Source organism: Streptomyces sp. NPDC086554, from assembly GCF_040686095.1.
Lineage (GTDB): Bacteria > Actinomycetota > Actinomycetes > Streptomycetales > Streptomycetaceae > Streptomyces.
Map to the genome: position 1 here is coordinate 1 of NZ_JBFBJK010000044.1, position 49,019 is coordinate 49,019.

General features: G+C 71.2%; 44 protein-coding genes and 3 pseudogenes. 31 read left to right on the forward strand and 16 right to left on the reverse strand.

The genetic code is table 11. The features are described from left to right. Positions 1-100: 100 nt before the first annotated feature. Positions 101-1,099, reverse strand: a complete 999-nt coding sequence (locus tag AB0O76_RS41665) for a DJ-1/PfpI family protein (protein ID WP_365502543.1) — start codon at positions 1,097-1,099, stop codon at positions 101-103. Between the two features lie 154 nt (positions 1,100-1,253). On the opposite strand from AB0O76_RS41665, the gene AB0O76_RS41670 reads away from it, so the two are divergent. Continuing rightward, positions 1,254-1,904, forward strand: coding sequence for an HD domain-containing protein (locus AB0O76_RS41670; RefSeq protein WP_365502545.1), 651 nt, complete (start codon positions 1,254-1,256; stop codon positions 1,902-1,904). A gap of 78 nt (positions 1,905-1,982) precedes the next feature. Then, positions 1,983-2,714, forward strand: a complete 732-nt coding sequence (locus AB0O76_RS41675; RefSeq protein WP_365502547.1) for a Clp protease N-terminal domain-containing protein — start codon at positions 1,983-1,985, stop codon at positions 2,712-2,714. A 155-nt stretch (positions 2,715-2,869) separates the two neighbouring features. Here AB0O76_RS41675 and AB0O76_RS41680 read toward each other — a convergent pair whose 3' ends face one another. Further along, on the reverse strand, positions 2,870-3,046 hold the full coding sequence (locus AB0O76_RS41680; RefSeq protein WP_365502549.1) for a hypothetical protein: 177 nt from the start codon (positions 3,044-3,046) through the stop codon (positions 2,870-2,872). 439 nt (positions 3,047-3,485) lie between these two features. Further along, entirely contained in the window at positions 3,486-4,352 is an 867-nt protein-coding gene (locus tag AB0O76_RS41685; protein WP_365502625.1) for a (2Fe-2S)-binding protein, read from the reverse strand. 298 nt (positions 4,353-4,650) lie between these two features. Between AB0O76_RS41685 and AB0O76_RS41690 the strand changes: the two genes are divergently transcribed. The 9 genes from AB0O76_RS41690 to AB0O76_RS41730 all read left to right on the forward strand — a co-directional run bounded on the left by AB0O76_RS41690 (position 4,651) and on the right by AB0O76_RS41730 (position 16,049). After that, positions 4,651-5,619: an iron ABC transporter permease gene (locus AB0O76_RS41690; RefSeq protein ID WP_365502627.1), complete on the forward strand. Its 969-nt coding sequence runs from the start codon at positions 4,651-4,653 to the stop codon at positions 5,617-5,619. Next, the gene (locus tag AB0O76_RS41695) at positions 5,616-6,671 is read left to right on the forward strand and encodes an iron ABC transporter permease (RefSeq protein WP_365502551.1); all 1,056 of its coding nucleotides are present in this window, start codon (positions 5,616-5,618) and stop codon (positions 6,669-6,671) included. Before AB0O76_RS41690 ends, AB0O76_RS41695 begins: the two co-directional genes overlap by 4 nt. Next, positions 6,668-7,522, forward strand: a complete 855-nt coding sequence (locus tag AB0O76_RS41700) for an ABC transporter ATP-binding protein (protein ID WP_365502553.1) — start codon at positions 6,668-6,670, stop codon at positions 7,520-7,522. The genes AB0O76_RS41695 and AB0O76_RS41700 overlap by 4 nt, the downstream gene beginning before the upstream one ends. 54 nt (positions 7,523-7,576) lie before the next feature. Continuing rightward, entirely contained in the window at positions 7,577-8,584 is a 1,008-nt protein-coding gene (locus tag AB0O76_RS41705) for an iron-siderophore ABC transporter substrate-binding protein (RefSeq protein ID WP_365502555.1), read from the forward strand. 84 nt (positions 8,585-8,668) lie between these two features. After that, a complete protein-coding gene (locus tag AB0O76_RS41710; RefSeq protein ID WP_365502629.1) occupies positions 8,669-9,859 on the forward strand; it encodes an ATP-grasp domain-containing protein in 1,191 nt (396 codons plus the stop codon). Next, positions 9,856-11,805, forward strand: coding sequence for an IucA/IucC family siderophore biosynthesis protein (locus AB0O76_RS41715; RefSeq protein ID WP_365502557.1), 1,950 nt, complete (start codon positions 9,856-9,858; stop codon positions 11,803-11,805). Before AB0O76_RS41710 ends, AB0O76_RS41715 begins: the two co-directional genes overlap by 4 nt. Continuing rightward, positions 11,805-13,007: an MFS transporter gene (locus AB0O76_RS41720; RefSeq protein ID WP_365502559.1), complete on the forward strand. Its 1,203-nt coding sequence runs from the start codon at positions 11,805-11,807 to the stop codon at positions 13,005-13,007. The genes AB0O76_RS41715 and AB0O76_RS41720 overlap by 1 nt, the downstream gene beginning before the upstream one ends. Before the next feature lie 22 nt (positions 13,008-13,029). Further along, a complete protein-coding gene (locus tag AB0O76_RS41725; RefSeq protein WP_365502561.1) occupies positions 13,030-14,850 on the forward strand; it encodes an IucA/IucC family protein in 1,821 nt (606 codons plus the stop codon). Then, positions 14,847-16,049 carry a type III PLP-dependent enzyme gene (locus AB0O76_RS41730; protein WP_365502563.1) on the forward strand — a complete coding sequence of 401 codons (1,203 nt, stop codon included), beginning with the start codon at positions 14,847-14,849 and terminating at the stop codon, positions 16,047-16,049. Before AB0O76_RS41725 ends, AB0O76_RS41730 begins: the two co-directional genes overlap by 4 nt. 23 nt (positions 16,050-16,072) lie before the next feature. On the opposite strand, the gene AB0O76_RS41735 is transcribed toward AB0O76_RS41730, so the two are convergent. From AB0O76_RS41735 to AB0O76_RS41755, 5 genes are all read right to left on the reverse strand, one after another. Continuing rightward, positions 16,073-17,098, reverse strand: a complete 1,026-nt coding sequence (locus AB0O76_RS41735; RefSeq protein WP_365502565.1) for a D-2-hydroxyacid dehydrogenase — start codon at positions 17,096-17,098, stop codon at positions 16,073-16,075. Positions 17,099-17,251: 153 nt separating this feature from the next. Continuing rightward, the gene (locus tag AB0O76_RS41740; RefSeq protein ID WP_365502567.1) at positions 17,252-18,193 is read right to left on the reverse strand and encodes an AraC family transcriptional regulator; all 942 of its coding nucleotides are present in this window, start codon (positions 18,191-18,193) and stop codon (positions 17,252-17,254) included. A gap of 4 nt (positions 18,194-18,197) precedes the next feature. Then, on the reverse strand, positions 18,198-19,124 hold the full coding sequence (locus tag AB0O76_RS41745; protein WP_365502569.1) for an NADP-dependent oxidoreductase: 927 nt from the start codon (positions 19,122-19,124) through the stop codon (positions 18,198-18,200). Positions 19,125-19,392: 268 nt separating this feature from the next. Further along, entirely contained in the window at positions 19,393-20,469 is a 1,077-nt protein-coding gene (locus AB0O76_RS41750; RefSeq protein WP_365502571.1) for a PP2C family protein-serine/threonine phosphatase, read from the reverse strand. 123 nt (positions 20,470-20,592) lie between these two features. Then, entirely contained in the window at positions 20,593-21,111 is a 519-nt protein-coding gene (locus AB0O76_RS41755; RefSeq protein ID WP_365502573.1) for a hypothetical protein, read from the reverse strand. Positions 21,112-21,349: 238 nt separating this feature from the next. On the opposite strand from AB0O76_RS41755, the gene AB0O76_RS41760 reads away from it, so the two are divergent. From AB0O76_RS41760 to AB0O76_RS41770, 3 genes and pseudogenes are all read left to right on the forward strand, one after another. Next, positions 21,350-22,288, forward strand: coding sequence for a helix-turn-helix domain-containing protein (locus tag AB0O76_RS41760; protein WP_365502575.1), 939 nt, complete (start codon positions 21,350-21,352; stop codon positions 22,286-22,288). 177 nt (positions 22,289-22,465) lie between these two features. Further along, a complete protein-coding gene (locus AB0O76_RS41765; RefSeq protein WP_365502577.1) occupies positions 22,466-23,569 on the forward strand; it encodes a hypothetical protein in 1,104 nt (367 codons plus the stop codon). 38 nt (positions 23,570-23,607) lie between these two features. Further along, a pseudogene (locus AB0O76_RS41770) lies at positions 23,608-24,710 on the forward strand (M20/M25/M40 family metallo-hydrolase). 23 nt (positions 24,711-24,733) lie between these two features. Here AB0O76_RS41770 and AB0O76_RS41775 read toward each other — a convergent pair. Then, on the reverse strand, positions 24,734-25,477 hold the full coding sequence (locus AB0O76_RS41775; RefSeq protein WP_365502579.1) for a class I SAM-dependent methyltransferase: 744 nt from the start codon (positions 25,475-25,477) through the stop codon (positions 24,734-24,736). Positions 25,478-25,578: 101 nt separating this feature from the next. Between AB0O76_RS41775 and AB0O76_RS41780 the strand changes: the two genes are divergently transcribed. Further along, on the forward strand, positions 25,579-26,430 hold the full coding sequence (locus tag AB0O76_RS41780) for a slipin family protein (RefSeq protein WP_365502581.1): 852 nt from the start codon (positions 25,579-25,581) through the stop codon (positions 26,428-26,430). A gap of 227 nt (positions 26,431-26,657) precedes the next feature. After that, on the forward strand, positions 26,658-27,485 hold the full coding sequence (locus tag AB0O76_RS41785) for a hypothetical protein (protein ID WP_365502583.1): 828 nt from the start codon (positions 26,658-26,660) through the stop codon (positions 27,483-27,485). Positions 27,486-27,557: 72 nt separating this feature from the next. Here the strand turns inward: AB0O76_RS41785 and AB0O76_RS41790 are convergent, their stop codons facing one another. Beyond that, positions 27,558-28,241 carry an alpha/beta hydrolase gene (locus AB0O76_RS41790; RefSeq protein ID WP_365502585.1) on the reverse strand — a complete coding sequence of 228 codons (684 nt, stop codon included), beginning with the start codon at positions 28,239-28,241 and terminating at the stop codon, positions 27,558-27,560. Between the two features lie 126 nt (positions 28,242-28,367). On the opposite strand from AB0O76_RS41790, the gene AB0O76_RS41795 reads away from it, so the two are divergent. Beyond that, on the forward strand, positions 28,368-30,797 hold the full coding sequence (locus AB0O76_RS41795; protein WP_365502587.1) for a polysaccharide lyase 8 family protein: 2,430 nt from the start codon (positions 28,368-28,370) through the stop codon (positions 30,795-30,797). 28 nt (positions 30,798-30,825) lie between these two features. Here the strand turns inward: AB0O76_RS41795 and AB0O76_RS41800 are convergent, their stop codons facing one another. After that, positions 30,826-31,191, reverse strand: a complete 366-nt coding sequence (locus AB0O76_RS41800) for a DUF6223 family protein (protein ID WP_365502589.1) — start codon at positions 31,189-31,191, stop codon at positions 30,826-30,828. A gap of 191 nt (positions 31,192-31,382) precedes the next feature. On the opposite strand from AB0O76_RS41800, the gene AB0O76_RS41805 reads away from it, so the two are divergent. The 5 genes from AB0O76_RS41805 (at position 31,383) to AB0O76_RS41825 (ending at position 35,526) form a co-directional block, all read left to right on the forward strand. Then, on the forward strand, positions 31,383-32,507 hold the full coding sequence (locus tag AB0O76_RS41805; RefSeq protein WP_365502591.1) for a histidine kinase: 1,125 nt from the start codon (positions 31,383-31,385) through the stop codon (positions 32,505-32,507). Then, positions 32,504-33,178 (forward strand): response regulator transcription factor, encoded by a 675-nt coding sequence (locus AB0O76_RS41810; protein ID WP_365502593.1) that lies wholly within the window; start codon positions 32,504-32,506, stop codon positions 33,176-33,178. Before AB0O76_RS41805 ends, AB0O76_RS41810 begins: the two co-directional genes overlap by 4 nt. Next, positions 33,175-33,708, forward strand: a complete 534-nt coding sequence (locus AB0O76_RS41815; RefSeq protein WP_365502595.1) for a GNAT family protein — start codon at positions 33,175-33,177, stop codon at positions 33,706-33,708. Before AB0O76_RS41810 ends, AB0O76_RS41815 begins: the two co-directional genes overlap by 4 nt. Positions 33,709-33,771: 63 nt before the next feature. Then, positions 33,772-34,254, forward strand: a complete 483-nt coding sequence (locus AB0O76_RS41820; protein ID WP_365502597.1) for a MarR family transcriptional regulator — start codon at positions 33,772-33,774, stop codon at positions 34,252-34,254. A gap of 39 nt (positions 34,255-34,293) precedes the next feature. Beyond that, positions 34,294-35,526 carry an epoxide hydrolase family protein gene (locus AB0O76_RS41825; protein WP_365502599.1) on the forward strand — a complete coding sequence of 411 codons (1,233 nt, stop codon included), beginning with the start codon at positions 34,294-34,296 and terminating at the stop codon, positions 35,524-35,526. A gap of 37 nt (positions 35,527-35,563) precedes the next feature. Here the strand turns inward: AB0O76_RS41825 and AB0O76_RS41830 are convergent, their stop codons facing one another. Next, positions 35,564-36,478, reverse strand: a complete 915-nt coding sequence (locus tag AB0O76_RS41830; protein WP_365502601.1) for a chlorophyllase — start codon at positions 36,476-36,478, stop codon at positions 35,564-35,566. A 117-nt stretch (positions 36,479-36,595) separates the two neighbouring features. Here AB0O76_RS41830 and AB0O76_RS41835 point away from each other — a divergent pair, with 117 nt between their 5' ends. From AB0O76_RS41835 to AB0O76_RS41850, 4 genes are all read left to right on the forward strand, one after another. After that, positions 36,596-36,967, forward strand: coding sequence for a MerR family transcriptional regulator (locus tag AB0O76_RS41835; RefSeq protein WP_365502603.1), 372 nt, complete (start codon positions 36,596-36,598; stop codon positions 36,965-36,967). Positions 36,968-37,285: 318 nt separating this feature from the next. After that, positions 37,286-37,726: a subtilase-type protease inhibitor gene (locus AB0O76_RS41840; RefSeq protein ID WP_365502605.1), complete on the forward strand. Its 441-nt coding sequence runs from the start codon at positions 37,286-37,288 to the stop codon at positions 37,724-37,726. 213 nt (positions 37,727-37,939) lie between these two features. Next, on the forward strand, positions 37,940-38,290 hold the full coding sequence (locus tag AB0O76_RS41845; protein ID WP_365502607.1) for a YciI family protein: 351 nt from the start codon (positions 37,940-37,942) through the stop codon (positions 38,288-38,290). Continuing rightward, positions 38,290-39,528, forward strand: coding sequence for a sigma-70 family RNA polymerase sigma factor (locus AB0O76_RS41850; protein ID WP_365502609.1), 1,239 nt, complete (start codon positions 38,290-38,292; stop codon positions 39,526-39,528). The genes AB0O76_RS41845 and AB0O76_RS41850 overlap by 1 nt, the downstream gene beginning before the upstream one ends. Positions 39,529-39,536: 8 nt before the next feature. Here AB0O76_RS41850 and AB0O76_RS41855 read toward each other — a convergent pair. Beyond that, positions 39,537-39,794, reverse strand: a pseudogene (locus tag AB0O76_RS41855) (helix-turn-helix domain-containing protein); the annotation flags it as partial. A gap of 112 nt (positions 39,795-39,906) precedes the next feature. Here AB0O76_RS41855 and AB0O76_RS41860 point away from each other — a divergent pair. From AB0O76_RS41860 to AB0O76_RS41870, 3 genes and pseudogenes are all read left to right on the forward strand, one after another. Further along, positions 39,907-40,564, forward strand: a pseudogene (locus tag AB0O76_RS41860) (dihydrodipicolinate synthase family protein); the annotation flags it as partial. Positions 40,565-40,727: 163 nt separating this feature from the next. Continuing rightward, positions 40,728-42,080, forward strand: coding sequence for an enolase C-terminal domain-like protein (locus AB0O76_RS41865; protein ID WP_365502611.1), 1,353 nt, complete (start codon positions 40,728-40,730; stop codon positions 42,078-42,080). 191 nt (positions 42,081-42,271) lie between these two features. Continuing rightward, complete coding sequence (locus AB0O76_RS41870) at positions 42,272-43,735, forward strand: DUF6351 family protein (RefSeq protein ID WP_365502613.1); 1,464 nt, start codon at positions 42,272-42,274, stop codon at positions 43,733-43,735. Between the two features lie 7 nt (positions 43,736-43,742). Here the strand turns inward: AB0O76_RS41870 and AB0O76_RS41875 are convergent, their stop codons facing one another. Next, positions 43,743-44,540: an acyl-CoA thioesterase domain-containing protein gene (locus tag AB0O76_RS41875; RefSeq protein WP_365502615.1), complete on the reverse strand. Its 798-nt coding sequence runs from the start codon at positions 44,538-44,540 to the stop codon at positions 43,743-43,745. 227 nt (positions 44,541-44,767) lie between these two features. Here AB0O76_RS41875 and AB0O76_RS41880 point away from each other — a divergent pair, with 227 nt between their 5' ends. Beyond that, positions 44,768-45,289: a GNAT family N-acetyltransferase gene (locus AB0O76_RS41880; protein WP_365502617.1), complete on the forward strand. Its 522-nt coding sequence runs from the start codon at positions 44,768-44,770 to the stop codon at positions 45,287-45,289. Between the two features lie 23 nt (positions 45,290-45,312). Here the strand turns inward: AB0O76_RS41880 and AB0O76_RS41885 are convergent, their stop codons facing one another. Beyond that, complete coding sequence (locus tag AB0O76_RS41885) at positions 45,313-46,239, reverse strand: TauD/TfdA family dioxygenase (protein WP_365502619.1); 927 nt, start codon at positions 46,237-46,239, stop codon at positions 45,313-45,315. Positions 46,240-46,413: 174 nt separating this feature from the next. Then, the gene (locus AB0O76_RS41890) at positions 46,414-47,262 is read right to left on the reverse strand and encodes an SAM-dependent methyltransferase (RefSeq protein ID WP_365502621.1); all 849 of its coding nucleotides are present in this window, start codon (positions 47,260-47,262) and stop codon (positions 46,414-46,416) included. 286 nt (positions 47,263-47,548) lie between these two features. On the opposite strand from AB0O76_RS41890, the gene lpdA reads away from it, so the two are divergent. Further along, the gene (gene lpdA / locus AB0O76_RS41895; protein WP_365502623.1) at positions 47,549-48,952 is read left to right on the forward strand and encodes a dihydrolipoyl dehydrogenase; all 1,404 of its coding nucleotides are present in this window, start codon (positions 47,549-47,551) and stop codon (positions 48,950-48,952) included. Positions 48,953-49,019: the final 67 nt, after the last annotated feature.

Sequence of the window (49,019 nt, forward strand, 5' to 3'; positions counted from 1 at the left end):
GGCGACAACGCGGAGCGTTGGCAACCGACGACAACGCCGCAGATGGGCGTGCCAGGGGTCGCGACCCCGGCAGGACCCATCGGACAGGCCCTAGCCCGCGTCACGCTCCGACCGCCGTCGTACGGAAACGCGCCGCGTACGCGGACGGCGTCGTCCCCAAGTGGCGGGCGAAGACCCTGCGCAGCGTCTCGTCGCTGCCGAGGCCGCTGCGTTCGGCCGCTTCTGTGACATTGGCGCCGCGTTCGAGGAGCATGCGGGCCGCCTCGAAGCGGAGGGACTCCACGTACGCGGCCGGGGTGGTGCCGAGTTGCTGGTTGAAGAGGCGGGTCAAGTGGCGGGGGCTGACCGCGGCCTTCGCGGCCAGGGCGGCGAGGCGGTGGTCGGCCGCCGGGTCGGCGGCGATCGCGTCCAGGAGCGGGCGGAGCACCGGGTGGCCCGTCGCCGGAGTGCGCGAGGCGGCGGAGAACTGGGACTGCCCGCCCGGCCGTTGCAGGAAGACCACGAGGTCGCGGGCGACCCGGCGGGCGAGGTCGGGGCCGTGGTCCTGCTCGACCAGGGCCAGGCAGACGTCGATGCCCGCGGTGACCCCGGCCGAGGTGAAGACCGGGCCGTCCTGGACGTAGATGGCGTCCGCCGTCACGTCGGTGTCCGGGTACAGCCAGGCGAGCCGCGCCGCATGCTCCCAGTGCGTCGTCGCCCGGCGTCCGTGCAGGAGTCCCGCGGCGGCGAGCGCGAACGCCCCCGTGCACACGGAGGCCAACCGCCCGGCGCCGTCCGCCAGTTGGCCCACCAGCTCGACGAGTTCGGCCCGCCCGTCGAACGTGACGCGTTCTGCGTGGCCCGGCACGATCAGGGTGTCCGTGCGGCGCACATCGGCGGCGGGCAGGTCGGCCGCGATCCGCAGCCCGGTCGATGTCGTGACGTCCTGCCCGTCGGGTGTGCAGACCCGCACCAGGTAGCCGCCTCCGGTGTAGCGGGCGGCGGTGGTGAAGACCTCCAGCGGTGCGGCGACGTCGAGGAGGCGTACGCCGTCGAAGGCGAGGACGTATACGTGGTGGGGCACCTGGTGGGGGCGGGGTCGGTCCGGCTGTTGGGGCACGGGGCCACGGTAGCCGGGGAGCGTGTCCAGATGTGTGGGGTACCTGTCCACAGGGACATGGCCGTGGGGTGTGCGCCGCGAGCAGGCTGGGTCCCACCGGGCGCCACGGCCCACAGGGCCACGCCCACCGCCCGCCGAAGACAGGAGTCACGCCATGAGCACCACCGCCACCTCCACCGCCGCCGGAGTCTCCGTCCCCGACACCAAGCTCGCCGCCGCGGCCACCGAACTGGTGCGGGACACGACGAGCGAGCTGCTCTACCACCACTCCCGCCGCGTCTTCTGGTTCGGCAGCCTGCAGGGCGGGCGACGCGGGCTGAGCTTCGATCCCGAACTGCTCTATATCGGGGCGATGTTCCACGACCTGGGCCTGGGCGAGCGGTTCCACGGCAGCGGCCGCCGCTTCGAGGTGGACGGCGCCGACGAGGCGCGGCGTTTCCTGCGGAGCCACGGCGTCCCCGAGGACGGCATGCGCCGGGTGTGGACGGCCATCGCCCTCCACACGACGCCGGGCGTCCCCGAGTTCATGGAGCCGGAGGTCGCGCTGGTCACCGCAGGCGTCGAGTACGACGTACTGGGCATCGGCTACGACGACCTGACCGCCGAGGACCGTGCCGCGATCACCGCGCTGCACCCGCGCCCCGACTTCAAGCGCCGCATCCTGGAGGCGTTCACCGAGGGCGTCGCACCCAAGCCGGAGACCGCCTTCGGGAATGTGAAGGCCGATGTCCTCGCGCACTTCGTCCCGGGCCACACCCGCGGCGACTTCGTCGAGGTGATCCGGAACTCCCCTTGGGCGGAGTAGTCAGAGCAGGTAGTCGGAGCAGCCGGAAGTGTCAACTCGGGGTTGACGGTCGAAGGATTGTCAACCTACGGTTGACACATGACGCAGCCCTCACACCCCATCCGTCTCGACGACCTGATCGACGCCATCAAGAAGGTCCACACCGACGCCCTCGACCAGCTCACCGACGCCGTCATCGCCGCCGATCACCTCGGCGATGTCGCCGACCATCTCATCGGCCACTTCGTGGACCAGGCCCGGCGCTCGGGCGCCTCCTGGACCGATATCGGCAAGAGCATGGGAGTCACCCGGCAGGCCGCGCAGAAGCGGTTCGTGCCCAAGAATCCCGGCGAGGCGTCGGATCTCGACCCCGGGCAGGGATTCAGCCGCTTCACCGAGCGGGCCAGGAAGGTGGTCATGGCCTCGCAGGAGGAGGCACGGGCCGGCGGCAACGACGAGATCGGCACCGCCCATCTCGTCCTCGGCCTGCTGACCGAAGCGGACGCGCTCGCCGCGAGGGCGATCGTCGCGCAGGGCGTCGACCTCGATGTCGTACGCGAGAGGATCACCGACGCCTTGCCGCCCGCGGTCGGCGAGGTGCCCGACCTCATCCCGTACGACGCGCCCGCGCGGAAGGTCCTCGAACTCACCTTCCGTGAAGCGCTGCGCCTGGGCCACAACTACATCGGTACGGAGCACCTGTTGCTCGCGCTCCTCGAGGCGGAGGACGGGGCGGGCGCGCTCGCGGGCCTCGGCATCGACAAGGCGACCGCCGAGGCGAACATCGTCCAGGCGGTGGAGGCGATCCGTGCCGCCCACGAACAGGTCTGACACATCCGGCATTTCAGGCCCGCGTCTCCCGTTCGGCGGCGGCGAGGACTCGCGCCGCCTCCCGAACGGCCGCCACATTCGCCTTGCCCTGCCGGGAGCCCGCCAGCTTCGCCTTGATGTGGTCGCGTACGAGGATCGGTTCGTAGGCGAGTTCGTCAGCGGCTTGACGCGGTGCAGCGTGGACATCCAGAGAAGTAGCTCCGCACCGCCGGTTCGAAGCCTGAGACCTCGGCGGGCCAGACGTTGAGCCCGTAGTCGTCCTCGGAGAGGGCGAGGCCGGGGAACGAGCGGGCTTCCGTGCCGATGTTGAACGCTTCGAAGAAGCCGTCCACGGCGCCGGTCAGGCCGTCCAGGCCTCCGGGCCGCCGTCCACGACGTACGGAGTAATGTCGATGACGGGTACGGCGAACGGCGCGGAGGGCTCAGTCGTGGACCGGGACATGGGCGACTCCTGTCGTGGGCGTCGGCGTGATGCTACGGGGAGCGGGGACGTCGGCGCCGCGGCGCGCGGCGGCACCCGGGCGCCGTCCCGCGACGATCGGGCTCACCTTCGGGGGCGATGAACCCGACGCCCCGGAGGGCGGGGACACGATCGTCCCGCGACGATCGGGCTCGCCCTCGGGGGGGCGAGGAGCCCTACGCCCCGGAGGCAGGGGACACGATCTATTACGCGGCGCCGGTCCCGCGCCAGTGGTTCAACGACAGCGACCGCCCGGCACGATTTCTCATCACCAGTTCACCGCCCGGATTTTGACGGAGCATCAAGCCGCCTCAGGCGCCGGCGTTTTCCGCCTCCAGCCTGCGCAGCCGTTCGGCGTCGCACACGCGGGGGCACGTTCCGCAGGCGTCGGCGGCCGGGATCGTGTAGTACAGGCAGCAGCCCAGGCGCGTCCGGGTCGGGTGGCGCTCCCCGTCACGGGTCGTCAGGTGCCGGAAGGCGGCGCCGCCGGGGAAGGGCTCGACGGGCCCGGGAAGCAGCGCGTCGACGGCCCGCAGCGACTCCTCCTCCTGGCCGGCCATCCGCCCCAGGTACCAGATCCCGGAGATCAGATCGTCACCCGCCATGCCCCACAACGCCCTTGGCCCGCGCCGCAGTTGAGGGCCGATCGCATCGAGCAGCGGCCGCATGTGGGCGACCACCGCCGCGCGGAGTTCGGTGCGGAGCGACTCCTCGTCCGGCAGCACTCGGACGCCGGGGAGCCCGGCGGCCGGGTCGTCGGAGAAGCAGGCGAAGGAGCCGGGGACGACCTCGAAGGCGCCGGTCGCCAGGTCGACCCGTACGTCATCGGGCCGGATGCGCGGCACGCGACGTTCCAGGTACCACGCGCCGCTCATCAGCAGCGAGACGGACCAGAGATAGCCGTGCAGCGCTCGGGACGCGGCGACGTCCGGCCGTGGCGTGTGGTCGTGGCCCGCGCGGATCCGATCGGCCTCGGCCGCCACGAATGCCGCGAGCGCCCCCGGGTGCTGCGCCAACTCCGCGCCGGTGAGCCACCCTTGACGTGCCGCGGAGTCACGTTTCGCGACCGTGACCGCAAGCGTCTCGCACCGCGCGGCGAGCCGCCGGTAGGTCGCGGCAAGCAGGGCGGCGGGGCTCAGGGCGGTGGCGGTCGGCGCCATCGCCGGGGCCACGGTCAGCGGCACTCGTACTCCTCGCAGGGCAGGGCGATGCAGGCAGGTCGATGCAGGGCAGGTCGATCGGTCGCATACCGGCGGAACAATCCACCGCGACCAAGTAAGGCTTACCTTATTTTCCGTCGCGGTGCCTCATCGTGAACGGCGCGCCGCTACTCTCCGCCGCCCCGCGTGATGCGGCCTTCACAGCGAGTTGACAGCGTTAGGTATACCTAACCTAAACTCTGCCCCCGTGTCCAAGATCGATCGGGCCGCCCCACCAGGCAGCCTCTCCGCACGGCGGATCCCTCTAGCACGGCGGATCCCTCTATTCATCGCCGGATTCGGCGCATTGGTGCTGTGCGCCGCGCTGAGCCTTGCCCTGGGGTCACGCCCCGTGCCGCTGTCCACGGTGGCCGACGCCCTCTTCGGCGACGCCCACGGGCGGGACGCGATCGTGGTCACGGGGCTGCGCCTGCCGCGCACCGTCGTCGCGCTCGCGGTGGGCGCCGCGCTCGGCGTGGCCGGGGCGGTCGCCCAGGGCATCACCCGCAACCCGCTCGCCTCGCCGACCACGCTCGGCATCAACGCGGGTGCGGGCTTCGCGGTGGTCGTGGCCATCTACACCCTCCAGCTCACCCAGCCCATCGAGTACCTGTGGTTCGCCTTCGCCGGAGCCGCCGGTGCCGGGATGCTCGCCTGGCTGCTCGCCCGCCGCGCCGGTGACCTCGACCCGGTGCGGCTCGCCCTCGGCGGTGTGGTCCTGCAGATGGTGCTCCTGTCCTGGACCCAGGCCGTGATGCTGTTCAGCGAACGCACCCTGGACGAGGCGCGCTTCTGGCTCGCGGGATCACTGTCCGGGCGCACCCTCGACGTGCTCTGGCCGGTGCTTCCGACCCTTGTCATCGGTCTGGTCATGGCCCTCGCGATCTCGCCCGCCCTCAACGCCCTCGCCCTGGGCGACGATTCGGCGCATGCGCTCGGCGTGCCGGTGGCCAGGATCCGGGTGATCGGGGGCATCGCGGTCGTGCTGCTCGCCGGTTCGGCGGTCGCGGTCGCCGGGCCCGTCGCCTTCATCGGGCTCGCCGCCCCGCACCTGGTGCGGCTGGCGGTCGGCTCCGACCACCGGCTGCTCGTGCCGGGCTGTCTGATCGCCGGGCCGCTGCTGTTGCTCGCCGCCGATGTGCTCGGCCGGGTCGTCGTGCGCCCCTCCGAGCTGGAGGTCGGCATCGTCAGCGCCTTCCTCGGCGCACCGCTGCTCGCGGTCCTCGCCCGGAAGGTGGCCCGATGACCGTCCTGTCCGTACGTGACGTCAAGGCCGCGCCGACCGGGGCGCGGGCCAGGCAGCGGCGCCGGGTCGGGCTGCTCGCCGTGGTCGGCCTCGCCGTCCTCTTCGTACTCGTCACGCTCGCCCTGACCACCGGGCAGATACCGCTGTCCGCCTCCGTCGCGCTGCGCGGCCTTGTCGGGCTCGGCGACCCCGGCGATGTCCTGGTCGTGCAGGACTTCCGGGCGCCCCGGATGATCGCCGCGGTCATCGCCGGGATCGGGCTCGGGATCGCCGGATCGCTGCTGCAGCGGGTGTTCCGCAATCCGCTCGCCTCCCCCGACGTGATGGGCGTGACCGGCGGCGCCTCCTTCGGCGCCGTCGTGCTGCTCGCCACCGGGGCCTCGCAGACGCTGATCCCGGTGGCCGCGCTCGGCGGCGGTCTCCTTGCGGCGCTGCTGCTCGGGGTGTTCGGCTGGCGCTCGGGGCTCACCGTCACCCGGCTCGTGCTCGTCGGCCTCGCCGTCCAGGCGGGCCTCGCCGCCGCGGTGAACCTCATGGTCGTGCGCTTCCCCGCCGAACTCGCGGGCTCCGCCGTGCAGTGGACCACCGGATCGCTCTACGGGCGGACCTGGACGGAGGTGTGGGCCGCCGGGGGCGCCATGGCGCTCGCGCTCATCGCCGCCTTCGCCCTGCAGCGGCGGCTCGCCGTCCTCGACCTGGGCGACGAGTCTGCGGGCGGACTCGGCCTGAACACGTCCGCCGCGCGGCTCCAACTCCTGATCACCGCCATCGTCCTGGCCTCGCTGGCCGCAGCGCTCACCGGACCCGTGGCGTTCGTCGCGCTCGCGGTGCCGCACCTGGTGCGGTTCGTCGCGGGCCCGCCGACGCCGGGGACGCTCGCCCTCACCGGCCTGGCGGGAGCGATCCTGCTGCTCGCGTCCGACCTGATCGTCCAGCATCTGCTGCCGGTATCCGGGCTTCCGGTCGGTGTGGTCACCGCGACGCTCGGCGCCCCCTGGCTTCTTGTCCTGATGATCCGACAGAGCAGGCCCGTCAACCGGAGTGCCGCATGAGCCCCACCCAGACGTCCGCGCGGACGTCCCCCGCCAACCAGCTCTCCACGCACGGCCTCGACCTGCGGTACGGCGAGAAGGTCGTCGTCGGCGGCCTCGACGTCACCCTGCCCGGTGCCGCGGTCACCGCGATCGTCGGCCCCAACGCCTGCGGCAAGTCCACGCTGCTCAGAGGCCTGACACGGCTGCTCGCCCCCGCCGGCGGCAGTGTCGCCCTGGACGGCGCCGACATCCACCGCATGTCGGCGCGGGCGCTCGCCCGCCGGATGGGCCTGCTGCCGCAGCAGCCGGTCACGCCCGACGCCATCACCGTCGAAGCCCTCGTACGCCTGGGCCGCTACCCCCACCAGACCTTCCTCAGCCCCTGGTCCAAGGCCGACCAGGCCGCGGTGGACGAGGCGTTGGAGCGCACCGGCACCGCCGAGCTGCGCGAACAGAGCGTCGACCGGCTCTCCGGCGGTCAGCGCCAGCGCGCCTGGATCGCCCTCGCGCTGGCCCAGGACACCGAACTGCTGCTCCTCGACGAGCCGACCACTTTCCTCGATCTGCGGCACCAGCTCGACGTACTCGATCTGGTGGCCGATCTGCACGCCGAGGCGGGCCGCACCGTGGTGATGGTGCTGCACGACCTCGGACAGGCCGCCCGGTACGCGGACCATCTGGTCGTCCTCAAGGACGGGCAGCTGGCCGCCGCAGGGGCGCCCGCCGATGTACTCGACGCCGATCTCGTCAAGGACGTGTTCGACGTCGACTGCCGGGTCATCCCCGACCCGGAGACCGGCACCCCGCTGGTCGTGCCGAAGGGCAGAGCCCCCCGCCGCACGACGGGCGATCCGGCCGTCCCCGCCTGATCGCCGCGTCCGTCCCGTCCCAACCTCCGCTCACAGCAAGGGAATCAAACCCTCATGACCACCAGAAGCCTTTCCCGCAGGCTCAGTGCCGTCCTGCTCACCGTCGCCATCGGCACCGGCACGCTCGCCGCGTGCGGCGGCGAATCCGACAAGGACGGCAAGAGCAAGTCGGACTCCGCCGCCGACGCCGGTTTCCCGCGCACCATCAAGCACGCGATGGGCAGCACCGAGATTCCCGCGCGCCCGCAGAAGGTCGTCGTCCTCGACACCGGCGAGCTCGACGACGTCACGCTGCTCGGCATCAAGCCGGTCGGCGCGGTCTCCCCGCACTTCAAGACCGCAGGCGGCTTCCCCTCGTACCTCAAGGACAAGATCGGCGGGGTGAAGGACGTCGGCCCGATGGAGGAGCCGAACCTGGAGCTGATCGCCTCCCTCAAGCCCGACCTGATCCTGTCCTCCAAGGTCCGCCACGAGAAGGTCTACGACAAGCTCAAGGCGATCGCCCCGACCGTCTTCACCGAGACCACGGGTGCCCCCTGGAAGGAGAACCTGAAGGTCCACGCCAAGGCGCTCGGCGAGGAGAAGCAGGCCGACACCGCGATGAAGAGCTACGAGTCGCGCGCCAAGGCCCTGGGCGATTCCATCAAGAAGAAGTACGACGGGAAGATGCCGTCGGCCTCGGTCGTGCGCTTCATCGCGGGCCCGACCCGGCTCTACCAGAAGTCCTCCTACAGCGGCATCGTCCTGAACGACATCGGCCTGACCCGCCCTGCCTCGCAGAACTCGGCCGACCCCGAGAAGCCGATGCTGGACGTCAGCCCCGAGCAGATCGACAAGGCCGAGGCCGACCTGATCTTCGTGACGGTTGCCGACGCACCGGACAAGACCCAGAAGAAGGACGTCACGTCCAACCCCGTCTGGAAGGACCTGAAGGCCGTCAAGCAGGACAAGGTCTTCACCGTGCCGGACGAGACGTGGATGTCGGGCATCGGCGTCCAGGCCGCGGAGCACGTTCTTGAGGACGTGGCGAAGGCGACCGGAGTCGAACTCCCCAAGAAGTAGGACTTTTCACGGGGGCGGCCCTCACAAGGCCGTCCCCGTTCCCCCCTCACGCACCCGCGTTCACACCCGGAAGTGGACTCGCCCATGCGGCTGTACGTCCTTGCCCGCAACCCCACCGACTCGGTCACCGAAGGCTTTCTGCCCGCCGCACGCCGACTCGGCCTCGACGTCACCCTCCTCACCGATCAGCCCGAGTCCCATCGGGCCGGGCACCCGGACCTGGAGATCCTGGAGTGCGACGTACGCGATTTCCGCGCCGTCATCAGCCGGATCTCGACGCACCACACCCCCGACGCGGTCTTCACCAACAGCGACCACCTGCAGACCCAGACCGCCCTGGCCGCCGAGTACTTCGGGCTGCCCGGCAAGGACTGGCGGGCGGCGCTGCGTACCAAGGACAAGGCGCAGATGCGCCGCCATCTCGCCGCCGCGGGCGCCGACGCGGCGTGGTCGGCGGAGCTCGCCGCGGGGCAGGACCCGGCGGGGCTCACCGCGCTCGACGTGCCGTACCCGTGCGTGCTCAAACCCCGTGAGGGTGTGGCGAGCGAGGACGTGGTCCTGGTCGACGGGCCCGATCAGCTCCTGAAGCGGTGCGCGGAGATCCAGGCGAGGCGCCCCGGTGCGGCGCTGGTCGTCGAGGAGTATCTCGCCGGGGAGCTGTGCACCCTGGAGACCCTCGGCGACGGCCGGCTGCGCCATGTCCTTGGCGGCTTCCGCACGGAGCTGTCCCCGCCGCCGTACTTCATCGAGGAGCGGCTCGCCTTCGAACCCGCGCATCCGGAGCCGGTGGTCGCGCAGGTCCTCGCCCAACTGGACGCGCTGGGCGTCGGGTTCGGCGCCTGCCACACGGAGTTCGTGGTGGCGGACGGCCGGGCGCGGCTCATAGAGGTCAACTACCGCGCCATAGGCGACCAGTGCGATCTGCTCCTCGCACAGCTCCTCGGCATCCCGCTCTTCGAGCACATCCTCCGTACGCATCTGGGCGAGCCGCTCCCCGACTCGCTGGGCGCACGGACCGACGGACGGGCACGGCTCGACTACCCCTGTGCCCAACGTGCGGGAACGCTGACGGCGGCCCCGACGGCGGGCGAAGTCACGCTCGATGGCGTGCAGTTGACGTACCGTCCGCTGCGTCGCATCGGCGAGCGGCACGACCTGTACGGCACCAACCGGGACTTCCTCGGCGTCGTGCGTGCCACCGGCACCGACCAGGCGGCGGTGGACCGCGCCGTGGCGGATTTCATCGCCGCACAGCACTGGGAGATCACCCCGTGACGCGCACCACGGACCTGGCGCCTGCCGCCGGGACCGAGACGGACCTCCTGTTACGCGTCCTGAGCACCCTCCTGCGGGAGGACGTCGTGGGGTGGCGCACCCGGAGCGAGCCCGTGCGACGGCCGGACGGCCTGTGGCTGCGACTGCCGGTGCCCGCGCGAGGCGGGGCGGCCGGGGACTCGCGGCCTGCGGTCCCGGGCGGCACGGGCGCGGGGCGGACCGGCTCCGCGGGAGCCATGACGAGCACCGCGTCCCGCCCTGGGCCCAGCGACACCGCCGCCGACCACCACGGCGCTGATGCCGCCGCCGGCACGCCTGGGCCGGCCGAACCCGGTGACGCCCTGCTGATGCCCGTCCGTGAGGATGGCTTTCAGGGGGCGTACGCCGCACGGCTTCCGCTGCTCCAGCGGGAGTCCGATGGCGTCCGACTCGACCACGCGGACAGAATTCTGGCCGCGCTCAGCGACCTCGCCGAGCCCGTCGACCGCGCCGGGTTCGACGCCTTCGCCGAGGAGTGCGGGCAGGCGCTTGACGCCATGCGGCTGCACGCCGGGACACGGGAGGAGATCGACACCCTCCTCACCGACCGGCTCGGCAAGGACCCGGCCACCTGGGCCGGTCTCGGCGCTGGACTCGGATTCGACACGCTGGCGGCGCGAGCCGATCACCCGGTCTATCCGACGTCGCGCGGCCGTTCGGGACTTGACGCCTCCCAACTCCGTGCGTATGCACCCGAGTTCCACCCCCGTTTCGCGCTGCGGCAACTGGCCGTACCGGTGGAGGACGTCACCGTGGGCGGCGGCTCCGGCGCCTGTCTTTCGCCGTTCGCGGCCGGCCCGTCGAACCGCGAGGGGGGCCATTACGTCTTCCCCGTACACCCGTTGACCGTCGGCGACCCCCTGCGGGACGCACTGCGCGAGGCGGGGCTCGACGGGCGGGCCACGCTCCTGGACGGGCCAGGACCCGACGTCGTACCGACCCTGTCGATGCGGACCGTCGCCCTCGCCGCGGACGCCTCGCACCACCTCAAACTGCCGCTCGCCACCGCCACCTTGGGGCTGCGCAACCGGCGCACCATCAAACCGGGCACGCTCGTCGACGGCGCCGCGGGCCAGCGTCTCATCGAGGCCGTCATCGCCCGTGAACCGCGCTTCCAGGGCACCGTCCTGCACGCCGACGAAACGCGTTACGCCCACGCCGGGCATGAACTGCTCGCCGTGCTCCTGCGCCGGTATCCGGCCGGCCTCGACGACGCCGTCGTCGTGCCGATGGCCGCCCTGCTGTGCCCGGCCCCCGGCGGGGACGGCCCACTCCTGATCGACCACCTGGCCGAGCGGTTCTACGGCGGCGATCCGGTCGCCCTGCTCGACTCCGCGCTCACCCTCCTCTTCGACTGGCAGACCACCCTCTTCGCCCACGGCATCGCCCTGGAGTCGCACCAGCAGAACATCTCGCTGGTCCTGGACGAGGAGGCCCCCGGCCGGACTCGCCTTCGGCTGCTGCTCAAGGACAACGACGGGCCACGCATCCACCACGCACGGCTCCGTGACGTCATGGGTGAACAGGCCCCCGACCCAACGGAGTTCGACGACTGGCGGATCTTCGTCGACAGCTACGCGCCCGTGCTCGACCTGTTCACCACCATCACCGTCCATCTCTGCGCGGGCGCCTACGCCTTCGGGCTCGCCCGGCACGGCCGTGCCCCGCTGGAGCTGTTGCTGCGGCTCGTGCGCGACCGGCTGGCAGAGGCGGTCGCGCGGCTCGGCACGGGGCCCGGAGAGCCGGGAGCGCTGCTGCGCGCGAACGTCCTGGATGCTCCGGAGCTGCCCGTCAAGGCGATGGTCACCGCGGGCACCCTGCTCTCCAAGGAGCGCTCCGGGGCCGCCGACATCAACAAGCACTACACGACAGGCCCCAACTACCTCCTGCGGACAGGCATTTCGTGATGGCCACCGCTTCGTCACCGCGAGCGCTCGCGGACGGCCCGGCAGTGGGCTCCCCGTTCGGGCGGCGGCAGGTGCACGCCGTCGCCGCCTGCTACTTCGTGGCGTCGTTCGCCGCGCTCGGGCTCCCACCGTTCCTGACCGAGATCCTGCCGGGGCTCGGTGACGCGACCGCACGCTGGGCAGGACTCCTGTACGTCGTACCGACCGTGTTCGGCGCGCTCGGCGCCCCGCTGTGGGGCCGGGCCGCCGACCGGTTCGGCCGAAAACGGCTGCTGCTGCGGGCCCAACTGGGCCTCGCCGTCTCGTTCCTGCTCGCGGGCTGGGCCGACTCGCTCGGCGCGTTCACCGCGGCGCTGGTCCTCCAAGGCATCCTCGGCGGCACCTTCGCCGCGTCCAACGGCTATCTGGCGGCAGCGTTGAAGGGGTCGAGCCTGTCCAGGGCGCTGACGCTGATGCAGGGCGCGGCGCGGGCGGCCCTTGTCCTCGCGCCGATCGCCGTCGGCTCGCTGACGCCGTGGATCTCGCCGCACCGGCAGTACGCACTGCTCGCCGTCCTGCCGCTGGCCGCCGCCGCGATGCTCGCCCTGCTCCCGGAACCGGGCGCGGAGCCCGCCGAAGCGGCCGTGACGGACCGGCCGGACACCAAAGGACCGCTCACCCCCCTCACCGCGCTCTACGCCTTCGAGTTCGCCTTCGTCTTCTCCACCGTCATCTCCTTCCCCTATCTGATCGCGCTGATCGAGGACCGAATACCCGGCGTATCCCCGGTCGCGTCCGGCGCGCTCTTCGCCCTGCCGCATCTGTGCTACCTGCTGTTCGCGATGCGCGTGCACCAGCTCTTCGAGCGCCGCCCCGGGCCGGGGATCGCCGCCGGGTTCGCCGTGATCGCGCTCGGTCTCGCCGGGCACGGCGCCGCCGATTCGCTGCCCGCCTTCGTCGGCGTGCGGCTGCTGCTCGGCGCCGGGCTCACGCTGGGCCTCGTCAGCCTTTCCGTGCTGGCCGCCGACTGCGCCAAAGGCCGCCCGCCCGGCGGGATGTTCGGCTCGCTCGAGCTCGTCTCCAAAGGAGGCGCGGTCGCCGCCGGACTCGCCGCGGCGGCCGGCAGCAGCCTGTTCGGCCCGTCCGCGCCCGTCCTGACCGGCACCGCGATCGCCCTGGTGGCCCTGATCGCCGCCGTCCTTCCCGCCACGTTCCGCCGCTAGTCCGCATCCGCTGGAGCCGTTGATGTCCTTGCCGACCGGCACGTTCCCCGCCCAGTCCTGGGCGCAGCCCGCCCCGCCTTCCCCGTCCGCCGCCCCGCTCGCCGGTGCCGCCCCCACCGGCCTGCCCAGTGCCGACCAGGCCGTGACGCACACCCTCCTCAACTGTCTGCTGCGGGAGGTCTCGGGCCCCGAGCACCAGACCGCCGTGGTCGACGGCAACCTCCTGCTCAGGCTGCCGCGACGCGGTGTCCTGCTGCGCGTCGCGCTGCGCCGCGCCTCGCTGCTCGGCGCCCACCGCTTCACCGGTCCTGTGACCGAGCAGCGCGACGGCCGCTGGGTTGAGGTGGACTGGCCGCGCCTGGCCGAGTACACACACGCCGAGCTCTTCCTGCGTACGGGCGTGAGCAACGAGGAGTTTCTTCAGCAGATCGCCTCCAGCCACGAGGGGGTCAGCGCCGCCATCGCCGCCGAACGCCCCGCGCCCGCCCCCGCAACGGACCAGGCCCCGGCTTGGCTTGCGGGCTATCTCGCCTCCGAGCGTTCCCTGCTGTTCGGCCACCGCTTCCATCCCACGCCCAAGGCCCGCGGCGGCGACCTGTCCGACTGGGCGGCGTACGCTCCCGAGACCTCGGCCGCCTTCCCGCTGCGCCACCTCGCCGTGCGGGAGCACCTCGTCGCCGAGGAGACCGCGCGGCCGGACGCCGCCGCTCCCCTCGACCGCCTGGGCGACGTGCCTGACGGCTACCGGCTGCTTCCCGTGCACCCCTGGCAGTACGACCTGCTGCGGGACCACCCGGGGCTGCGCGCCGCCCTCGACCGCGCGGACGTCGTCGACCTGGGGACCGGCCGCTCCCCCTTCGCGGCCACCGCTTCGGTGCGCACGCTGTACGACGGTGACACCTTCCTCAAGTTCAGCCTCAACGTCCGCATCACCAACTGCCTGCGCAAGAACGCCAGTTACGAACTGTCAGGTGCCGTCGCGCTCACCCGCGTACTCGAAGGCGCCCTGGACGACCTGGCCGTCCGCTTTCCCGGCAGCGCCGTGCTCCGCGAGCCGGCCTACCGCAGCCTCGCGCTGCCCGGCCCGGACGGGCGCCCCGACCTCGCCCTCCTGGAAGGCTTCGGGGTGATCGTCCGCGAGGGGCTCGCCGGGCGGCTCCTGCCGGGGACGACGCCGCTGCTTGCCGGTGCGGTGGCGGACGAGTATCCGACGGGGCCGGGCCACATCTCCCGCCTCCTCGACGGCGCGGGGCCGGAGCGGGCCCTGCGGTGGTGGGGGACCTACCTGCGGCTCCTGCTGCCGCCCGTGCTCGCCGCGTACTTCGACCACGGTCTGGTGCTCGAACCGCATCTGCAGAACGTCCTCGTCTGTGTTGACGAGGACGGCATGCCCGCCCAGGTGCTCTTCCGCGACCTGGAGGGCACCAAGCTGCTGCCCGAGCTGCACGCGGACACCCTGGCCGCGCTGCCGCCCGAGGTCGCGGGCCCGATGACGTACGACGCGCAGCGCGGCTGGGACCGCGTCGTCTACTGCCTTCTGGTCAACCATGTCGCCGAGCTGCTCGCCGCGCTCGCCGACCTGCACCCGCACACCGAGCCCGCCCTCTGGTCCCAAGTACGCGCCACCCTGCGGGAGTTCGCCGCCGCCCACGGCTGCCCGCCGCGCCTCAGCGCGCTGCTCGCCGGGGTGCCGCTGCCCGCCAAGGCCAATCTGCTCACCCGCTGGGAGCGCAAGGCCGACCGCGACGCGGGCTATGTCCGCCTCACCTCCCCCTTTCCGCTCACCGAGCATGTGCGGGACCTGGGTGCCCGCCCCGACGTCCCCTGGAGCGCCGCCGGATGACCACTCCCCCTTCGGTCGTACGTGACCACGCCCTCTCCCTCGCCGCCGGGGAGCTGCCCGCCTATCTGTACGACCTGTCGGCGCTGAGCACCCATGCCGCCGCCGTGCGCGACGCGCTGCCGTCGCAGGTGGAGCTCTACTACGCCGCCAAGGCCAATCCGGAGCCGGAGGTCCTGGCGGCGCTCTCGCCGTACGTCGACGGCTACGAGGTCTCGTCCGGCGGTGAACTCGCCCATGTCGCCAAGGCGGTGGCCGGGCGCCCGCTGGCCTTCGGTGGTCCCGGCAAGACCCCGGACGAGATCGCGGCGGCACTGGATCTCGGCGTGCGGCGCTTCCATGTGGAGAGCGCGTACGAACTGCGGATGCTCGCCGCGCTGGCCGCCCGTGTGGCCCCGCAGGCCCGCGTCGACGTCCTGCTCCGGTTCAATCTTCCCCTGGACGCCGAGGCGCTCGCGGGCAGTTCACTGGCGATGGGCGGACGGCCCACGCCGTTCGGTCTCGACCCTGCGGAGGCGGACCAGGTGGTGGCTGCCTTCACGGCAGGTCACGCCACCCACCTCCAACTGGTCGGCGTCCATGCCCACTTGGCGAGCGGGCTCGACGCGCCGCAGCAGCTCGCGGTGGCCGGGTCCGTCGTCGCCTGGTCGTCGGCGCTCGCGCGACGGCACGGCATCCGGCTGACGGAGGTCAACGTCGGCGGCGGGATGGGCGTGGACTACGCCGCCCCCGAGGCGCGCTTCGACTGGGCACGGTACGGCAAGGGCCTCGCCGAACTGTGCGCGGCGCACCCCGAGTTGACGCTGCGCATCGAGCCCGGGCGCGCGCTGACCGCGTACTGCGGCTGGTACGCCACCGAGGTCCTGGACGTGAAGCAGAGCCACGGTGAGGAATTCGCCGTGGTGCGCGGGGGCACGCACCACCTGCGCACCCCCGCGGCCAAGGGACACGACCAGCCCTGCACGGTGCTGCCGTCGCACGCGCCGTGGCCGCATCCGTGGCCCCGGTCCGAGGCGCGGCAGGACCGGGTGACGTTCGCGGGCCAGCTGTGCACGCCCAAGGATGTGCTGGCGCGCCGGGTTCCGGCGCCCGGGCTGCGGGCGGGCGACCGGGTGGTGTTCGGCCTCGCGGGTGCCTACGCGTGGAACATCTCGCACCACGACTTCCTCATGCACCCGCGGCCGGGCTTCCACTTCCTCTGAACGCCCGTCCCGCCCGGGCGACTTCAGAACCCCCGGCCCCACCGCACGGTGTTGAGCAACGGTGCTCCGGTGGTCAGCCGCCGCCAGTTGTCCGCGAACAGGTCGAGCACCTGCTGGGTCTCGACGCGTGAGCCGCCCGCGGTGTGCTGGGTGAGGATCACGTTCGGGCAGCTCCACAGGGGGTGCCCGGCGGGGAGCGGCTCCTCGCGGGTGACGTCGAGGACCGCGCCGCCGAGGCGGCCGGAGGCGAGAGCGGCGACCAGTGCGTCCTCGTCGGCGAGCGTGCCGCGGCCCGCGTTCACGAACACCGCACCGGGGCGCAGCAGGCCGATGCGCCGCTCGTCGAAGAGGTCGGCGGTCTCCTCCGTACCCGGAAGGAGACCCACGACGATGTCGAACTCGGGCAGCCGGGCGTCGAGTTTCTCGCGGGTGCGCAGGTCGCCGTCGCCGCGGGCGAAGTGCGACACCGCGCAGCCGAACGGGGCGAGGAGCTCCGCGAGGCGCCGGGCGATGGAACCCCGGCCCAGGATGAGGACGTCGGCGCCGCCGAGCAGACGCAGTCCGGGCCGTACGTCGTGGCGCGCCCAGGTCTCGTCGGCCCGAAGCCCGGCAAGCACGTCGATGCCCCGGTACAGCGCGAGGATGCCGGCGAGGCAGGTCTCGGCGACGGGGTCGGCGAAGAGACCGCCCAAGTTGGTGACGGTCAGGCGCCGTTCGAGGACCGGCCAGTCGAGGCCGAGGTAGCTGTCGATGCCGACCGACGCGAGCTGCAGCCAGCGCAGCCGGGGAGCGGCGGCCACCCACTCCGGGCGGGGGTTGCCGAGGGCGATGTGGGAGACGGCGAGGGCCCGCGCGTCATCGGGAGAGTCGGAGTCCGCTTCGGCGAACCACACCGGTCCCGGTACGCCGGCACGAAGCTGTTCCTTTTCGGCGCCGTCGAGCGGCAACTCGACGTACAGGGCGGCGTCCTGCGGCAGTCGGGGAAGCAGGTCAGGCCTCTCCGAATCCGGCGTCGCGAGGTGCTGTGAAACGTCTGGTGCACGACCCATTCCTGAGACCCCCGTGGTAAGGAAAGCGCTGGTGAACGCGCGTTCACCGAACCTAGGGCTTCCCCTCCGGGGCGGTCAACCGGGGTCTACGGCTTGCCCGCTCCCTCACCTACCCTAGGGTAACTAGGCACGCCTTTGTGCGTGTTGGCGGCCTCAGGCGCTTCGGGTCTGACGGCGGTAGCCGCCGGGGGCCAGGCCGTACTCGCGCTTGAAGGCCTTGGCGAACGCGAAATCCGAGCCGTAGCCGGCTTGCGTGGCGACAGCCATCAGCGGGATGTCGGACTCGCGCAGGAGTCGGGCCGCGGTCGTCATGCGCCAGCGGGTCAGATACGCCATGGGCGGCTCGCCGACCAGCGCCGCGAACCGCCGGGCGAAGGCCGCCCGCGAGAGGCCCGCCCGTTCGGCCAGCGACTCCACGGTCCACTGGGCCGAGGGATCCGCATGGATGGCCGAGAGCGCCGGGGCGACCGCCGAGTCGCCGAGCGCCGCGGCCCAGCCCCGCGCGGCCGCCGGGGGCTGATCTTCCATCCAGGCGCGCAGGATGTAGAGCAGCAGCGAGTCGATCAGCGCGGGGACGATACCGGCCGAGCCGATGCGTGGGTTCTCCAGCTCCATTCCGAGCAGTTGAACCGCGGCGCTCAGCTCCGGGTGGCGGCCGTGCCCCGTCCGGAGATGGATCACCTCGGGCAGCTGCCGCACGAGCGGGTGCGGCCGCCCCTGGTCCAAGTGGTAGCTGCCGCACAGCAGACTGGTCAGCGCGCCGTCGCCGCCCAGCTTCAGGGTGCCCACCGGCGATCCGGGGCGGAACTGTTCGGGCCGCTCCTCCTCGGCCGGTGTGGACGGATGGTCGGCGAGGATGTGGCCGCGGCCGCTGCGCAGGAAGACCACATCCCCCGGGCTCAGGGCGATCGGCTCCACACGGGGCGGCGCACCCTCGCCCAGAGGGACAAGCCAGCACGTCCCGTACAGCACCACATGGAAGCTCGCCCCGGCGACGGACGGCAGCCGAAGCCCCCAGGGGGCGCGGCCGTCGGTGCGCACGGACGACGGCAGCCCCGTCCGCATCGAACTCAGCGCCTCGGTCAGGATGTCCACGCCCTCACCCTAGGGTGAGCACGATCTTGCCCTGCACCCGCCCGGAGCCGACCACTTCATGGGCCTTGCCCGCCTCTTCGAGCGGGAACGTCTCCTGCACATGGGGCCGGATCCGGCCCTCGTCGATCAGCGCGGCGATCGACTCGAGGGAGGCGTAGTCGGGCTCGACCATCACACCCGCGAAGTGCCGTCCCGCCGCCTCGACTTCGGCCGCCAGCTCCTTGTCCCCGTGCTCCATGATGCTCACCAGCGTGCCGCCCGGCCGCAGCACGCTCAGCGAACGCTTGCCCTCCGAACTCGAGTCGAAGACGATGTCGAGATCACGCACCGCTTCCGTGAAGTCGGTGACCCGGTAGTCGATCACCTCGTCCGCGCCGAGGTCCCGCAGGAACGCGTGCCGCGGCTCGCTCGCCAACGCGATCACGTGCGCGCCCCGCGCCTTGGCGATCTGCACCGCGAAGTGCCCGACTCCCCCGGCGGCGCGGTGGATCAGCACCCGGTCGCCGGCCTTCACGCGCGCCGCGTCCACCAGACCCTGCCAAGCCGTCAGCGCGGCCAACGGCACGGCTGCCGCCCGCACATGGTCGACCGAGGCGGGCTTACGGGCGACCTGCCGCGAGGGCGCGGCGACGTACTCGGCATAGCCGGTCGCGGCACGCGGGAAGAACGGCATCCCGAACACCTCGTCGCCCACCTTGAAGCGGGCTCCGGGACCGACCTCCTCCACCACTCCCGAGATGTCCCAGCCCACGCCGAAAGTCGGCTCGCCGAGGATCGGATAGGCCCCCGACCTGACGCCGACGTCCACGGGGTTCACACCGCTTGCCCGTACGCGGATGAGCACCTCCCCACCGAGCGGCTCGGGCCGGTCGATGTCGACGGTCTCCAGGACCTCGGGGCCACCAAAGGAATGCTGGACAACTGCACGCACGGGAACTCTCCCTTGTCGCTCGGGGGTTGATGCCCTCAACGTTAGGGAGATCGAACGAGCGGCGTAATGGTCCACTGTCTTGGAAACATGTCCCATCGTCTTGACCAGGGTTGCTCTCGGCCTCGGCGGGCTGCTCGCGGGAAGCGCCCTAGCCGGTGAGGTTGAGCGTGAAGTTCTCACCAGCACCGGTTGAACGCCTGGTCCGGAACCTGCGTGACGTGCGGGGGGTCAATGCCGTCGCATCACCGGGCCCGGGGCGCCCCACGCCTCAGGCATGCGCCGTGCGGGGGCGCTCGATGGCGATCATGGCGGCGTCGTCGCCAAGGCGTCCGCCGACGTGGTGCAGCAGGTCATGCCGGAGGCGGCGGAGGAACGTCTCGGGGTCGGTCTCGGTCAAGGCCGCGATGCGCTCGGTGAGCGGATAGAAGGTGCCGCTGGAGTCGCGGGCCTCGCTGACGCCGTCGGTGTACAGCAGCAGGAGGTCGCCTTCCTCGAACGTGAACGTGTCGACGCGATAGCCCCCGCGCACCAGCTCGCCCAGGCCCAGCGGAGGCGCGGGCCGAGCGGCGTCCAACGTCATGGCGCGGCCGTCGCGCAGCACGACCGGCGGCGGATGCCCGCAGTCGATCATGCCGATCCTGCTGTCGCGGTCGGGAATCTCCAGGACGGCGGCGGTGATGAAGGTTTCCTCGGCCTCGTCCGTCTCACCGGGTTCGGCCAGGTCCGCGGCCACGTCCCAGCGCACGCTCGCGTCGAGGAAGGTCACCAGTTCCGTCAGGCTCGCCTGGCGGTGGGCGGCGGCCCGGAACGCGCCGAGCAGCAGGGCGGCGTCGTCGACCGCGGTCATGCCTTTGCCCCGCACGTCGCCGACGATCAGCCGGGTTCCGGAGCCGGTTCGGACGGCCGCATACAGGTCACCGCCGATCTGCGCCTCGGCCTCGGCGGCGAGGTACAGGGAGGCGACGCGCAGCGGTCCGATCTCCTTGGGCAGGGGCCGCAGGACGACGCGCTGGGCCGTCTCGGCCACGTACCGCACCTGTGTCATCTCGCGGGCGCGGCGCTCCCGCACCACGCAGAAGACCACGAGGCTCGATCCGACCAGGATGAGGGCGATGATCTGCGCCTGGTGGTTCGCCGAGAACAGCTCGTCACGGTCGCGGATGACCGCGATGACCGCCTGGGCAAGCACCGCGAGCGTGGCGACCAGACCCGTCATCCAGGGGCCGCCGAACGAGGCGGTGATCGCCGGGGCCGCGACCAGCAGAGGACCCAGATGAATGTCGGGCGGCGCAAGGACGTCGACCACGGCGACCGCCACGATCAGCGCGATCGGGATGGCCACCATCGCACGACCCGCTCGCGCCGACCCACGGAGTCCTAGGAGGCGCTGCGACACACCTCATCTCTACACCTCTCCCACCCCGCACGCACAAGCAGGCAAGGGGCCCAGAAGCCGCCCCGACCCCCGTCATGCTCCCGTGGTCGAACCGGGCCTGATGATCATGAGGACGGTGACCGTCGCCCAGAGCAGGTTGAAGATGCCGGTGTACATGGCGAGCTGCGTGCTGGTCCGTTCGCCGAGGACCACCGTTCCGGTCCTGTCGGCCACTTCGCCGCCCTCGCCGGCCACCGCGTCGGTCAGCTCTCCGCTCACCGCTGCCAGCGCCGCGTCCTGGCGCGGCAGCACAAGGACGATGAGCACCACCGCGGCGATGCCCGTCAAGGCGATCGAGGCGATCAGCCAGGCGCTGCCGAGTACGTTCAGGCTGCTCGCGGTCGCGAACCCGGTGACGGGGACGGCGGCGCCGATGAGCGCGTACACGCCGCAGATGCGGTTGAGGGTGCGGAGCGTGGCGATCGCCGCCGGGTCCTGCGGGTCGGCCTGGGCCCGCCGCAGGGCCGCGGGGAACATGCTGGCGGCGACGGTGACCGGGCCGATGGCGATGATCGCGGCCAGCACATGGAGGGTCAGGAAGAGCTTGGTCACAGCGAGGGCCTCGGGATTCGGAACGCGGCGAAGGGCGGCTTGCGCAGGTCTCGTACGGGCTCCCGGTCGGGGCCCAGCGGCGAGACTAGCCCGCACCCGTGCCCGTCGACAGTGGCATTACTGACAGGCTTCGCATGAATCCCGCCATCCACTCCTGGGCCAGGTCACAGCGTAAAGGAGGCGGTCTTTCCGTTTTCGTGAGCTTGGCGGGATCCTGGCCATGTCGTACGTTGCCGCCATGCACACCGTGGCCGTCCTGGCGCTGGACAGTGTGATCCCCTTCGACCTGTCCACCCCGATCGAGGTGTTCGGCCGTACCCGGCTGCCGGGCGGCCGCCCCGGATACCGGGTGCGGATCTGCGCCGCCGCGCCGCGCGTCGACGCCGGGCTCTTCACGCTGCAGGCGCCCTGGGGTCTGGACGGGCTCGCCGACGCGGACACGATCATCGTGCCGGGCGTCGCCGACGTCTCCCGGCCGGTCCCGGACGCGGTGCTCGACGCACTGCGGGCGGCGGCCGGTGACGGGACGCGGATCGCTTCCATCTGCGTAGGCACGTTCACGCTCGCCGCGGCCGGGCTCCTCAGCGGTCTGCGCGCCACCACGCACTGGGCGGCCGCGGGGCAACTGGCCGACGCGTACCCGGACATCGATGTCGACCCTGATGTCCTCTACGTCGACAACGGGCAGATCCTGACCTCGGCCGGTGCCGCCGCCGGCCTCGATCTGTGCCTGCATCTGATCCGCCGCGACTACGGCTCCGCCGTCGCCGCCGACGCGGCACGGCTCTCCGTGATGCCCCTGGAACGTGAGGGCGGCCAGGCCCAGTTCATCGTCGCCGAACAGCCGCCGACACCGCGCGGAGCGACGCTGGAACCGCTGCTGCGCTGGCTGGAGGAGAACGCCGCGCGCGAGCTCACCCTGGAGGACATCGCCGCCCGGGCGGGCATGAGCTCGCGCACGCTGCTGCGCCGCTTCCGCGAGCAGACCAGCAGTACGCCCCTGCAGTGGCTGCACCGAGCGCGGGTGCGCCAGGCCCAGCATCTCCTCGAGACCACGGGGCACTCGGTGGAACGCATCGCCGTCCAGGTCGGCTTCGGCTCCCCCACCGCCTTCCGCGACCGCTTCAAACGAGTGGCCGGCGTCAGCCCGCAGGCCTACCGCAGAGCCTTTCAGTGACTCGGGCCGAGCGCCCGCAACCTGCGGATCGATCGGCCCGCGAGCACACTGGAGGGAAAGCGGGCCACTGCTCCGCTGCGGAGATTGCGAGGCTGACTCGTGCATTCCTCTGATCTGACCCCCGAAGCCCTGGCCGCTCTGAGCCGGCCGCGCCCGTACCCCGCGATCACGTTGGTGATGCCGACCGATCCGGATTTCCGCTTCAACGACAAGGACCGGATCCTGCTGCGCGACCTTGTCACCGAGGCGAAGCGACGGCTCGACGACGACCCCGACGTGGAGCGGGACGTGCGGATGGAGCTGCGGAACCGCTTGCTCGATCCCACGGTCATCGAGCATGCGGCGGATGCGCTGCACGCCGACGACGCCATGGTGGTCTATGTGGCGGCGCAGGAGCCCGTCCAGGTGTGGCGGATGACGTCGCTTGCCGCCGTGGAACCGCGGGTGGAGTTCGCCACGAGGTTCCTGACGCGGTATCTGGTGGCCGCCGAGCAGCGGTCCCGGCCGTATCTGGTCCTCGTACTCGATCAGGAGATGTGCCGGCTGTTCCGCGGCTCGGTGCGACGTCTGGACGAAGTGAAGGAGGACGGGTGGCCGGACGTGCCGCAGATCCCGTCGCCCGAGGACGCGGTTCCCGGCTCGATCCCCCACTCGGCGCCGTACGAGGGGCATGAGGAGCGGGTCGAGCAGTACTTGCGGACCGTCGCCAAACGGCTGGAGGTGACCCGCAAGGAGCACGAGGGTCTGCCTCTGTTCGTCATCGGCGGTGACAAGATCCTCGCGCTGTTCAAGGGCCTCACAGGACATGAGAACCACATCGCGGGGACGTTGCCGCTGACCGGCATGGACAAGGACTCGGCGCAGGACCTGGCGAAGCGGCTGCAGCCGACGCTTGCCGATCACCACGCCCAGCAGGTCGCCGAAGCCGTTGCCGAGTTGGACGAATCGCGCGGGCACGGCAAGTACGTCGGTGGTGCGCCGGAGGTGTGGACCGCCGTCGCCGACAAGCGGGTGCGCCGGCTGCTGGTGGAAGAGGGTCTTGTCCTTGCGGGCCGGATCACCGACGACGGCCGGGCACTGGAGGTCGCCCAGGTGTCGAGGCCGGTGACCTTGCCGAACCCGAAACCGGACGCCGAGCCGCCGGCCCACGCCATCGGTGTGGCCACCGACATCGTCGAGCAACTCGTCGCCGCGGCGACCAGCGCGGACTCGCTCGTCATGTTCGTCCCTGACGGCACGCTGCGCGAGGCCGGCGGCGTGGCTGCTGTCCTGCGGTACTGACGGTCCTGCGGAGAGGTTCACACGGTGCGGCGGTAGCCATGACCGACAGTGAACTCGCCGCCCGCATCGCGCAGTTGATGCCCCGCGCGCAGAGCGACCTGGCCGAACTCGTCGCCATCCCATCGGTCGCCGACGCACGGCAGTACCCGCCCGCGGAGTGCCAGAAGGCCGCCCAATGGGTCGCCGATGCCTTCACCGATGCCGGGCTGCGGGATGTGCACCTGGCCGAGACCCCGGACGGCAGCCACGCCGTCATCGGCCCCGTTCACGCTCACCGAACGTGACGGCCGCTGGTACGGGCGCGGCGCGGCGGACTGCAAGGGCAACATCGTCATGCACCTCACCGCGCTGCGGGCGCTCGGCGACGAGATACCGGTGGGGATCAAGTTCGTCGCCGAAGGGTCCGAGGAGCAGGGCACCGGCGGCCTGGAGAAGTACGTCGCCCAGCATGCGGAGCAGTTCCTCGCCGACGCACTCCTTGTGTGCGACACCGGCAATGCCGCCGTCGGCGATCCGGCCGCCACCGTCTCCACGCGCGGGCTCGCCCATGTCGTCGTGACCGTCTCCACGCTCGCCCGGGATGTGCACTCCGGGATGTTCGGCGGCCCGGCCCCCGACGCCCTCGCGGCCCTGATCCGCACCTTGGACTCGCTGCGCGACGACGACGACGGCGGCACCTTCATCAAGGGCCTGCCCAACGACGGAACCTGGACGGGTGCCCCCTACGACGAGCAGACCTTCCGCACCGATGCGGGCGTCGTCGACGGCGTCTCGCTCACCGGCACCGGCAGCGTCTCCGACCGCCTGTGGGCCCGCCCCGCCGTCACTGTGCTCGGCATTGACTGCCCGCCCGTGATCGGCTCGGCCGCCGCGGTGCCGGCCACTGCCCGCGCCCGGGTGAGCCTGTGAGGCGTACGGCAGGCCCATGACCCACCTCGGCCAGGGCGGCTCCATCCCGCTGTGCAATGTGCTCGCCCGCACGTATCCACGCGCCGAGATCATCCTCATGGGTGTCGAGGAGCCGCGCTGCCGGATCCACGCACCCGACGAGAGCGTGGACCCGCGCGAGATCGAGCGCATGGCGCACGTCGAGGCGCTCTTCCTGCGCGCGTACGCGGCCGGGGGCACCCGCAACCGCTGACACCGGGGGGTGTGCTCACCTGCTCACCCCTTGCGGGCCACCACAAGGCGCCAGTTGGGGCTGCCGTCCGCCCGGCGGCCGAACTCCTCCAGCGGGTACAGCCGCACCGTGAACCCGGCGCGGACCAGGTCCTCGCGCACGTCTCCCAGCGGAAAGGTCCGGTAGTACATGACGAACGGCGGCCGCCACAGTGCGTTGCGCACCCGCATCACCCCGTCGAAGCCGAGCATCGCCCAGTAGAGCGGCGCGGTCCGGGGCGGTGGCGCGCCGATCGGGAAGGCGAACATCCCGCCGGGCCGCAGCGCCCCGAAGACCTCGGTGAAGAGCCGTGGCCGCTCGGCGGGCAGGAAGTGCCCGAACGCGCCGAAGCTGACCGCCAGGTCGAAGACATCGGCGAAGGGCAGCGCACGGGCGTCGGCCCGCACCCACTCCACCCGTGGCCCGCCGCCGGTGGCTCCACTGGCATGGGCGGCCCTGGCCGCCTTGGCGGCCGCCAGCATCCCGGCGCTGAAGTCGACGCCGGTGACCCGCTCCCGGCACAGCGGCCGGAGCGTCTCGACGCCCGCGCCGGTCCCGCAGCAGACGTCAAGGCCCGCGTCGAACGGGCCGAGGTCACGCAGCGTGTCCGCGACCGCGTGCAGGATCCGGTCGGGCGTACGGAAGGGCGTGTGGTCGAACTTCGGAGCCAGCAGGTCATAGCCGCGCTCGATGGAGGAAAGGGCTTGCACGGCCAGTTCGCGGAGTGTGGGTCCCTGAGAGGTGAACACCGGCCCCACCCTAGCCAGCGGACGCGGGGGCGGGCTCGACCATGGACAAACCTGGGCATATCTTGGTAATGACGGCGACTCGGAAGACAAGGGGGGTCGTCATGGTCGAAGAGCTGCTCACAGCAGGGGCCGCGGTCGCGTCCGCAGGATTGGTGTACGTGGTGGCGGCGGCCAGGGTGGTCAAGCAGTACGAGCGGGGTGTGGTGCTCCGCCTGGGCCGGCTGCGGGAGAACATCCGCCAGCCGGGGTTCACGATGATCGTCCCCGGCGTCGACCGGCTGCACAAGGTGAACATGCAGATCGTGACGATGCCCGTCCCGGCGCAGGACGGCATCACCCGGGACAACGTGACGGTCCGGGTGGACGCCGTCATCTACTTCAAGGTGATCGACGCCGCCGACGCGGTGATCAGGGTCGAGGACTACCGGTTCGCCGTCTCGCAGATGGCGCAGACCTCGTTGCGTTCGATCATCGGCAAGAGCGACCTCGATGATCTGCTCTCCAACCGCGAGAAGCTCAACCAGGGCCTTGAGTTGATGATCGACTCGCCCGCTCTCGGGTGGGGCGTGCAGATCGACCGCGTCGAGATCAAGGACGTATCCCTTCCCGAGACCATGAAGCGGTCGATGGCCCGGCAGGCCGAGGCGGACCGTGAGCGCCGCGCCCGCGTGATCAACGCCGACGCCGAACTGCAGGCCTCCAAGAAGCTCGCCGAGGCCGCGCACCAGATGGCGGACGAGCCTGCCGCTCTCCAGCTGAGGCTGCTTCAGACCGTCGTCGCGGTCGCCGCCGAGAAGAACTCCACCCTCGTCCTGCCCTTCCCCGTCGAACTCCTGCGCTTCCTCGAACGGGCCCAGCAGGCACAGCAACCGGCACCGCAGACACAGGCCCTGCCGTCCGCACCACCGGCCCCCGAGCCGAAGCCCATGCCCAAGCGGCCCACCGCCGCCTAGGCAAGGTCCCAGCCGTTCGGGCCTGAACCAGCCAGGGAGGCTCCTTTGGACCGCACCGAGTGATCCGCCCTTGACCAGTGCGCCCAGGGCAAGCGCCGTTTCGGCGGCGGGGAGGCGCGACCGACGCTGTGGCCGGTAACCGCCAGGAGGTCTATCGGGTCGAGCCAGGGGTCGGGTAGACGTATCGCGGCCGTTGATCCTCCGCTCAGCACCAGGAAGGATGCCTCATGACCCGTGCCCGGACCACCACCGCGGCAGGCAAGACCCGGTTCGACGACATCTACAACGAGCCTGACCCCCGCGCCTACTTCCGTACGCTCTCCCCACTCGAGTACGAGATACCGCACCAGGCCCAGGACGTCTTCCGGCGCACGCTCGCCCAGCGGTCCGCGGTACGCGGCACCCACCTCCCCGTCACGGTCCTCGACCTCTGCTGCTCGTACGGGATCAACGCCGCGCTCCTCAATCACGACCTCTCGCTCGCGGAGCTGTACGCGCACTACACCGGGCCCACGACCAACGGCCTCACCCGGGGTGAACTCATCGAGTGCGACAAGGAGTTCTACGCCTCGCGCAGGCGGGCGGACGCGGTCCCCGTGATCGGCCTCGACACGGCCGACAACGCCACGCGCTACGCCCTCGAGGTGGGGCTGCTCGACGAGGCGTATGCCGAGAACCTCGAACGGCACCCGCCCAGTGCGGAGCTGCGGCGCGCCGTCTCCCGTGTCGGTCTGATCACCGTCACCGGAGGCATCGGCTACATCACCCACCGCACGTTCAACGCTCTCCTCGGCGCGACGGCCCTGCCGGTCTGGGTGAGCGCGTTCGTCCTGCGCACAGTGCCCTTCCAGGAGATCCTGGCGAGTCTCGACGCCCATGGTCTCGCCACCGAGACCGATCCTCGACGGACCTATCCGCAGCGGCTGTTCAGCGATCTGGAGGAACAGCGCAGCGCCGTCGACCAGGTACTCAAGGCCGGCGACGACCCGACGGGCCTTGAGGCCGAGGGGCGTTACTACACCCGCCTCTACCAGTCCCGGCCCCGGCCCGCGTAGCCCTCGAACGCGGCGGGTGCGGGGCGCGGTACGCCCGCGCCTCGCACCCACTCGGCCGATGAACCCGCGCCGTCAGCTGCTGAAGAACTCGCTGACCTGCTGCGCGAACTGGCGGGGCTGCACCTCGTGGACCGAGTGCCCGACCGGGATCGTGATCAGCTGGGAGTCGGGGATCGCCGCGGCCATGTCGGGGATCCGTGCCTGCGACATGCTGCTGTCCGGTCCGCCCGCCACGATCAGCGTCGGCGCGACGATCTCGCCGAGCCGCTCGGCCCACTCCGGGTCGGGGCTGTCCAGCTGACCGCGGATGGCGGGGACCACGGGCCAGTCGTAGTCGATGGGGCCGTCGGGGCGTTCGGCCTCGACCGGTTCACGCGGGTAGGGCGGCGGCGCCTCCTCCAGGACGAGGCGCTCCACGCGGTCGGGATGGTCCTGGGCAAGCAGGTAGGCCACGACTCCGCCCATGGAGTGGCCGACCAGGCCGACGCGGTCGAGGCTCAGCTCGTCGAGGAAACCGAGCACGTCATCGCGCATCAGCTCGAACGAGTACTCGTCGGGCCAGTCGCTCTCGCCGTGCCCGCGCAGGTCGAGCGCGTACACACGCCACTCCTCGCCGAGCACCTGCCCGACTTCGTCCCAGCTCGCCGATGAGCCGCCGAGCGCGTGCAACAGCACGACGGGAGCGCCGTACGGGTCGCCCCAGCTCCGATAGGCCAGGCGTACGTCGCCCACATCCACCACCGCGTGATCTTCCATGGACCCGACGCTACAGCGCCAAGACGTCTAGACCTATTGAGCGGCGGCACATACCCATGCTAGAAAGCGCTTGCTCCTCGCGCGGCCCCCTCCTGGCTCCCCCCTCCCACCACCATCGGAGACCCCATGCACTCTCCTTGGTCCCGCCGCTCCTTCCTGCTCACCAGCACCGCCTCCGCGCTCGCCCTGACCGCCTCGGGGCTGCTGCCCTGCGCGGAGGCGGCGGCCGCCGACGCGTACGAGGCCCTGCGCGCCAAGTGGCGCACCCTCGTTCTGGGCGACGGCTTCTCCCCCACGGCCGAGCCCTTCAAGAGCCGCCTGACCGAACTCGGCGCCACGGCACGGCAGTTGCGCGACACCATGGCGCCGGCGACGGGATCCCTGTGGCCCGACGCCTCGTACGCCGATCCCGACCCGGACACCGACCAGGAGTCGTACGGATACTCGGCCAACGTGGTAACCGGTTACAGCAGGCTCAACACCATGGCGCAGGCCTACCGACAGGAGGGCACGGGCCTGACCGGCGACGCGGCCCTCAAGTCCGCCGTCCTCACCGGCCTCGACCACCTCTACACGCAGATCTACAACGAGAACCAGGCGCGGTTCGGCAACTGGTACAGCTGGCAGATAGGCGCCCCGCAGCACCTCCTCGACGTCTGCGTGCTGATGTACGACCAGCTGTCGGCGGCCCAAGTGGCCAACTACTGCAAGGCCGTCGACCACTTCGTGCCGGACTCCGCGGTGGGCAGCTACACCGGCACGAGCACCGGCGCCAACCGCGTGGACCTGTGCCGGGTGCTGGCCCTGCGCGGGGTCGTCGGCGGCAGCTCGGCGAAGATCGCCCTGGCCCGTGACGCACTGTCCCCCGTCTTCCCGTACGTGACGACCGGCGACGGGCTCTACACCGACGGCTCGTTCATCCAGCACACCACCGTGCCCTACACCGGGTCGTACGGATCGGTGATGCTCGGCGGTCTCGGCATGCTCTTCTCGCTGCTGCGCGGCTCCACTTGGGAGGTCACCGACACAAAGCGGCAGATCGTCTTCGACGCCGTCGAGAAGGCCTGGGCGCCCTTCCTCTACAACGGCCTCGTCATGGACGGCGTCGCGGGCCGCGCCATCAGCCGCGGCCTCTCCGCGTCCGACGCCAAGAAGATCCAGGCCGACGACCATCTGCGCGGCCACCCCATCATGTCCGCGATCGTGCTGCTCGGTCAGGGCGCGAGCACGGCGGAGAACGCCCGCTGGCGCGGCCTGGTCAAGGGCTGGATGCGCCGTGACTACTACAGCCCGCCCCTGAGCGACCCCTCGCTCGGCCTGACAAGTCTCGCCCGGCTGAAGGGAGTCGAGGACGACGCCTCCGTGACCCCGGCCGCCGAGCCCACCGGGCACCGCCTCTTCACCAACATGGCGCGCGCCACGCACCGGCGCCCCGGCTGGGCGGCGTCGATCAGCATGGCCGACCCCCGCATCACGTACTACGAGACGGGCAACGGCGAGAATCTGCGCGGCTGGCACACCGGCTCCGGAATGCTCTACTGGTGGGGCGACACGTACGCCAACGGGCAGTACAGCGACGCCTTCTGGCCCACCGTCGACCCCTATCGGCTGCCCGGCATCACAGCCTCCCGCAAGCCCCTTTCCGACGCGGCGGGCGGCGACTGGGGCGCGTCCCTGCCGGACGTGAAGTGGGTGGGCGGCGCGAGCGACGGCCAACGGGCCGCCATCGGCCAGTACTTGAAGGGCCTGCAGAGCACACTACGGGCGAGGAAATCCTGGTTCTGCCTGGACGACACGATCGTCTGCCTGGGCGCCGGCATCGTCTGCACGGACGGCGCGGCGGTCGAGTCGACCATCGAGAACCGCAACCTCGGCCCGACGGGCACCGCCCCCTTCCAGGTCGACGGCGTCAGCAAGCCGACAAGCACCCCCTGGTCGGCGACCCTGTCCGGCGCCAAGTGGGCCCACATCGGGGGCCATGGCGGCTATGTCTTCCCCGGCGGCGCCACGGTGAAGGCGTTGCGCGAGGAGCGCTCCGGCAAGTGGAGCGACATCAACAAGGGCGGCGCCACGACCGCGATCGCCCGCAAGTACCTCACTCTGTACGTCGATCACGGCACCGCGCCGACGAACGGCACCTACGCCTATCAGCTGATGCCGGGCGCTTCCGCCGCCCGGACGGCGGCTCGTTCCGCGGACACCGGATGGCTGCGGATCCTCGCCAACTCCGATGACCAGCAAGGCGTATCCGTGCCCGCGCAGGGCTTCACCGGCGTGAACTTCTGGTTCGGCGGCACGGTGGGCCCGCTCGTCGCGAGCGCGCCCTGCTCCGTCCAGATCAGCGAGAAGAGCGACGGCACCGCGGTCGTCTGCGTCAGCGACCCGATGCGCGCGCAGACGTCCCTGACGCTCACCTGGAACCGCGCCGTGTCCGCGGTGACGTCCAAGCCCGCCACCGTCACGTCCGCGACCACGGGCGCCTCGCTGAAGCTGACGTTCGGAGATCTCAGCGGCACCAAGGGCGCCAGTCAGCGGGTGACCGTCAGGCTGGGGTGAGGGGGCGCCGCCCCGCCATGGTTCCTGGTCAGCCGGTCGACGCCGACTCCGTGCGGCGGGCGCGGGCCAGGGCCAGGCCGCCGAGGACGAGGGCGATCGCTCCCACCACCAGGGCGACGATGGCCCCGCCGAGGCCGTTGCCGGTGCCGAGGCCGCCGTCGGCGGTGGCCGTGACGAGACCGCCGACGGCCGCGGCGATCAGCCCCGCCGCCAGGGCGGCGTTGGCTCCGAGCCGCCCGGCGCCGGTGCCGAGGCGACCGGCGGGGCGGGCCAGCGCAAGGCCTCCGACGACCACGCCGATCAGCCCCAACACGGCGGCTGTGGTGGCCCCGAGGCGTCCGGCGCTCATGGAGTACACGTCGGCGGCGGTCATCAGGGGTTCTGACGAGATCATGTCCTTCTCCTCTTCTTCCAAAAGGGTTCCTCCGACCCTTTCGCCGGGCGGGCCACCGGTCGTCCAGCAGCCGCAGACACTTCGCGCTGCCGCGGATGTGGCAGGGGGCGCGGAAGTACTGCGTACGCGGTAGGCGTTCACCCCTTCGTCAGCCGGACTCCCCCGCCCCGGCGTCCGGCTAGGGTGCGCGCATGAGCACAGGACGGTTCGGCGTTCCGGCTGCGGTCAGGGACGGGGTGGTCGCGGTCTGCGTGGCGGCGGTGCTGCTGATCGCCGGGCGGTCCGAGCAGCACTCCGCCGCGGATCACGAGGTGCTCGGCTACGCGCTGTTGGCGGCGAGCGGCCTGGCGCTCGCCGCGGGCCGCCGGGCTCCGGTCGCCGTCCTGGCCGTCACCGGGCTCTGCGCGATGGGGTATCAGGCGGCCGGTTTCGACGTGCCGGTCGTCGCCTTCCTGTTCGCGGTGTACGCGTCCATGCGCGCGGGACACCGCGTCGTCACGGTCGCGGCGAGCGTGCTGATGCTGGCCGCACTTCCCCTCGCCGCCCTGGTCTCCCTGCACGACACGGGCGAGGCGTTCGCACAGGCCCGCGGCGCCCTGGAGATTGCCTGGCTGATCGCGGCCGGTGCCGCGGGGGAAGCGCTGCGGCAGGCCGAGCGGCGAGCCGACGAAGCCGAGCGCACCCGCGAGGAGACCGCACGGCGCCGCGCCGACGAGGAACGGCTGCACATCGCCCGGGAGTTGCACGACTCGCTCACCCATCAGATCTCGGTGATCAAGGTGCAGTCGGAAGCCGCCGTGCATGTGGCCCGCAAGCGCGGCGAAGAGGTGCCGGAGGCCCTCCTGGCGATCCGCGACGCCGGCCGTGAGGCGACCCGGGAGCTGCGGGCGACCCTGGAGGCGCTGCGTGACGACGGCAAGGCTCCGCCGCACGGCCTCGCGCACGTCCCGGGGCTGGTGGAACGGGCCCGTGGCAACGGCCTGGACGCGACGCTGACGATCGAAGGGCGCCGGCACGACGTGCCGGCCACGGTGGACCGCACCGCCTACCGCATCGTTCAGGAGTCGCTCACCAACATCGCCCGGCACGCATCGGCCAGTACGGCGTCGGTCCGGATCGACTACCGGCCGGACGCTCTGGCCATACGGGTCGACGACGACGGGAAGGCCTCGCCGGACTCCGCCCCGGTGCCCGGCGTCGGGCTGCTCGGGATGCACGAACGCGTGACCGCGCTGGGCGGCCGCCTGCACGCGGAACCCCGCGGCGACGGCGGCTTCACCGTCCGGGCCGAGCTTCCCGTGGAGCGTACGTCGTGATCCGTGTCCTGCTGGTCGACGACCAGCCGCTCCTGCGCAGCGGCTTTCGCGCGCTCCTCGACATCGAGGACGACATCGAGGTGGTGGCCGAGGCCGCCGACGGGCAGGGGGGCGTGGCGCTTGCCCGACAGCACCTGCCCGACATCGCGCTCATCGACATCCAGATGCCCGTCGTCGACGGCATCGAGGCGACCCGGCTCATCGCCGCCGACCCGGCCCTGGCCGGCGTGCACGTCGTCATCCTGACCAACTACGGCTTCGACGAGTATGTCTTCGACGCGCTGCGCGCCGGCGCCGCGGGATTCCTGGTCAAGGACATCGTGCCCGAGGACCTGCTGCACGCCGTGCGCGTCGCCGCACGCGGCGATGCGCTGCTCGCACCGTCGATCACCCGCAAGCTGATCGACCGGTACGTCACGCAGCCGCCCCACGCCATCGACGGCGACACGGAGTTGAAGGGGCTGACCCATCGCGAGCGTGAGGCCGTCGCCCTGGTCGCACAGGGCCTGTCCAACGACGAGATCGCCGACCGCATGGTGATCAGCCCGCTGACCGCGAAGACCCATGTCAACCGGGCCATGACCAAGCTGCATGCCCGTGACCGCGCCCAACTCGTCGTCCTGGCCTACGAGTCCGGCCTGGTGGCCCCGCGCGACCGGGGGCAGCGATGACGGTGGTCCTGAGCTCGGCGGAACTGACGCTGCGCGCTTGGGCGGCCGCTGATGCCACCGCGCTGGCGGCGCTTGCCGATGACGCGGAACTGCGGCGCTGGACGTCGCACCGGGTGGCCGACGAGGACGACGCGGTGCGCTGGATCGCCGCGCAACAAGCGGGCTGGGCGACGCGGGAGCGACTCAGCTTCGCGGTCCTCGCGCACGGGCAGGTGGCGGGTCACGCCGTGCTCAAACGGCCGGGTGGCACAGGGGCCGTGGGCGAGATCGGCTACTGGACCGGGGCTCCTGCGCGGGGACTCGGCCTGGCATCCCGGGCAGTCGAGTTGCTGACGGCCTGGGCCTTCGACGCCGACCAGGGGCAGGGCCTCACCCGCCTGGAACTGTTCCACAACGTGGGCAATCCGGCCTCATGCCGGGTCGCGGAGAAGGCGGGCTTTGCCCTTGAGGCCGTCCTTCCGCCGCGCCCGCCCCATCCGCTCGACGGCCATCTGCACGTATGCGAACGCGGGACCGTCCCTGAGTGCTGACACCTGAGTGCTGACCGCCGAAGTACATAAGCGATTTAAATAAATCGGTGATACGTTCGGGGCATGGCACCCCAGCCTCAGCCCCGGCCCGAGCACGAGCTTGAGCACGGGCTTCAGCACGAGCTCGACACCAGTGAACTCGCCACTGTCATGGCGGAGTTCACCCGGCGCTCCATCCGGCTTCCCACCACCGAGAAGCACAGCTTCACCACGCTGTCCGTCCTGCACACGCTGACCCACAAGGGGCCCATGCGGCTGACCGCGCTGAAGGTGACCGAGCAGATCACCCAGCCCGCCATCACCCAGCTGGTGAACCGCCTGCAACAGGACGGGCTCGTGGAGCGCAGGCCGGATCCCGACGACCGCCGCGCGGTGCTCGTCCAGGTGACCCCGGCCGGCGCACGGATCATCCGGACCCGACACGCGGACCGCGTACGCCAGTTCAGCCTGTTCGCCGAAGCCCTGACCCCCGAGGAGCGGCACGCCATCGGCGCCGCTCTGCCCGCGCTCGCGCGGATGGCCGCGCTCATGGAGTCCGAGCGCTGACGCGCGGCGCGGCCGCTTCTCCCTGCCGGAAGGAATCCCATGGCAACCACCGCCCGCTTCCCCCTGGAACCCGCGCCCCTGCACGTCCCCGAAGCCGTACTCGACGACCTGAGGACGCGGCTGCGCCTGACCCGGTGGTTCGACGACGTGGGCAACGACGACGGCTACTACGGCGTCAGCCGCGTCTACCTCCAGGAGCTTGCCGACCACTGGCTCCATCGGTACGACTGGCGCAAGGCCGAGGCCGCGATCAACGCCCATGAGCAGTACCGGGTGAGCGTCGACGGCGTTCCTGTGCACTTCATGCGCAAGGCCGGTGTGGGACCCGACCCGACGCCGCTCATCCTCACGCACGGCTGGCCGTGGACATTCTGGCACTGGTCGAAGGTCATCGAGCCTCTCGCAGACCCCGCGGCCTTCGGCGGCGACCCGGCCGACGCGTTCGACGTCATCGTGCCCTCGCTGCCCGGCTTCGGCTTCTCCACGCCGCTGCCGGATCACCCCGACATGAACTTCGTGAAGGTCGCCGACCTCTGGCACACCTTGATGACCGAAACGCTCGGCCACGAGAAGTACGCCGCCGGGGGCTGCGACGTAGGCGCCCTCGTCACAGGACAGCTCGGCCACAAGTACGCCGACGAACTGCACGGCATCCACATCGGCTCCGCCCTGAAACTCACCCTGTTCAACGGCGACCGGGGCTGGGACCTCAGCGGCGGCCACCCGATCCCCGAGGGCCTTTCCGAGCCCGCGCACCGTCAACTCGTGTCCCTGGAGCGGCGCTTCGCCGCCCACCTGGCCGTACACGTCCTCGGCCCGAGCACGCTCGCCCACGGCCTGAGCGACTCGCCGGTCGGCCTGCTCGCCTGGATCCTGGAACGCTGGACCAAGTGGAGCGACAGCAAGGGCGACGTCGAGAACGTCTTCTCCAAGGACGACCTCCTCACCCACGCCATGATCTTCTGGGTGAACAACGCCATCGGCACGTCGGTGCGTTACTACGCCAACGCCAACCGCTATCCGTGGACTCCCTCCCACGACCGCCGGCCGGTCGTCGAGGCTCCCACCGGCATCACGTTCGTCGGCCACGAGAACCCGCCCGGCGTCACCACCCCCGAACAGCGCGTCCAGAACTGGCTCGCCGGCGACCGCGCCGAGTGGTACCACCACGTCAACGTCACCGCGCACGAGAACGGCGGCCACTTCATCCCCTGGGAGATCCCCGACGCCTGGGTCGACGACCTTCGCCGCACATTCCGCGACCGCCGCTAGTCGACAGCGGGATCGATCGGAGGGGAGGGGGGCGGCTTCACTTCGATTGGATGCGACCCAGTGGATGGGAGCTGTCCAGCAGAGACTTCTGTGCTGCCGGCCAACCGGCGTCCTCCACGCCGAGCGCACGGCGCAGGTACGCCCACGTGATCCGCTGGATCAGGGCGACGCGCTCGGGGTTCTCGTCCGTCGTTTCCCGGGCCTCGTATCCGGCTATCCCGCCGAGCGAGTGTTCCGCACCGAACAGCGTGAGCAGGCTCTTGTCACCCGGGCTCAGGAAGTACGGATCCGCAAGCCACTCCGGGCCCCTGACGGACAGTGGGGAGTCGTCCCTGTCCCCGGCGACCACCAGGGCGGGCGTGGTCATGTGGGCGAAGCTCGGGTTCATGAACGGGAAGTGCTCGGCGGCGAACGGCGTCAGATCGGCTCCGCCCCTTCCGGCCGTGGCGAGCAGCACGCCTGCCTTGATCCGTTCGTCGGACAGGTCCGCCTCCTCCCCGCTCACCGGGTCGAGGACGCGCAGGCCCAGCAGATTGCCCGCCGTCTGGCCGCCGAAGGAGTGTCCGGCCGCGGCGATGCGGCCGCGGTCGATGCGCCCCGCGAGACCGGGTACGGCAGCTTCCAGCAGGTCGAGCCGGTCGAGGACGCGCTTCATGTCCTCGACGCGGAAACGCCAGATCCGCGGGGTGCGGGGATCGTCCTGGGCGAGGCCCACCGTCCTGGAGTCGAGATGGGTGGGCTGGATCACCACGAAGCCGTGAGCGGCCCAGAAGTCGGCCAGGGGGCCATAGCCGTTCAGCGACGAGCCGAAGCCGTGCGAGAGCACGATGACCGGCAGTTCGCCCCCGGCCGTCGGCGCGGAGACCCTCACCTGGAGGTCCTCGCCGCGGCCCGGCGCGCGCAGCGCTACCGGCTTCACCGAGACGACGGGGGTGGGTGCGGTGAGGGCCACGTCCGCGTGGCCCTGGCTGATGCGGTCACGCGAGCTGATGCGGTCACGCGAGCTACGCTAAAACCTGACGCTGACGTCAGAGGCAAGACGTAGGCCTTGAACAGATCGGGAGACGTGATGCGCATCGGCGAGCTCGCCACCAGGACGGGCGTCAGCGTTCGGGCGCTGCGGTACTACGAGGAACAGCATCTGCTCGCCTCGGAACGCAGCGCCAGCGGCCAGCGCCACTACGCGGAGCGCGCGGTCGACCGCGTCCGGCTGATCCAGCAGCTGTATGCCGCCGGGCTGACGAGCAAGTCGATCCTGGAACTGCTGCCGTGCGTCGTGAACGGTGAGGCCACGCCGGAGCTGCTCGACCGGCTTTCGGTCGAACGGAGCCGCATCGACCGGCAGATCGGGGATCTGGTGAGCGCCCGCGACAGGCTCGACGCCATGATCACCACCGCTACCGCGAGCCGGCGCACGGGACGGCACTGCCGACCCCAGTAGCGCCCGCGTACGAACCGCATATGTCCCGCGCCTATAGCACCGATGCTTTCCGGTCGACCACAGATTCCGATAGAAAATGGAATCACCTTAAGTTGCAGGTCAGACGGTTGTTCCGGCTTGCATCACCGCCTCCGGTCCATATGTTGGACAGCCTTCGCGCGGCTCCCCCAACCGCTCTGAGCTGCCCGAACAGCCATGCGGCGACCGCTCAGCGAACACATGCATCCGGAAATCGACCATGAGTTTGGCGCTCACTCTCCGCACCGGCAAGACTCCTGTCCGCAACCAGGAACACACCCGCATCAAAGGAGAGCTGACGTGCGTTTCTTCCTCAAGACGGTGGGCGCGACGACCCTTGTGGCCGCCTGCGTGATGTCCGGAACGACCGGCACGGCCCAGGCCGAGACGCCCGCTCCGACCGGCCTCTACGCGCCCTCGTCACTGGTGCTCGCCGTCGGCCAGGGCAAGGACGCCGACACCGCGACCATGCAGCGCGCGGTGACCCTGACGTGTACGCCCAAGGCCTCGGGGAGCCACCCCTCCGCGGCCGCCGCATGCGCCGAACTGAACGCCGTCGACGGGGAGTTCGCCCAGCTGGTCGGCACGGCGTCCGGCGTGGCCTGCACCAAGGAGTGGAAGCCCGTCGTGGTCACCGCCGACGGTGTGTGGCAGGGCAGACGAGTCGCGTGGTCCGCCACCTTCAGCAACAGCTGCGAGATGGGCGCAAGCCTTTCGGGAGGTGCCGCCCTCTCCTTCTGAGCCTTCTCGGCCTTCTCGGCCTTCTCGGCCTTCTCAGCCTTCCGAGCTCAATTGGCTGGACGAGGCCTCTCCCCTGACGGTGGGATGAGGCCTCGTCGTCGTCCATGCCGGCGACCGTCGGCCCGTGTCGATCCGGCGGCACCCCGTTCGTATGGAGGGTGAGAGACCGGCAACGGCCCGGCCCGCAGCACGATCCGCCGAGGAGAAGCAGCCATGAACCAGTACATGCTCAGCGTCTACCAGCCCGACGGCGAGCCCCCGGCTCCGGAGATCCTCGAACCGATCGTGCGCGACCTCGAAGCACTGACCACCGAGCTCAAGGAGTCGGGCGCCTGGGTGTTCACGGGAGGACTCTTCCCGCCGAGCACGGCGACCGTTCTGCGGCTCAAGGACGAGGACGTGTTCACCACCGACGGCCCCTACGTCGAGGGCAAGGAGCACCTGGGCGGGTTCACCGTCATCCAGGCGGCCGATCTCGACGAGGCGCTCACCTGGGGCCGCAAGCTGGCCCGCGCCGCCACCCTGCCGGTCGAGGTCCGCCCGCTGCGGCCCGACTCCCGCTGATGGCATCCGACACCACGGAGGTCACCGCCGGGGTCGTCGAGCGTGTCTTCCGCGAGGAGTACGGGCGCGCGGTGGCCGTCCTGGTCCGTGTCTTCGGCTCCATCGACATCGCCGAGGAGGCGGTCCAGGACGCGTTCACCACGGCGGTGCAGCGGTGGCCGTCCACCGGTGTGCCGCCGAGCCCCGCGGGCTGGATCATCACCACCGCCCGCAACCGCGCGATCGACCGCCTCCGCAGGGAGGCCTCCCGCGCCGACCGGCACGCCCAGGCCGCGCTGCTGCACGCCCAGGGCAGCCCCCTCGGAGAGGAGGGACCCGTGCGCGACGACCGACTGCGCCTGATCTTCACCTGCTGCCATCCGGCGCTCGCCCCTGCGGCGCGCGTTGCGCTCACCCTGCGCCTGCTCGGCGGGCTCACCACCACGGAGATCTCCCGCGCGTTCCTGGTACCGGAATCGACCATGGCCCAGCGGATCGTGCGGGCCAAGGGGAAGATCCGCGACGCGCACATCCCGTACCGGATCCCCGGCGACGCCGATCTGCCCGACCGGCTGCGCGCGGTGCTCGCGGTCGTCTACCTGATCTTCAACGAGGGGCACACGGCCAGTTCGGGTGACGAGCTCGTCCGCGAGGACCTCTGCGCGGAAGCCATCCGCCTGGGGCGCCTCCTTGCCGAGCTCATGCCGGACGAACCCGAGGCCCTCGGCCTGCTCGCCCTCATGCTGCTCTCCGCGTCACGGCGTGCGGCGCGCACGGCACCGGACGGCGGACTCGTCCTCCTCGCCGACCAGGACCGCACCCGCTGGGACCGCGCCCTGATCGACGAGGGCCAGGACCTCGTACGCCGCTGCCTGCGGCGCAACCGCCCCGGCCCGTACCAGATCCAGGCCGCGATCAACGCCGTCCACAGCGACGCGCCGACCGCGGCCGCCACGGACTGGGGCCAGATCCGCCGGCTGTACGACCAGCTGATGGCGGTGGCCCCGAACCCGGTGGTGGCGCTCAACCGCGCGGTCGCGGTGGCCGAAGTCGAGGGCCCCGCACCGGCGTTGGCTCTGGTCGACGCTCTCGCCCTGGACGGCTACCACGTCTTCCACGCCGTCCGGGCTGACCTGCTGCGCCGCCTGGACCGCCGGGACGAAGCGGCCCTGGCCTACGAGGCCGCCATCGCCCGCACCGAGAACGCGGCCGAACAGGCCCACCTGCGCCGCATCCGCCGGTCACTCACCGAGCAATGACGGACGGCTACCGCCCGCACCCGCCGGTCGCTGTCGAGGTAGCTGGTGCCGGTGAGCAGTGCGCGGACCCCGATGCCGTACAGCGAACCGGTGGTGTCGGAGCGCACCCAGCCCCAGTCGACGAGGGTCTGCAGGAGTTGGTACATGCTGCTGCGCGGTACGCCGAGTTCCGCGGCGAGTTCGTCCAGGCGGGCCGGTCGGTCGCCGCGCCCGGCGAGGAGTTCTCCGGCATGCGGCCCATCGTAAAACCGCCTCTCCCCACCCATTGACCCGTTCGCGTTCACCAACTTAGCCTCCATTCCCATATACGAACGCCATCTATATACAAGGACGGGATGCATGACACGGCACAGGACGGAGCCCGAGGACGTCACCCGCGCTCTCGACCTGGAGGCGTACCGGGCCTACCTGCCTGCCCAGTTGGCGTCCGCGCCCAGCGCCGTCTTCCCCGCCTGCGGCACCGGCGAGTTCAGCGAGCTGGATGAGGACGAGTACCGCGCAGGACCGCCGCTTCGCCCGTATCGCCGAAGAGGCGGGAGCGGACGCCCTGTTGGTCCTGCCGCACTACTTGGTCGCCGCCCCGCAGGACGGCCTGGTGGAGCAGCTCCGCCGGATCGCCGACGGCACCCGCCTTCCGCTCATCGCCTACCAGCGCGGCCCGGTCACCTTCACGGCGGACGGCGTGCGCCGCATCGCCGAGATCCCCACCGTCATCGGCCTCAAGGACGGGCACAGCGACCCCGATCGGCTGCATCGCCTCACCCTCGCGGCCCCCGAGGGCTTCCTCTTCTTCAACGGCGCCGCCACCGCCGAGATCCAGGCCCGCGCGTACGCCACCGTCGGCGTGCCCGCCTACTCATCGGCGGTCCACGCCTTCGCCCCGGTGCCCGGCTACGCCGTCTCGCTGATCAAGGCCGCCGCCCGGCTGCGCGGCCTCCCCGTCGGACCCGTGCGCGCCCCGCTCACCGACCCCGGACCCGACGACCTCGCCGAGCTCGCGAAGGTGCTCGACGACGGACTTGCCCTGGTGGGCGCCGTAGACGAACGGCAGCTGAAGCAGGGGGATTCCTGGCTCACGCTGCCTGTGGCCCAGCGGACCAGCAGGTCTTCCACAGTCAACACCAGCCGGGTTGAAACCAGCCCGGCGGCCTTTCGCAGCTCCCCTTAACTCCCTCCCCAATACAAGGACGTTGACGACGATGAGCAAGAGAAGCTACCGGAGTGCCGGCCAGCCGACCATCACCCAGTACGCCGTCTATCCCGTCGCCGGCCGTGACTCCATGGAGCTGAATCTCTCCGGCGCGCACGGCCCCTACTTCACCCGCAATGTGGTCGTCCTCCAGGACTCCGAGGGGCGCACGGGCCTCGGCGAGGTGCCCGGCGGCGCGAAGATCACCGAGACCTTGGGGGATGCCGAATCCCTGGTCGTCGGCGCGACGTTGGGCGATTACAAGCGGGTGCTGCGGCAGATCGGGGAGCGCTTCGCGGGGCGCGACTCCGGCGGCCGGGGGGACCAGACCTTCGACCTGCGGACCACCGTGCACGCCGTCACCGCCGTCGAGTCGGCCCTGCTCGACCTCCTGGGCCAGCACCTCGACGTACCCGTCGCGGCGCTCCTGGGAGATGGCCAACAGCGCGACGCGGTCCGCGTGTTGGGCTATCTCTTCTACGTCGGCGACCCCGACCGCACCGACCTCGACTACGTCCGCGAGCCCGACTCCGAGATCGACTGGTACCGCGTCCGGCACGAGGAGGCCCTGTCCCCCGAGGCGATCGTCCGCCAGGCCGGGGCCGCCCACGACCTTTACGGCTTCCGTGACTTCAAGCTGAAGGGCGGTGTCCTGGAGGGCGCCGATGAGGTCAAGGCCGTCCGCGCGCTCAAGGACCGATTCCCCGAGGCCCGGATCACCCTGGACCCGAACGGGGCGTGGTCGCTGCGCGATGCGGTCGAGCTGTGCCGGCCGCTGGTCGGCACGCTCGCCTACGCCGAGGATCCCTGCGGGGCCGAGGACGGCTACTCCGGGCGGGAGATCCTGGCTGAGTTCCGGCGCGCCACGGGCCTGCCCACCGCGACCAACATGATCGCCACGGACTGGCGGCAGCTGACCCACGCCCTGGCCCTGCAGTCGGTCTCCATCCCCCTGGCCGACCCGCACTTCTGGACCATGCAGGGATCGGTGCGCGTCGCCCAGCTGTGCAACGCGATGGGCCTGACCTGGGGTTGTCACTCCAACAACCACTTCGACATCTCCCTGGCCATGGTGACGCACTGCGGGGCGGCCGCCCCCGGTGAGTACAACGCCCTGGACACCCACTGGATCTGGCAGGAGGGCCTGGAACGGCTCACCACCGCCCCACCCCGCATCGTCGACGGCGAGATAGCCGTCCCCGACTCCCCCGGCCTGGGCGTCCAGTTGGACAGGGACCGCCTGCTCGCGGCCCATGAGCTCTATCGCGAGAAGGCGCTGGGCGCGCGGGACGACGCGGCGGCGATGCGTTACCTGGTCCCCGACTGGCAGTTCGACGGCAAGCGCCCCTGCCTGGTGCGGTAGCGGGTCCCGGCTGAAGGTCCGCCGCGACGGCTGAAGGTCCCGCCGCGACGCGTGCCCTGTGGCGCGGCGGACCTTCGGCAGGCCGAACACTATGAACGCAATGATCCCAACGGTGGCCCTCGTCCTCGGCGGTTCCTAACATCCCGGCTCGCAGCGCAAGTTCACGCCGAGCACCCACGGGAGCCGTTCCCTTGAGCACACCTGACGCACCCACGCCCCTGCCCCGGCGGCCCCTGTCCCGCCGACGCCGCCCCGCGGCCCTGGCGGCCGCGCTCGCCGCCGTACTGCTCGGCACGCTCGGCACCGCGACCGCCACCCAGGCCAAGACCTCGCGCCCGGCACCCGGGACCTGCCCGCCCCGCCTGCTCGACAAGGCGAAGTGCTACACCGGGCAGGACGCCAACGGGGCCCACTACACGATCGCGGTGCCCTCGGACTGGAACGGCTCCCTCGTCGTGCACGCCCACGGCGGTCCGGACCTCGGCGACGCGTCCGATCCCGCGCGCAGCACCGACGACCTGGAGCGGTGGGCGGTGATGGTCGACGAGGGATACGCCTGGGCCGGCTCCTCCTACCGTCGCGGCGGCTACGGCACACGGATGGCCGCCGCCGACACCGAGAACGTACGCCGCCTGTTCGTGGAGGAGTTCGGCACGCCGCGGCGCACATATGTGCACGGCCAGTCCTGGGGCGGCAACGTCGCCGCCAAGGTCGCGGAGACGTACGGCGCGCGGCCCGGCGTCTACGACGGGGCGCTGCTGACCAGCGGCGTGCTCGGCGGGGGTTCGCGCGGCTACGACTACCGCGTCGACCTGCGGGTGGTCTACCAGTACTACTGCCAAAACCACCCGCGCCCCAGCGAGCCCCGGTACCCGTTGTGGCAGGGGCTGCGCGCTGACTCCACCATGACGGCCGCGGGCCTGCGCGCCCGGCTCCAGGAATGCACCGGTTACGCGTCCCCGCGCGCGGACCGGACGGCCCTGCAGCAGCGCAACCTCGACGACATCCTCGCCGTCACCCGCATCCCGGAACGGGCCGTCGAATCCCATCTGCGCTTCGCGACATTCACCTTCCGGGACATCGTGTCGAGCCGCCTCGACGGCCGCAATCCGTTCGGCAACCGGGGCGTGAGGTACTCGGGTTCGCACGACGACAAGGCGCTCAACGCCGGTGTCGAACGCTTCTCGCCCGACCCCACGGCCCGCCGTGACCTCTCCTACGACAGCGACCTCACGGGCCGCGTTTCGATCCCGGTCCTCACCCTGCACGCGATCGACGACCCGACGGCCTTCGTCGAGCACGAGGCGGCCTACCGCGCCACGCTGCGAGGCGCAGGCCGGGACAGCCATCTCGTCCAGACATACACGACGGAGACGGAGCACAGCGCACTCAGCGACTCCGAATACGCCGCATCCCTGGCCACACTGAACACCTGGGCCCGAACGGGCAACAAGCCGACCCCACACGCGATCGCGACGTCCTGCGCCGCCTTCGACGAGACGTACGGCACCGGATGCTTCTACGCCCCGGACTTCCGCCCCGCCCCGTACGCCTCACGCATCAGGCCCCGCCCCGGCGGCCTTTCCTGGCCCGCGATGACAGCCGCGCAGGAGAAGGCGTGGAGCAGGATCGAGGGGGTGGGGATCGCGCCTTGACGCGTGGTCACCGCCGCGATCCGGCCGGAGGGAAGAGCGTTTCCTGGGCCAGGGTCGCCGCCAGTGTTCCCTCGGTGGTGTACATCCCGCCGGTGTACCAGCCGCGGCCCTGCGCGACGGTTTTCGGGATCATGTCGAGGAGGATCCAGGAGTCGAAGCCGACCTGGCGGTGGAACCAGACCGTGTGGTCGAGGGTGACGCCCGCGTACTTGCCGCCGCCGCTGACGCCGGAGATGCCGGTCGACACGTCGGAGAGGTACGTCAGCGCACAGGCGTCCAGGAGCGGGCTGTCGGGGATGGCGTCCTTGGTACGCGCCCACAGCCGCGTGGGCCTGCCCCGGCCCCACGGCTGGGTCTGCACCGGAAGCCGCCATTCGAGCAGCGGGAAGCGTCCCATCTCGAAGGGTTCGGAGTCCTCCGGCGGTGTGGGGGCCGGGTGTTCGCCGAGTTGGGTGTCCTGGCCGGCCGACGGCTCGTGGAAGGAGGCCGACATGGTGAAGACCGTCATGCCGTGCTGGCGGGCGACAACTCGGCGCGCGGAGAAGGAGAATCCGTCCCGGTCCCGCTCCACCTCGAAGTCGACGGGGGCGGTGGTGTCACCGGGCAGGAGATACGTGGCGTGCAGCGAGCGCGGAAGCTGGCGCCCCGTCACGGTCAGGCCCGCGGCGAGCAGGGCCTGGGCCGCGATCTGGCCGCCGTACAGGGGGAAGCTCTCCTGGACGACGACGGGGGCCTGGTAGTGGTTCTCCGCCGTCTTGTCGAGGACCAGCAGATCGGACAGTGTGCACTGCGCCTGAGTGGTCAACGGGCACCTGCCAGGCCCGCGTCGGCCGCCTTGACTGCGCGTCGCGCCTTTCGGTCCACCGGCTCCTCCTTGATCCGGCTGCCAGTCTGCCCGGCGAACGGGCCGGGCAACGCCCGCATGACGCACATCACAGCGATCCGGGCGGCCGCCGCTGTCCGTGCCGGGTCTGATCTCCGCCTCGATTACGCTGCCTCGCACATCAGTCTCAGCCTCGGGGGTCACCTGCCATGACACGCATCGACGCCCGAAGGATCGCCACCGCCCGCCTCGACCTCGTACCCCTGATGGTCGAGCACGCCGACGAGATGGCCGGCGTGCTGTCCGATCCGGCCCTGCACACCTTCATCGGTGGTGCTCCCGACGATCCCGAGGCGCTGCGCGCCCGCTACCGGCGGATGACCGCCGGGTCCCCCGACCCGGCGGTCTCCTGGTGCAACTGGGTGGTCCGGCTGCGTGACGAGGAGCGGCTGACCGGGACGGTGCAGGCGACCGTGGTCCCCGACGGCCCCGGACTCGTCGCGGAGATCGCCTGGGTGATCGGGACCCCGTGGCAGGGGCGCGGCATCGCCGTGGAGGCGGCCCGGGGGCTCGTCGACTGGCTGGCAGGACGCCCGACCGTGCGAGCCGTCATCGCCCATGTCCACCCGGACCACCATGCCTCGGCCGCCGTCGCCACCGCCGCGGGGCTCAAGCCCACGGACGAGTGGCAGGACGGCGAGGTCAAGTGGCAGCGGGCGATGGGGCGTTGAGCGAGCGCCGTCCGCGGGGGTGATCAGTACGGGCGGTCGCCCGCGATGGCGACGCGCTCGGCGACGCGGCGGTGCGGGGCGTAGTCGTCGACCGCGTAGTGCTGGGTGGCGCGGTTGTCCCAGAACGCGATGTCGCCGGCCTGCCAGTGGAACCGCACCTGGTACTCCGGCACATGCGCCTGCCGCACCAGATAGCCGAGCAGCCGGTCGCTCTCCTCGCGGTCCATGCCCACGATGTGTGTGGTGAACGAGGTGTTCACGAAGAGCATCCGCCGCCCGGTCTCCGGGTGCCTGCGCACCACCGGGTGCGTGACCGGCGGGAACTGCTCCTGGAGCGGGATCAGCTTCTCGGGTCCGTAGAAGCGGGCGAAGCCGGGGATGAAGTCGTGCACCGCCCGCGCCCCCTCGATGCGCGCCTTCACATCGTCGGGGAGGTTGTCGTACGCGGCCGCCATGTCCGCCCACATCGTGTCGCCGCCCACCGGCGGGACCTCGCGCAGCTGCAGGACGGCGCCGAGCGCGGGCCGTTCGCGGAAGGTGACGTCGGCGTGCCAGACGTTCTCGTACGTCGGCGTCGCGCTGCCGCCCTTGTCGAACCGGACGACGTCCTCGGCAGAACCGCGCGCGAGCAGCGGATTGGTCTCCAACTCGCCCCAGTTGAGGGCGAAGGCGCGCTGCTGCTCCGAGGTGATCCCGGCGCCCCGGAAGAAGAGCACCTTCCACTCCAGGAGGGCCCGGTTGAGCTCCTCGCGCAGCGCGGCCGTGAGGGGCTCGGCGAGGTCGACGCCGCGGATCTCGGCGCCGATGAGGCGGCCCTGCGGGACGACGTCGATCAGGTCGTACGGGCGCTCTTCCCAGCCTTCGGGTACGCGGCGCAGGGTGCGGCGCCCTTCGTGCATGCCGTCGGCGGGGACGCGGGCATCGCGGAGCGCGGGAGAGGTGACAGCCATGATGATCCTTTGGTGGCGAGAAAACGGGTCGGAGGCCCGGAGCGGAACTCCGGGCGCTGCGGAGACGCGCTCCGGCAGCTAGCGACCCGATCGCTCGCACCCGCGCCGCCACGGGACCCCGAAGGTCCGCACGGCGGCGGTCAGGTGCTGGATCATGCGCGCCATTCTGTACCGCTACGCCTTGCGGAGCAAACCCCCGTACTCGTAGATGCCCTTGTTCTGCTCGGTGGCGCCCAGGTAGGGGGCCAGGTCCTCGTGGACGGGGGCGAGCGACGGCTGGTCGGCGTCGGGGCGCCAGTCCACCAGGTTCAGCAGGCCGGGCTCCACCGGGGCGAGGCCGTCGAGGAGGACGTCGACCTCACCGGGGGTGCGGGTCTGCCAGGGGACGCCGCTGCCGGAGATGTGCGCGGTCATCGCGGCGCCGCGCTCCGGGTCGTCGGAGACGACCTGGGAGAAGCCCAGGTAACTGCCCGGGGCCGCCCGGTCGATGATCGTGTGCAGGACGCGGCGGGGGTCGTCGGCGTCGGTCAGGTGGTGCCCCACGGAGAGGAACAGCACGGCGACCGGCTCGTCGAAGTCGATCAGGCGCCGCACGTCGGGGTGGTCGAGGATCGCGTCCTGGTCGCGCATGTCGCCGGTGATGACGGTGGTGGTCGCGTCGTCGGCGAGCAGCGCGTGGGCGTGCGCGAGGACGATCGGGTCGATGTCCACGTAGACGACGCGGGCGTCAGGGGCGAAGCGCTGCGCGACCTGGTGGACGTTGTCGTCGGTCGGCAGACCGCAGCCCATGTCGATGAACTGGCGGACCCCCGCCTGGGTCAGATGGCGCACCACGCGGAAGAGGAACTCGCGGTTCTGCCGGGCGATGTCGACGCACTCGGGGAAGTCGGGCAGCGTGTGCAGCAGGAATTCGCGGTCGACCGCGTAATTGTCCTTGCCGCCGAGCATCCAGCCGTAGGCACGTGCCGACGTGGGCACGTCGAAGGGAATGGGCATCATCTCGGGCTGCTCGTCACCGGCCACAGTGCGCTCTCCACCTCTGCCACAGGGATATGGGTCTTGGCTCCGTCGCGGCGACACTATCCCGTGCCGTGCGGCCCGGTGAACCCGGTCCCGGTCACCAACGGGTGTGCTCACAGCGGCGGTTGAGGAGACGGCCGCCCGGGGCGGCGCGCCATCGGGCACCCGCCCGCCCATGAGGCGGCCGGATGGCGCATGATCGGACGTACGCGAGTTACGTTCCACCGGAGATACGCGAGATTCGTTCCACCGGATACGCGAGATACGTTCCACCAGAGAGGACCTCCCCATGGAAGACCGCTTCGATGTCGTCGTGCTCGGAGCAGGACCCGGCGGCTATGTGGCCGCCATCCGCGCCGCCCAGCTGGGCAAGCGGGTTGCGGTCGTCGAGGAGAAGTACTGGGGAGGTGTCTGCCTCAACGTCGGCTGCATCCCGACCAAGGCGCTGCTGCGCAACGCCGAGCTTGCCCATCTGTTCACGCACGAGCAGAAGACGTACGGCATCAAGGTCGACGGGAACGTGTCCTTCGACTACGGCGAGGCGTTCAACCGCAGCCGTACCGTCGCGGACGGCCGCGTCAAGGGCGTCCACTTCCTGATGAAGAAGAACAAGATCACCGAGTTCGACGGCCGGGGCACCTTCCTCGACGCGAACACGCTCCAGGTGGCCAAGTCCGACGGCACGACCACCACGATCGGCTTCGACAACTGCATCATCGCCACGGGCGCCACGCCGAAGCTGCTTCCCGGCACGAGCCGCAGCGAGCGCGTGGTGACGTACGAGGAGCAGATCCTCGCCGACAGCGTGCCCCAGTCGATCGTGATCGCGGGTGCCGGCGCGATCGGCATCGAGTTCGCGTACGTCCTGCACAACTACGGCGTGAAGGTCACGATCGTCGAGTTCCTCGACCGCATCGCGCCGCTGGAGGACGTGGACGTATCGACGGAGCTGGCCAAGCAGTACCGCAAGCTCGGCATCGACGTGAAGACCTCGACCCGTGTCGAGTCCATCGACGAGTCGGGCCCGCAGGTGCGCGTCACGGTGACCGGCAAGGACGGCAAGCAGGAGATCCTGGAGGCGGACAAGGTCCTGCAGGCCATCGGCTTCGCGCCGAACGTCACGGGCTACGGCCTGGAGGCCACGGGCGTGGCCCTGACCGAGCGCGGCGCCATCGACATCGACGGCCGCGGGCGCACGAACGTGCCGCACATCTACGCCATCGGTGACGTCACCGCGAAGCTGATGCTGGCGCACACCGCCGAGTCCATGGGTGTGGTGGCCGCCGAGACGATCGCGGGCGCCGAGACCATGGAGCTCGACTACCCCATGATCCCGCGCGCGACCTACTCGCAGCCGCAGATCGCCAGCTTCGGCTGGACGGAGGCGCAGGCCAAGGAGAAGGGCTTCGACGTCAAGGTCGCCAAGTTCCCGTTCATGGCGAACGGCAAGGCGCACGGCCTGGGCGACACGGTCGGCTTCGTCAAGATCATCAGCGATGCTCAGTACGGCGAGATCATCGGCGCCCACCTGATCGGCCCGGACGTCACGGAGCTGCTTCCCGAGCTCACGCTGGCCCAGCAGTGGGACCTGACCGTGCACGAGGTCGCCCGCAACGTGCACGCCCACCCGACGCTCGGCGAGGCGGTCAAGGAGGCCGTGCACGGCCTGGCCGGACACATGATCAACTTCTGACGCACCCTCTGACGCCCACGGGTTGCCCCGCCCCGAGAGCCGGGCGGGGCAAGTGGGGGGGGCCCCC

Coding starts and splice junctions, on each gene's coding strand:
- AB0O76_RS41790 (WP_365502585.1), bottom strand. CDS start 28,241: ATGGAAGATCACGCGGTGGTGGATGTGGGCGACGTACGCCTGGCCTAT.
- AB0O76_RS41865 (WP_365502611.1), top strand. CDS start 40,728: ATGAGCAAGAGAAGCTACCGGAGTGCCGGCCAGCCGACCATCACCCAG.
- AB0O76_RS41705 (WP_365502555.1), top strand. CDS start 7,577: ATGACCACCAGAAGCCTTTCCCGCAGGCTCAGTGCCGTCCTGCTCACC.
- lpdA (WP_365502623.1), top strand. CDS start 47,549: ATGGAAGACCGCTTCGATGTCGTCGTGCTCGGAGCAGGACCCGGCGGC.
- AB0O76_RS41795 (WP_365502587.1), top strand. CDS start 28,368: ATGCACTCTCCTTGGTCCCGCCGCTCCTTCCTGCTCACCAGCACCGCC.
- AB0O76_RS41880 (WP_365502617.1), top strand. CDS start 44,768: ATGACACGCATCGACGCCCGAAGGATCGCCACCGCCCGCCTCGACCTC.
- AB0O76_RS41780 (WP_365502581.1), top strand. CDS start 25,579: ATGGTCGAAGAGCTGCTCACAGCAGGGGCCGCGGTCGCGTCCGCAGGA.
- AB0O76_RS41760 (WP_365502575.1), top strand. CDS start 21,350: ATGCACACCGTGGCCGTCCTGGCGCTGGACAGTGTGATCCCCTTCGAC.
- AB0O76_RS41825 (WP_365502599.1), top strand. CDS start 34,294: ATGGCAACCACCGCCCGCTTCCCCCTGGAACCCGCGCCCCTGCACGTC.
- AB0O76_RS41730 (WP_365502563.1), top strand. CDS start 14,847: ATGACCACTCCCCCTTCGGTCGTACGTGACCACGCCCTCTCCCTCGCC.
- AB0O76_RS41735 (WP_365502565.1), bottom strand. CDS start 17,098: ATGGGTCGTGCACCAGACGTTTCACAGCACCTCGCGACGCCGGATTCG.
- AB0O76_RS41885 (WP_365502619.1), bottom strand. CDS start 46,239: ATGGCTGTCACCTCTCCCGCGCTCCGCGATGCCCGCGTCCCCGCCGAC.
- AB0O76_RS41765 (WP_365502577.1), top strand. CDS start 22,466: ATGCCGACCGATCCGGATTTCCGCTTCAACGACAAGGACCGGATCCTG.
- AB0O76_RS41710 (WP_365502629.1), top strand. CDS start 8,669: ATGCGGCTGTACGTCCTTGCCCGCAACCCCACCGACTCGGTCACCGAA.
- AB0O76_RS41805 (WP_365502591.1), top strand. CDS start 31,383: ATGAGCACAGGACGGTTCGGCGTTCCGGCTGCGGTCAGGGACGGGGTG.
- AB0O76_RS41800 (WP_365502589.1), bottom strand. CDS start 31,191: ATGATCTCGTCAGAACCCCTGATGACCGCCGCCGACGTGTACTCCATG.
- AB0O76_RS41835 (WP_365502603.1), top strand. CDS start 36,596: ATGCGCATCGGCGAGCTCGCCACCAGGACGGGCGTCAGCGTTCGGGCG.
- AB0O76_RS41845 (WP_365502607.1), top strand. CDS start 37,940: ATGAACCAGTACATGCTCAGCGTCTACCAGCCCGACGGCGAGCCCCCG.
- AB0O76_RS41720 (WP_365502559.1), top strand. CDS start 11,805: ATGGCCACCGCTTCGTCACCGCGAGCGCTCGCGGACGGCCCGGCAGTG.
- AB0O76_RS41670 (WP_365502545.1), top strand. CDS start 1,254: ATGAGCACCACCGCCACCTCCACCGCCGCCGGAGTCTCCGTCCCCGAC.
- AB0O76_RS41815 (WP_365502595.1), top strand. CDS start 33,175: ATGACGGTGGTCCTGAGCTCGGCGGAACTGACGCTGCGCGCTTGGGCG.
- AB0O76_RS41675 (WP_365502547.1), top strand. CDS start 1,983: ATGACGCAGCCCTCACACCCCATCCGTCTCGACGACCTGATCGACGCC.
- AB0O76_RS41785 (WP_365502583.1), top strand. CDS start 26,658: ATGACCCGTGCCCGGACCACCACCGCGGCAGGCAAGACCCGGTTCGAC.
- AB0O76_RS41820 (WP_365502597.1), top strand. CDS start 33,772: ATGGCACCCCAGCCTCAGCCCCGGCCCGAGCACGAGCTTGAGCACGGG.
- AB0O76_RS41725 (WP_365502561.1), top strand. CDS start 13,030: ATGTCCTTGCCGACCGGCACGTTCCCCGCCCAGTCCTGGGCGCAGCCC.
- AB0O76_RS41850 (WP_365502609.1), top strand. CDS start 38,290: ATGGCATCCGACACCACGGAGGTCACCGCCGGGGTCGTCGAGCGTGTC.
- AB0O76_RS41695 (WP_365502551.1), top strand. CDS start 5,616: ATGACCGTCCTGTCCGTACGTGACGTCAAGGCCGCGCCGACCGGGGCG.
- AB0O76_RS41750 (WP_365502571.1), bottom strand. CDS start 20,469: ATGGTGGCCATCCCGATCGCGCTGATCGTGGCGGTCGCCGTGGTCGAC.
- AB0O76_RS41700 (WP_365502553.1), top strand. CDS start 6,668: ATGAGCCCCACCCAGACGTCCGCGCGGACGTCCCCCGCCAACCAGCTC.